56 protein-coding genes and 4 pseudogenes (1 of these 60 running past the window's edge) are annotated in these 57671 nt (G+C 40.5%); 32 read left to right on the forward strand and 28 right to left on the reverse strand.

Going from position 1 to position 57671, the window contains the following annotated elements:
* From H6G96_RS04795 to H6G96_RS04815, 5 genes and pseudogenes are all read right to left on the reverse strand, one after another.
* Positions 1-214 (reverse strand): annotated as a pseudogene (locus tag H6G96_RS04795) (photosystem II q(b) protein); the annotation flags it as partial.
* A gap of 278 nt (positions 215-492) precedes the next feature.
* Complete coding sequence (locus tag H6G96_RS04800; RefSeq protein ID WP_190910376.1) at positions 493-1164, reverse strand: hypothetical protein; 672 nt, start codon at positions 1162-1164, stop codon at positions 493-495.
* Between the two features lie 341 nt (positions 1165-1505).
* Positions 1506-2183: a DUF2834 domain-containing protein gene (locus H6G96_RS04805; protein ID WP_190910377.1), complete on the reverse strand. Its 678-nt coding sequence runs from the start codon at positions 2181-2183 to the stop codon at positions 1506-1508.
* 102 nt (positions 2184-2285) lie between these two features.
* A complete protein-coding gene (locus tag H6G96_RS04810; RefSeq protein ID WP_190910378.1) occupies positions 2286-3440 on the reverse strand; it encodes a heat-inducible transcriptional repressor HrcA in 1155 nt (384 codons plus the stop codon).
* Positions 3441-3873: 433 nt separating this feature from the next.
* On the reverse strand, positions 3874-4206 hold the full coding sequence (locus H6G96_RS04815) for a rhodanese-like domain-containing protein (protein WP_190910379.1): 333 nt from the start codon (positions 4204-4206) through the stop codon (positions 3874-3876).
* Positions 4207-4363: 157 nt separating this feature from the next.
* Between H6G96_RS04815 and H6G96_RS04820 the strand changes: the two genes are divergently transcribed.
* The 4 genes from H6G96_RS04820 to cysE all read left to right on the forward strand — a co-directional run bounded on the left by H6G96_RS04820 (position 4364) and on the right by cysE (position 8221).
* Positions 4364-6025 carry a DUF3352 domain-containing protein gene (locus tag H6G96_RS04820; protein ID WP_190910380.1) on the forward strand — a complete coding sequence of 554 codons (1662 nt, stop codon included), beginning with the start codon at positions 4364-4366 and terminating at the stop codon, positions 6023-6025.
* 152 nt (positions 6026-6177) lie between these two features.
* Positions 6178-6531 (forward strand): hypothetical protein, encoded by a 354-nt coding sequence (locus H6G96_RS04825; RefSeq protein ID WP_190910381.1) that lies wholly within the window; start codon positions 6178-6180, stop codon positions 6529-6531.
* A gap of 242 nt (positions 6532-6773) precedes the next feature.
* Positions 6774-7265 carry a hypothetical protein gene (locus H6G96_RS04830; RefSeq protein ID WP_190910382.1) on the forward strand — a complete coding sequence of 164 codons (492 nt, stop codon included), beginning with the start codon at positions 6774-6776 and terminating at the stop codon, positions 7263-7265.
* A gap of 191 nt (positions 7266-7456) precedes the next feature.
* Positions 7457-8221, forward strand: a complete 765-nt coding sequence (gene cysE, locus H6G96_RS04835; protein WP_190910383.1) for a serine O-acetyltransferase — start codon at positions 7457-7459, stop codon at positions 8219-8221.
* 82 nt (positions 8222-8303) lie between these two features.
* On the opposite strand, the gene H6G96_RS04840 is transcribed toward cysE, so the two are convergent.
* On the reverse strand, positions 8304-8888 hold the full coding sequence (locus tag H6G96_RS04840; protein ID WP_190910384.1) for an Npun_F5749 family FMN-dependent PPOX-type flavoprotein: 585 nt from the start codon (positions 8886-8888) through the stop codon (positions 8304-8306).
* A 76-nt stretch (positions 8889-8964) separates the two neighbouring features.
* Here H6G96_RS04840 and H6G96_RS04845 point away from each other — a divergent pair, with 76 nt between their 5' ends.
* From H6G96_RS04845 to H6G96_RS04880, 8 genes are all read left to right on the forward strand, one after another.
* Positions 8965-9855: an isopenicillin N synthase family oxygenase gene (locus H6G96_RS04845; RefSeq protein ID WP_190910385.1), complete on the forward strand. Its 891-nt coding sequence runs from the start codon at positions 8965-8967 to the stop codon at positions 9853-9855.
* Positions 9856-9865: 10 nt separating this feature from the next.
* Entirely contained in the window at positions 9866-11011 is a 1146-nt protein-coding gene (locus H6G96_RS04850) for an FAD-binding oxidoreductase (protein ID WP_190910386.1), read from the forward strand.
* A gap of 193 nt (positions 11012-11204) precedes the next feature.
* Positions 11205-12521 carry an urea ABC transporter substrate-binding protein gene (gene urtA / locus H6G96_RS04855; protein ID WP_190910387.1) on the forward strand — a complete coding sequence of 439 codons (1317 nt, stop codon included), beginning with the start codon at positions 11205-11207 and terminating at the stop codon, positions 12519-12521.
* Between the two features lie 94 nt (positions 12522-12615).
* Positions 12616-13776: a branched-chain amino acid ABC transporter permease gene (locus H6G96_RS04860; RefSeq protein ID WP_190910388.1), complete on the forward strand. Its 1161-nt coding sequence runs from the start codon at positions 12616-12618 to the stop codon at positions 13774-13776.
* Between the two features lie 30 nt (positions 13777-13806).
* Complete coding sequence (urtC, locus tag H6G96_RS04865) at positions 13807-14925, forward strand: urea ABC transporter permease subunit UrtC (protein WP_190910389.1); 1119 nt, start codon at positions 13807-13809, stop codon at positions 14923-14925.
* Complete coding sequence (urtD, locus tag H6G96_RS04870) at positions 14900-15646, forward strand: urea ABC transporter ATP-binding protein UrtD (RefSeq protein ID WP_190910390.1); 747 nt, start codon at positions 14900-14902, stop codon at positions 15644-15646. Before urtC ends, urtD begins: the two co-directional genes overlap by 26 nt.
* A gap of 59 nt (positions 15647-15705) precedes the next feature.
* Positions 15706-15912, forward strand: a complete 207-nt coding sequence (locus H6G96_RS04875) for a type II toxin-antitoxin system HicB family antitoxin (RefSeq protein WP_190910391.1) — start codon at positions 15706-15708, stop codon at positions 15910-15912.
* Positions 15913-15914: 2 nt separating this feature from the next.
* Positions 15915-16139 carry a type II toxin-antitoxin system HicA family toxin gene (locus H6G96_RS04880; RefSeq protein ID WP_190910392.1) on the forward strand — a complete coding sequence of 75 codons (225 nt, stop codon included), beginning with the start codon at positions 15915-15917 and terminating at the stop codon, positions 16137-16139.
* A 49-nt stretch (positions 16140-16188) separates the two neighbouring features.
* Here the strand turns inward: H6G96_RS04880 and H6G96_RS04885 are convergent, their stop codons facing one another.
* On the reverse strand, positions 16189-16797 hold the full coding sequence (locus tag H6G96_RS04885) for a Uma2 family endonuclease (protein WP_190910393.1): 609 nt from the start codon (positions 16795-16797) through the stop codon (positions 16189-16191).
* 107 nt (positions 16798-16904) lie between these two features.
* On the opposite strand from H6G96_RS04885, the gene urtE reads away from it, so the two are divergent.
* A complete protein-coding gene (urtE, locus tag H6G96_RS04890) occupies positions 16905-17603 on the forward strand; it encodes an urea ABC transporter ATP-binding subunit UrtE (protein ID WP_190910394.1) in 699 nt (232 codons plus the stop codon).
* Here the strand turns inward: urtE and H6G96_RS04895 are convergent.
* Both H6G96_RS04895 and H6G96_RS04900 read right to left on the reverse strand, forming a co-directional pair.
* Positions 17566-18306: a hypothetical protein gene (locus H6G96_RS04895; protein ID WP_190910395.1), complete on the reverse strand. Its 741-nt coding sequence runs from the start codon at positions 18304-18306 to the stop codon at positions 17566-17568. The two genes, urtE and H6G96_RS04895, sit on opposite strands and share 38 nt — an antisense overlap.
* 8 nt (positions 18307-18314) lie before the next feature.
* Positions 18315-19628, reverse strand: coding sequence for a cytochrome P450 (locus H6G96_RS04900; protein ID WP_190910396.1), 1314 nt, complete (start codon positions 19626-19628; stop codon positions 18315-18317).
* A 178-nt stretch (positions 19629-19806) separates the two neighbouring features.
* On the opposite strand from H6G96_RS04900, the gene H6G96_RS04905 reads away from it, so the two are divergent.
* Entirely contained in the window at positions 19807-20484 is a 678-nt protein-coding gene (locus H6G96_RS04905; protein ID WP_190910397.1) for a response regulator transcription factor, read from the forward strand.
* Between the two features lie 55 nt (positions 20485-20539).
* On the opposite strand, the gene H6G96_RS04910 is transcribed toward H6G96_RS04905, so the two are convergent.
* Entirely contained in the window at positions 20540-21145 is a 606-nt protein-coding gene (locus tag H6G96_RS04910) for a hypothetical protein (RefSeq protein WP_190910398.1), read from the reverse strand.
* 351 nt (positions 21146-21496) lie between these two features.
* Between H6G96_RS04910 and H6G96_RS04915 the strand changes: the two genes are divergently transcribed.
* The 8 genes and pseudogenes from H6G96_RS04915 (at position 21497) to H6G96_RS04945 (ending at position 27716) form a co-directional block, all read left to right on the forward strand.
* Positions 21497-22774, forward strand: coding sequence for an ATP-binding protein (locus H6G96_RS04915; RefSeq protein WP_190910399.1), 1278 nt, complete (start codon positions 21497-21499; stop codon positions 22772-22774).
* A gap of 139 nt (positions 22775-22913) precedes the next feature.
* Positions 22914-23267 carry a phage holin family protein gene (locus H6G96_RS04920; protein ID WP_190910400.1) on the forward strand — a complete coding sequence of 118 codons (354 nt, stop codon included), beginning with the start codon at positions 22914-22916 and terminating at the stop codon, positions 23265-23267.
* Positions 23268-23335: 68 nt separating this feature from the next.
* A pseudogene (locus H6G96_RS04925) lies at positions 23336-23485 on the forward strand (magnesium transporter); the annotation flags it as partial.
* Entirely contained in the window at positions 23480-23608 is a 129-nt protein-coding gene (locus H6G96_RS42805) for a magnesium transporter (protein WP_347242185.1), read from the forward strand. The pseudogene H6G96_RS04925 and the gene H6G96_RS42805, both read left to right, overlap by 6 nt.
* Positions 23609-23636: 28 nt before the next feature.
* The gene (locus H6G96_RS04930) at positions 23637-24590 is read left to right on the forward strand and encodes a YihY/virulence factor BrkB family protein (protein ID WP_190910401.1); all 954 of its coding nucleotides are present in this window, start codon (positions 23637-23639) and stop codon (positions 24588-24590) included.
* A 284-nt stretch (positions 24591-24874) separates the two neighbouring features.
* Entirely contained in the window at positions 24875-25534 is a 660-nt protein-coding gene (locus H6G96_RS04935; RefSeq protein WP_190910402.1) for a hypothetical protein, read from the forward strand.
* A gap of 211 nt (positions 25535-25745) precedes the next feature.
* Positions 25746-26399 (forward strand): annotated as a pseudogene (locus tag H6G96_RS04940) (rhomboid family intramembrane serine protease).
* A gap of 474 nt (positions 26400-26873) precedes the next feature.
* Positions 26874-27716 carry a DUF2382 domain-containing protein gene (locus tag H6G96_RS04945; RefSeq protein ID WP_190910403.1) on the forward strand — a complete coding sequence of 281 codons (843 nt, stop codon included), beginning with the start codon at positions 26874-26876 and terminating at the stop codon, positions 27714-27716.
* A gap of 653 nt (positions 27717-28369) precedes the next feature.
* Here H6G96_RS04945 and H6G96_RS04950 read toward each other — a convergent pair.
* From H6G96_RS04950 to alaS, 6 genes and pseudogenes are all read right to left on the reverse strand, one after another.
* Positions 28370-31105, reverse strand: coding sequence for a cation-transporting P-type ATPase (locus H6G96_RS04950; RefSeq protein WP_190910404.1), 2736 nt, complete (start codon positions 31103-31105; stop codon positions 28370-28372).
* Between the two features lie 371 nt (positions 31106-31476).
* Positions 31477-31803: pseudogene (locus tag H6G96_RS04955) on the reverse strand (DHHA1 domain-containing protein); the annotation flags it as partial.
* Positions 31804-31925: 122 nt separating this feature from the next.
* On the reverse strand, positions 31926-32162 hold the full coding sequence (locus H6G96_RS40705; protein ID WP_199339405.1) for a PIN domain-containing protein: 237 nt from the start codon (positions 32160-32162) through the stop codon (positions 31926-31928).
* A 31-nt stretch (positions 32163-32193) separates the two neighbouring features.
* Positions 32194-32352, reverse strand: a complete 159-nt coding sequence (locus H6G96_RS40710) for a PIN domain-containing protein (RefSeq protein ID WP_199339406.1) — start codon at positions 32350-32352, stop codon at positions 32194-32196.
* The gene (locus tag H6G96_RS04965) at positions 32349-32588 is read right to left on the reverse strand and encodes a hypothetical protein (protein WP_190910405.1); all 240 of its coding nucleotides are present in this window, start codon (positions 32586-32588) and stop codon (positions 32349-32351) included. Before H6G96_RS04965 ends, H6G96_RS40710 begins: the two co-directional genes overlap by 4 nt.
* Before the next feature lie 100 nt (positions 32589-32688).
* On the reverse strand, positions 32689-35331 hold the full coding sequence (gene alaS, locus H6G96_RS04970) for an alanine--tRNA ligase (RefSeq protein ID WP_190910406.1): 2643 nt from the start codon (positions 35329-35331) through the stop codon (positions 32689-32691).
* 1265 nt (positions 35332-36596) lie between these two features.
* Between alaS and H6G96_RS04975 the strand changes: the two genes are divergently transcribed.
* On the forward strand, positions 36597-37622 hold the full coding sequence (locus H6G96_RS04975; protein WP_190910407.1) for a diguanylate cyclase: 1026 nt from the start codon (positions 36597-36599) through the stop codon (positions 37620-37622).
* A gap of 48 nt (positions 37623-37670) precedes the next feature.
* Here H6G96_RS04975 and H6G96_RS04980 read toward each other — a convergent pair whose 3' ends face one another.
* Positions 37671-38366, reverse strand: a complete 696-nt coding sequence (locus tag H6G96_RS04980) for an ATP-dependent Zn protease (RefSeq protein ID WP_190910408.1) — start codon at positions 38364-38366, stop codon at positions 37671-37673.
* A gap of 245 nt (positions 38367-38611) precedes the next feature.
* Between H6G96_RS04980 and H6G96_RS04985 the strand changes: the two genes are divergently transcribed.
* On the forward strand, positions 38612-38827 hold the full coding sequence (locus tag H6G96_RS04985; protein WP_190910409.1) for an HVA1 family protein: 216 nt from the start codon (positions 38612-38614) through the stop codon (positions 38825-38827).
* Positions 38828-39046: 219 nt separating this feature from the next.
* On the opposite strand, the gene H6G96_RS04990 is transcribed toward H6G96_RS04985, so the two are convergent.
* From H6G96_RS04990 to H6G96_RS05015, 6 genes are all read right to left on the reverse strand, one after another.
* A complete protein-coding gene (locus H6G96_RS04990) occupies positions 39047-39610 on the reverse strand; it encodes a hypothetical protein (RefSeq protein WP_190910410.1) in 564 nt (187 codons plus the stop codon).
* Positions 39611-39911: 301 nt separating this feature from the next.
* A complete protein-coding gene (locus tag H6G96_RS04995) occupies positions 39912-40766 on the reverse strand; it encodes a protein-glutamate O-methyltransferase CheR (protein ID WP_190910411.1) in 855 nt (284 codons plus the stop codon).
* The gene (locus H6G96_RS05000; protein ID WP_190910412.1) at positions 40766-41827 is read right to left on the reverse strand and encodes a chemotaxis response regulator protein-glutamate methylesterase; all 1062 of its coding nucleotides are present in this window, start codon (positions 41825-41827) and stop codon (positions 40766-40768) included. The genes H6G96_RS04995 and H6G96_RS05000 overlap by 1 nt, the downstream gene beginning before the upstream one ends.
* An 11-nt stretch (positions 41828-41838) precedes the next feature.
* Complete coding sequence (locus H6G96_RS05005; RefSeq protein ID WP_190910413.1) at positions 41839-43143, reverse strand: HAMP domain-containing methyl-accepting chemotaxis protein; 1305 nt, start codon at positions 43141-43143, stop codon at positions 41839-41841.
* 17 nt (positions 43144-43160) lie between these two features.
* Positions 43161-43631, reverse strand: a complete 471-nt coding sequence (locus H6G96_RS05010; RefSeq protein ID WP_190910414.1) for a chemotaxis protein CheW — start codon at positions 43629-43631, stop codon at positions 43161-43163.
* Positions 43624-45876, reverse strand: a complete 2253-nt coding sequence (locus H6G96_RS05015) for a chemotaxis protein CheA (RefSeq protein ID WP_190910415.1) — start codon at positions 45874-45876, stop codon at positions 43624-43626. The genes H6G96_RS05010 and H6G96_RS05015 overlap by 8 nt, the downstream gene beginning before the upstream one ends.
* Positions 45877-46495: 619 nt before the next feature.
* On the opposite strand from H6G96_RS05015, the gene H6G96_RS05020 reads away from it, so the two are divergent.
* The 4 genes from H6G96_RS05020 (at position 46496) to H6G96_RS05035 (ending at position 51358) form a co-directional block, all read left to right on the forward strand.
* Positions 46496-46861, forward strand: a complete 366-nt coding sequence (locus H6G96_RS05020; protein ID WP_190910416.1) for a response regulator — start codon at positions 46496-46498, stop codon at positions 46859-46861.
* Positions 46862-46867: 6 nt separating this feature from the next.
* Positions 46868-47458 carry a chemotaxis protein CheC gene (locus H6G96_RS05025; RefSeq protein ID WP_190910417.1) on the forward strand — a complete coding sequence of 197 codons (591 nt, stop codon included), beginning with the start codon at positions 46868-46870 and terminating at the stop codon, positions 47456-47458.
* 72 nt (positions 47459-47530) lie between these two features.
* Positions 47531-49144, forward strand: coding sequence for an ATP-binding protein (locus H6G96_RS05030; protein ID WP_190910418.1), 1614 nt, complete (start codon positions 47531-47533; stop codon positions 49142-49144).
* Between the two features lie 570 nt (positions 49145-49714).
* The gene (locus H6G96_RS05035) at positions 49715-51358 is read left to right on the forward strand and encodes a lipoxygenase family protein (protein ID WP_190910419.1); all 1644 of its coding nucleotides are present in this window, start codon (positions 49715-49717) and stop codon (positions 51356-51358) included.
* 239 nt (positions 51359-51597) lie between these two features.
* Here H6G96_RS05035 and H6G96_RS05040 read toward each other — a convergent pair whose 3' ends face one another.
* Positions 51598-52485 (reverse strand): UTP--glucose-1-phosphate uridylyltransferase, encoded by an 888-nt coding sequence (locus H6G96_RS05040; protein WP_190910420.1) that lies wholly within the window; start codon positions 52483-52485, stop codon positions 51598-51600.
* 67 nt (positions 52486-52552) lie between these two features.
* Positions 52553-53734, reverse strand: a complete 1182-nt coding sequence (hemW, locus tag H6G96_RS05045) for a radical SAM family heme chaperone HemW (RefSeq protein WP_190910421.1) — start codon at positions 53732-53734, stop codon at positions 52553-52555.
* A gap of 251 nt (positions 53735-53985) precedes the next feature.
* Between hemW and H6G96_RS05050 the strand changes: the two genes are divergently transcribed.
* Positions 53986-55062: a PIN/TRAM domain-containing protein gene (locus H6G96_RS05050; RefSeq protein WP_190910422.1), complete on the forward strand. Its 1077-nt coding sequence runs from the start codon at positions 53986-53988 to the stop codon at positions 55060-55062.
* 64 nt (positions 55063-55126) lie between these two features.
* Here H6G96_RS05050 and H6G96_RS05055 read toward each other — a convergent pair whose 3' ends face one another.
* Positions 55127-55306 carry a hypothetical protein gene (locus H6G96_RS05055; protein ID WP_190910423.1) on the reverse strand — a complete coding sequence of 60 codons (180 nt, stop codon included), beginning with the start codon at positions 55304-55306 and terminating at the stop codon, positions 55127-55129.
* 47 nt (positions 55307-55353) lie between these two features.
* Between H6G96_RS05055 and H6G96_RS05060 the strand changes: the two genes are divergently transcribed.
* Positions 55354-55611, forward strand: a complete 258-nt coding sequence (locus H6G96_RS05060) for a hypothetical protein (RefSeq protein ID WP_190910424.1) — start codon at positions 55354-55356, stop codon at positions 55609-55611.
* 147 nt (positions 55612-55758) lie between these two features.
* Here the strand turns inward: H6G96_RS05060 and H6G96_RS05065 are convergent, their stop codons facing one another.
* On the reverse strand, positions 55759-56151 hold the full coding sequence (locus H6G96_RS05065; RefSeq protein WP_190910425.1) for a VOC family protein: 393 nt from the start codon (positions 56149-56151) through the stop codon (positions 55759-55761).
* A 243-nt stretch (positions 56152-56394) separates the two neighbouring features.
* Between H6G96_RS05065 and H6G96_RS05070 the strand changes: the two genes are divergently transcribed.
* The gene (locus H6G96_RS05070; RefSeq protein WP_190910426.1) at positions 56395-56637 is read left to right on the forward strand and encodes a DUF433 domain-containing protein; all 243 of its coding nucleotides are present in this window, start codon (positions 56395-56397) and stop codon (positions 56635-56637) included.
* Entirely contained in the window at positions 56621-56995 is a 375-nt protein-coding gene (locus tag H6G96_RS05075; RefSeq protein ID WP_190910427.1) for a DUF5615 family PIN-like protein, read from the forward strand. Before H6G96_RS05070 ends, H6G96_RS05075 begins: the two co-directional genes overlap by 17 nt.
* A 417-nt stretch (positions 56996-57412) precedes the next feature.
* Here the strand turns inward: H6G96_RS05075 and H6G96_RS05080 are convergent, their stop codons facing one another.
* Positions 57413-57671, reverse strand: partial view of a type II toxin-antitoxin system VapC family toxin gene (locus tag H6G96_RS05080; protein WP_242063174.1) — the 3' portion only. It continues 137 nt past the right edge of the window; the window shows 259 of its 396 coding nt (coding positions 138-396); its start codon lies beyond the right edge, outside the window — the gene reads right to left on this strand; it ends in the stop codon at positions 57413-57415.

Genomic DNA, 57671 nt, shown 5'->3' on the forward strand with positions numbered 1-57671 from the left:
TCAAGGAACCTGCTACTGGTTCACGGATACCATCGATGTCTACTGGAGGTGCGGCGATGAAGGCGATTACGAAGCAGGCGGTAGCGGCTAGCAGGGTGGGGATCATTAGTACGCCGAACCAACCGATATATAAACGGTTGTTGGTGCTGGTGATCCACTCGCAAAACCGATCCCATACGTTGGCGCTTGAGCGCTGTTGTAAGGTTGCTGTCATGGTTTTATAAATGCGATTATTTGTGAATGAATTAGGTAGGTTTGACTACCTGTTACACATCTTAAATAATTTATTGCGTTTTGTAAAGTACTCTGAGAAAAAACATTTCTCTTGGGATTTACGCACCCGGAGTGAAAAATCCCCAACTCACTGAAAAAAAAAGAGGCTCTGCGTAGTGAATAAGCAGGGGGGTAGGTGGTCACTGAGCGTAGCCGTAAAGCCTGCAGCATAGCTACGCTTCGGGCGCAGACTCTCAAAGAGAAGTGGAGCAGGATCTATTAACGATTAGCTATTAGCCATTCTTCACGAATAGTTGATGGCAGGGGCGGGCGCAAGCAAAGATAAATAAGTGGGCCGAGTAGCGGGACAAACACTACAGCCCAAAACACTTGGGGAGTATTCCAGTGGCGACGAGCGATATCATCGCCAAGGATTGTAGGGAATAAAAGACAAAAAAGGCAAAATGCCAAGCTCATGCCATTAATAAAGCGATCGCTTTGGAACTGCTGCACAAAATCTCCCCAATCACCTAAGACAGACGCATAGGCGATCAAAGCAACAGTGCTTAAACTCAAAACAATCCCAAAAAAACGAGAATCCAGCAGCCATAAAAAAGCGTCCTTGTGTCCAGAAAATTCTTGATTTGGTTCACGAAAAGCCAAATATGGTATAAGACCAAGCACTCCTGATGCTAATGATGCCAAGGCAAAAGGCCAAAAAGGAATGCGTTGCATTCTGCCATCAATGAACAACAAACCACTGTAAATTAGTAGCCAGATGCCCACTAGAGAAAACAAGGAAAGGATAATTGGATTTATGGCAAGCCACTGAAGAGTAAATATATTTTTCAGTAGCATTAAGGTTTCTTGTAAATGCAGGGGCGGTGCTAACAGTAAAATATAGCCTATAAATCCAAGCCATAGTAACCACAATGCAACTTTTCTATTCATCGTTTTTAGATGGTATGCATTTAAGATAATTACTAATTTATAATTCGTATTTTTTGCATCTAAATCCCCCTTTCTATAGATAGAACGCTGCCTTTAGCTTGCTTAAAAATAGGGGTATATCTATAGCAGTCTGATTTGATTTGTGAAAAATATAGATAAGGAAACGAACCGCAAAGGACGCATTCGCGCAGCATTTCGTTAGAGAAGGGCGCAAAGGAAAGAAAGAATAAAGAGATATATTTTCACAAATGATTTAGGACTGCTATATAAGTTATTCTTGTTTAAGTTGGGGATTTAGACCCTAACTGAAACTGTCTTTAAATTACGAATTACAAATTACTTTAATTTACAGCTGGTTGCTGACTGGGTATTTCCTCTACACCCACTTCTGTTAGAGGTGGACGCACACACAAATAAATCAAAGGCCCGAATAGCGGTATCAACGCTATTAACCAGAACATTTGTGGATTTTTCCAACCACGACGCGCCATATCATCCCTTAGCAAAGCTGGAAATAATAGGCAAAGTAGACAGAAATCTAAACTCATCACATTGATGAAGCGGTTAGTTTGCCACTGTTGCACAAAATTACCCCAATCTCCTCCTGTTAAACCATAGGCAACTAGAATAATCGTGCCTACCGTCAAGATAACCCCAGTCACACGAGAATCTAGCAGCTTGAGCAAGGCATTCTTTTTACCAACAAACTTATTATTTGGTTCTCTCAAGGCTAAATAGGGTAACAAGGCAAATGCCCCGACTCCGAAAGAGGCAGTAGCAAATAGCCAAGCAGGTATTTTTTGTCCTCTACCATCAATAAATACTACTGCACTGTAGATGAGAGGCCAGATGCCCATGAGGTTGAATAGTGCTACGACTAATGGGTTAACGCCTTGCCATTGGCCAGTAGAAAGGTTTTTAATTAACTCAAATGTACCAGGTTGCTCAGGAGGAGCGAGGAAAAAAGCATAGGTAGTAAATCCCAGCCACAGCACGCCAAAGGCAATTTTTCTAACCATGAAAGAGTTAAAAGGTATTAATTATTGATTTTGCCACTATAAATTAGGCTTATCTACCTGCTATGGTATTGTTCTTTTGTCTAAACCTGTAGCAGGTTGTTTCTATTGGGGATTGAAATAACTGAAAGCTTCTGAGAGGTAATCAGCAGCAGATGCTACTATTGCGATCGCATTTTCATAATCTAAACGTGTTGGCCCCAAAACTCCCACACTTCCTACTGGTATTGAACCTCGGCGATAGGTAGAAGAAATCAAGGAGCAGGTGCGTATCGGTTCTAGAAGATTTTCTGCGCCAATACGAACTGTTACCTTTGACTTGCCCACATCCTCAAGCTCTGGTTCCTCAAATATTAATCGCCATAGTTGGTCTTGTTCTTCTTCCAGCAGGTGGATAATCGTTTGTACCTGCTGTAACTGGGAAAATTCTGGCTGACGCAAAACTTCTGACACACCCCGAACCATAATTTGGGTTGCAGTCGGTGCATGATTGCGACGAGTCAATTCAGCAACTGAATGTTTCAAAAATTCCCCGTAGCGTTGGAACTCCTGATCTAGCTCGCTCCAGTTGAGGTTGGCTAATTCCAACAGACTTCGCCCCCGCAAGTGGGTATTCAAAAAGTTAGAAACAATCTGCAACTCGCGATCGATTACCTCTGAATCTCGTTGTGTCTCCTCTGCTATCGGCGACAAATCCATCAACTTGGAATGTGTCTCATAACTATCGGTGACTACAATTAACATGATCCGCCCCGCTTCAATTTGCACCAATTGCAGATGTCGCAATAGTGCTGTGGTAGTTTGCGGCATAGTAATCAAGCTAATGCAACCACTTAAGGTTGCTAAAATTTGTGCGGCTCCTTGCAATAGGGTTTCTAAACTCCAATCTTCCCACTGGAGGCGCTTTTGCAATGCCATTTCTACTTCTCGTCCTAAAGTTTCTGTACCACTTTGTGGAAGCAAGCTAGCAAGAGCGTCTGTTTGCGACACGCTGCGCGAACGCAGAGAAGGTGTAATTAGCTGGTCAACATAAATGCGATATCCTGAATCTGAAGGGACACGTCCAGCAGAGGCGTGTGGTTGGTAGAGTAACCCGGATTTTTCTAAAACGCCCATCACATTGCGAATCGTGGCTGAACTTACACCTAGGTCGTACTCCTCGACCAAAGCTTTTGAACCAACAGGCTCTGCCGTAGCAATATAGTGACGTACCGTTGCCCAAAGTATATGCTGTTGTCGATTTGTTAACTGGACTTCCATAGGGTATGTAATGCTTGGCGGCAAATTTTAATCAAAGTCTGGAAAAATTTTTGGATTTAATTGAAAACTAAGAATATTAATAATTTATTAAGATAACAAATTATACACTTATGTTGTGATAATTAATCTTAAGGTTCACGTACACCATTCTTTTAACGGATCTTTGCAGCAAAAGCTGAGAGCTTGAATTTACAACATCCTATTTATGGCTTATTTTTGCATAATTCTACATTTATAAAAGTATTATTGTATACGTATTTTTGCGGCGATCGCAGCTAAGATTGAGGTCGAAAAGTTTCGTAATTATGTAGCCAGTGGACAGAGTTGTAAGCTTTCTGGGCAAGCCGCTAAGTTTTTATGTTCTGCTATTTTTAGCATAGCAAAAGCCAGATGGAAGAGTAAGTTCCATCTGAGTGATGCACTTAAACACAAGCTAATACTGGGGAATTGAATGGTCTACTAAGACGGAATAAGCATCAATACCACCCGAAATATTTTGCACATTTGTAAAACCTTGAGCAATTAACCACTGACACATCTGAGCAGAGCGGATGCCGTGATGACATAGTACAAGGGTTTCAGCTTGGGGATTGAAGAGGTTAGGAACTTGATCTCCCCATTCGGCAAATTGGCTTAAGGGTAGATTGACAAAGCCCTCAATGCTAGCAATCTCCAATTCTTGTGGTTCGCGTACATCTACTAGCTGAATACTTGCATCATTAGAAGAAAGACGTTGTGCCAGTTCTTGTACACTTATGTGGTTCATGGGTTGACTAAAAGAATTCCCGATAAACAGTCCTAATACTATTTATGGTGACAGAAAATCTCTACCTTTGCATGAGTATCCATTCTCAAGAAGGTCGATAAATCCTGGTAGGCTTTCTGCTTAAATGGCTGTAAACCGTCTTTTTTAAAGGTTTAATGTGAATAGGCAACGCTCATTTATTGGTTTCATCGTAGCTGGTGCGATCGCACTGCTAGTAATTGCGATCGCTAGCTTTTACTGGTTTTTTGCTAAAAGTCCGGCTAACATCACTGCTTCTACCGGACAGCCAAATGCAGCCATATTCGTGTCGAAACTTTCCCCGGCAATGGTTTCATTGCTGGCGAATCCTGACCGTTTGCAGGCGTTGGAGCGTGAAGGAGAACTATCTCAACTCAAAACCAGTTTATTTGCCAAGAGTGGCATAGATTACAAAGAAGACGTTCAACCCTGGTTAGGGGACGAAATTACCTTAGCTATCACCACCCTAGATATTGATCGCGATCGAGAAAACGGACAGCAGCCAGGGTATTTGTTGGCACTAGCAACCAAGCAACCGGAGAAAAGCCGCGAGTTTGTCGAGTTGTTGTTTTCCAAACGGGCGTTAGGTGGGGCAAATTTAACTGTTGAACAATACAAAGGTGTAAAGCTAATTTATAACAATTCTCAACCAGAGCGGGACTTGCTTGCAGGTGCTGTTGTTGGTGAAGGCTTTGTGTTGTTTGCCAATGATCCGAAAGTGTTGCGAGATGCAATCAATAATGTTCAAGCTCCCGATCTGAATTTGACTAGCTCCCCCGAATACCAAAAAGCTATTAAAGAATCACCCAAAGGTGGTTTAGCTGTAGCTTTCTTGAATCTTCCCATTGTGGCGAAATGGCAAGGTTTAGAACTGCCAGAACAAACCTACGACAGCGAGATTATTTCTCTGGCGTTGAACCCCAAAGGATTGCTAGCAGAAACCAGCTTTCTAACTTCATCAGAAATTGTTTCCCCGTCTTCACCACTATCTAAACCTGTAGGAGCATTGCAGTATGTTCCAGCGTCCACAGGTTTGGCAATTTCTGGCTCAAATTTGAGTAATTTGGGTAACAGTGATTTAGCCAAACTCTGGAGACAAGCAACAGCAACTATATATGGTTCTGAGAAAGATGTGGTTTCTCGGTTAGCTAAACCCTTGGCGGATGTTCAAAAACGCTGGGGTATAAACTTACCAGAGGATATTTTTAGCTGGGTACAGGGAGAATATGCCGTAGCATTGTTACCTGATAAAGAGCAAACAACCCCTCATTGGATTTTTGTAGTAGAAAAATCCGAGAGTGTAGAACAAGGCGTTGCTCGATTAGATGCGATCGCCTCATCAAATGGACTCAGCATTAATCCCGTGACTATAGACAAGCAAAAAATCTTCGCTTGGACAGAGTTAACTACGGCTACTAAAAAAAGCGATGTTAAAGAGGGAGCATCTTTCAGCATTGAAACAAAAGTCAGAGGATTGCATACAACTTTAGGAAATTACGAAATTTTCAGCTCTGACTTAGAAACGATGGATGAAATTATCACAGCCAAGAATGATTCCTTAATTGACAATCCCAATTTCCAAGATAGTATTGCTGCGATTCCCTTACCAAATCAAGGCTATATATATCTTGACTGGACAAAGAGCCAAAATTTGTTAGAGCGTCAAGTACCGATTCTCAAACTAGTGGAAGTTTTAGGGAAACCGTTTTTTGATAATCTGCGATCACTCACAGTTAGTAGTTATGGAACTGACACGCGATCGCTCAAAGGTGGCGTTTTCTTCCAACTCAATAATTTTTGAGATTTTTATAAAAGCTTAAGTGCAGAAGGTTAAAAATTATTTTACCTTCTGCCTTTTTTGGCAAGGTTAACATATCTGTTGTATTCGACACACCCGATATTCTCTATCTGCCTAATGAGTAAAGAAGTGGAAATAAAACTAGGAGCTAAATCATGAAGTATACGTATATTTTGAGAATTGATTGTGGAAGATCAAAACTGAAAATAGTTAACGATATTTTGGGTGTTGATAGTAACTCTAATAATTATTGGGAGCAAATACTTATTGAAGAAGCTTTAGACCCTCCAGTAAATTTTTTAGATAGATTTTTAAACCTTTTAGAAGGGAAATATCACAAGCTTTCTATGGTTGGGGTGAACAAAGATGATATCTCCGTGTGGATGTATTACGAATATGATGAACAATGTAACATATCATTTTCACCTGAAGGTATGAAACGTCTAGGAGACAATCAAATTACTTTATGTATTTCATGCTGGGAATCACATAGCAAAAATACTTCATAGCAAACTTTATGGTTTAGTTTTTTAATTCCATTATCTAAAATTCAAAATTAGTATAAATCACCAGTTTTATAATTGTCGCTGCTGTTTATATCAAGAGACAGCCTAGCAACTAGCTGTTTGCTTGAAAAATACTCGATTGTGTCACATTTTAATGTGGCACAACCAACTGAAATTTTACTGGAGTTTTTTCATTAGAATATGTATATATCACTACTAATTAAAAAGCCTGTTGGAGGGCTACTATGAAATACTGTCGCCCCCGACTTCAGTTTCGCGGCGGCTGGCTGTTGGCTTTAATTAGCACCATCACAGCTACGCCTGTAATAGCAGAGACAGTGAATTTTGGCACTTTCAAATTATCAACCAACTTTAATCCAGCACAAGGAACAGTGCAGGGGTTTACAGGTGGTTCTTATTCATTGTCTGCCACAAGTAACCGCGATCGCGATCAAAAAGCCTGTATTGGCTTTGCCGATCCTAATCCAGATCATATTATGGTTTTGGAAAATGAATTTTCCCAGTTAACAATCCAAGTCGATAGCAACAACACCGACACTACTTTACTAATTCAAGGCCCAGATCAAACTACGATTCGTTGCGGCGATGACACTGGTAAAAGTAAAGATGCTAGCGTTAGCGATCGCAACTGGAAAAGTGGCACTTATCGGATTTGGGTAGGTACATTTAATCCTGGGGTTAAGCAAGATTATACTTTGAAAGTGGAGCAGCAGTGAAGTTGGGAGTTGGGAGTTGGGAGTTAGGAGTTGGGAGTTAGGAGTTAGCGATTAGGTATTGTGTATTGGTAAGAATTTATGCCCAATGCCCAATGCCCAATTCCCAATTCCCAATCCCCAATTTTTAGGTATCACGCCTGAAAGGATAATATGGGAGAGTAGCTTGTTGTGCTTTCCGAGGGTGCTATCTCGTGCTATCTATACTGCGTGCTGACTTTCGTATCATATTTGAACGTGACCCAGCTGCTCGTAACTGGTTGGAAGTTTTATTTTGTTACCCTGGTTTGCAAGCCCTGCTATTCCATAGGCTGGCTCACTGGTTGTACACTGTTGGTCTTCCCTTTATTCCCCGCCTGATTTCTCACGTGGCTCGGTTTTTGACTGGAATTGAAATCCACCCTGGTGCAGTAATTGGAAAAAGTGTGTTTATTGACCACGGGATGGGTGTAGTAATTGGTGAAACTGCGATCGTGGGAGACTATGCCCTAATTTATCAAGGTGTCACCCTTGGAGGTACTGGTAAAGAATGTGGTAAGCGCCATCCAACTGTGGGTGAAAATGTCGTAGTTGGGGCTGGAGCTAAGGTACTGGGCAATATCCAAATTGGTAATAATGTCCGTATTGGTGCTGGGTCTGTTGTTCTAAGGGATGTCCCTTCAGACTGTACTGTGGTAGGTGTGCCTGGGCGCATTATGTATCGTTCTGGAGTTCGGGTTGCACCTCTTGAACACAATAACTTACCAGATTCAGAAGCTCAAGTAATTCGTGCTTTAGTTGACAGAATTGAGGCGTTGGAAGAACAAATACAAACTCTTCAGCGCAGCAATTCTTCAGAAAAAACTCCTGTTTTAGTGGGTTGTTTAGCCACCGAAGAGGATGAGCCAACCCACGATACTCGCTGGTGCAACCTCAAAGATAAGACTATCCAGCAATTTCTAGATGGTGCGGGTATTTAAATCAAGTTAGGAGTTAGGAGTTAGGAGTGAGGAATAAAAATTATCCTTACATCTTCCAATTCATGACTCCTAACTGACAAAATTAAGGATTAATTTCTTCACAAAACCATTCCTGATTTTCATCGCGGCGATAAAACTTTCTATTTTGTGGTTCGCCGCGTAATTCTAAATGGTCTACTTGCATCGGATCGAGTAGCAGTAGACAAAAGTTAGGTACTGGCTCAACAGGATTGGGTGCTGGTGGCTCAAAAGCTCCTAATTCTTGGATTCTAGGTTTACCAGGATAGGGCCAAGCAAACTGTAAACGCGCCGCATCACTTAATTCTTGCCACATTGCTATCCGGGCTAGTTGTAAATCCTGGCCAGAATCATCACTGCTTACCAGAGTCAAACAGCCAGTGATTCGGAATTGTTCGCGTGTATTGGGGAAGTACCAGCAAACTTCTGCCCAAGGTTGTTGCTGTATCTGGTCGGCTTTAGCGCTACGAGTATCAGTAATAAATTTTAGCTGGTTTGTATCTTCTAGAAAACCGCGAAAGACTAGGGTACGATTAGCGGGACGACCGTTTGGCTGCACCGTTGCTAGTTGGAGGTAACGAGCATAAACAAGGCTGCGGTTGCGATGGAGTGCATGAGCGATCGCGCTTCGCCAAGGAGCAAGAGTCATTATAAAGTTTCGTACCTAAGTATTAAGTATACTACTGTTAACAAAACAAAAACACAAACTTTCTAATTATATATAAATGGTTACAATTCCAATAATAGATTTAACTGCGTTTACTAATGGCGACACAATAACTCGGCAAAATATTATCAAACAAATTTATCAAGCTTGCCATGAAATTGGCTTCATGTACTTGCATTCAGGAATATCAAAAGACTTAATCAGGCAAGTATTCAATTACAGTAAATCTTTCTTCAATTTACCATTGGAAGTTAAACAAAAGCAGGCTTGGAGTGATGAGTTTAATAATACAGGATACGTCAGTCTTGAGAGAGAACGTCTTGACCCCAATAAACCAGGCGACTTAAAAGAGGCGTTGAATGTAAGCAAACAAGCAGCTATGAGAATAGATGCTTCTATTGTCGCCTTTTATGATAGTTGCACAGAATTTGCTAACACAGTGTTACAAGCTTATGCTTTGGCGTTGGAATTGCCAGAAGATTTTTTTATCACAAGACACAATCAACAAAATCATACCTTGCGCTTACTCCACTATCCCCCATTGCAGACACCACCCAAACCCGGACAGGTGCGTGCTGGTGAGCATTCCGATTATGGCAGCATTACTTTACTTTTCCAAGATAACGTTGGCGGGTTGGAAGTACAGACAGCATCTGGAAATTGGATTGTCGCGCCTGCGATTCCTGATACTGTGGTAGTTAATACTGGCGATTTAATGCAACGGTGGACAAATGATATATTTTGCTCAACCAAGCATCGAGTAATGATTCCCAGCGATAACAGGGTGAAGCAGTCGCGTTATTCTATGGCTTTTTTCTGTCATCCTAATGATAATACAGAAATAGTTTGTCTGGAAAGTTGCCAGAAAGAACAATCGCCTATTTATTCGCCTATCCTGGCGGGAGAATATCTTTTAAGTCGTTTACAAGCAACTTATGGTAATTCGTAATTCGTAAAATATGAAAACCTACGACTGGATTGTGGTTGGTGGTGGAATTGCAGGTGCTGCACTGGCATACGAATTAGTAAAAACAGGTTTTGCTATTCTTTTGTTAGAGCAATATGAAACACCACAGAATGCAACTCGTTATAGTTATGGTGGACTTGCTTATTGGTCGGGTACTACACCACTAACTCGTCTATTGTGCAAAGAAGCAATCGCACTTTACCATATCCTATCTCAAGAGTTAAACGCTGATATCCAGTTTCGGGAATTAGATTTATTACTTACTATTTCAGCCGCTAATGACCCAGAAGCAACGGCTGCATCATATAATCATTTTGCCATTCCACCCCGTTTATTGAGTGTTCAGGAAGCTTGTGAGTTGGAACCACTGCTAAATCGAGAGGCGATATCTGGTGCTTTAACTGTTAAACACGGTCATATCAACCCAGAAAAAACAGCACAAGCCTACGTCCAAGCCTTTCTGCGTGCTGGGGGTGAAATGCAGATTACTCAAGTATTGCAAGTATTGCAAGATGGTGTAAAAACAACTACTGCAACTTACCACAGTGCCAACGTTGCTATTTGTGCAGGTGGACTCAGCCGCCAACTACTAAAATCTGCTGGTATTCCCGTCAAGCTGTATTTTACCCATGCAGAAATTATTGAAACCCCACCTGTAGATGTGCAGTTACGCACCTTAGTTATGCCAGCTAATCTGCAACGATTTCAACTAGAAGCTGAATCTACTCAAGTTGATGAATTGTGGAATCAACCAGGTAATGAGCCAGTACCACCAATTTTAGATGCGGGTGCGATTCAGTTTCAAGATGGTAGCTTTCGCATCGGTCAAATTAGCCGCGTTCTCACAGATCCTTATGCCAAGGTAAACTCAGAGGCGAGTGAAAAATGGTTGCGAAAAAGTGTCGGTGAGGTTTTACCAGCTTTGGAGAATTTACCAGGAACTTGGCATGATTGCTTAGTGGGATTTAGTAGCGATCGCCTACCTTTAATTGGTACTATCCCAGGATTTGAGAGCGTTCATCTATTCTCTGGGTTTAGCAATCCTTTGGTGATTATACCACCTTTGGCAAAGCGCTTTGCTAATTTTGCATCTGGCAAGGAAGATGAGATTATTATCCAGCTATCTCTTCATCGCTGACAATAATTTCACAATACTAGGCTTAACAAAGATTAATAATATAAAGTTATTTTTTTATTACAAAAACCATACATTTTGTATAAGAAGTAACTTTTTCCTAGTAAACTATCGCACTATCATCACACTTTAAAGTTTAATATTGTCAGCTTTCTATTAAGTTGGTTGATTGATCAAGAGGAAAATTCATAAAAATATGAGAAGACAATTTAACAGACGCAAGTTTTTTATCTACGGTTCTTTAACTTTTGGAAGCAGCTTTTTTCTGAAGGCTTGCGCGAATAATTCCCCAACTGCTACAGAGAGTCCAGCCGCGCCTCCTGCTGCTTCTCCTGCTGCGGCTACTGCTGGTGACACCATCAAAGTAGGAATTTTGCACTCTTTGAGTGGTACGATGTCTATTAGTGAAAAAAGCGTTGTTGATGCTGAAAAATTAGCAATTAAAGAAATTAACGCTGCTGGTGGTGTCTTAGGTAAACAAATTCAAGCAATTACCGAAGATGGTGCTTCTAATTGGGATACTTTTAGAGAAAAAGCAACCAAGCTAATTGATCAAGATAAAGTCAGTGTAGTTTTTGGTTGTTGGACTTCTGCTAGCCGTAAGAATGTTAAGCCAGTATTTGAGAGCAAAAATCATATGCTCTGGTACCCTGTGCAATATGAAGGTCAAGAATGTTCTAAAAATATTTTCTACACTGGCGCTGCGCCAAATCAGCAAATCGAACCATCTGTTGATTGGCTGTTAAAAAATAAAGGAAAAGAATTCTTCTTAGTTGGCTCTGACTACGTTTTTCCCCGTACTGCTAACACAATTATTAAAGCTCAATTAGAAGCTTTAGGCGGAAAAACAGTTGGTGAAGATTATTTACCTCTTGGGAATACAGAAGTTACACCAATTATCACGAAAATTAAGCAAAATTTGCCAAATGGTGGCGTGATTTATAACACCCTAAATGGTGATAGCAATGTTGCTTTCTTCAAACAACTGAAAGGGGCTGGATTAACACCAGACAAATATCCTTCGATGTCTGTCAGTATCGCTGAAGAAGAAGTCAAAGCAATTGGTGTAGAGTATCTCCAAGGCCACTATGCAGCTTGGAACTATTTTCAAACAGTAGACACACCTGCTAATAAGAAGTTTGTTGCAGCTTTCAAGAAAGAGTACGGTCAAAATAGGGTGACAAATGACCCAATGGAAGCAGCATACATCGCCGTATATTTGTGGAAGCAAGCAGTACAAAAAGCTGGAACTACTGATTTAGAAAAAGTGCGGGCTGCGGCTTATGGTCAAACTATAGATGCACCTGAAGGTAAAGTAACAATGGATGCCAATCATCACATATCTAAAATTGTGCGGATTGGTCAAGTTAGACAAGATGGATTGTTTGATATTGTTTATGCTACTCCGACAGCCGTTGAGCCAGTTCCTTGGAATCAATTTGTAAAAGAGACTAAGGGATTTGCTTGTGATTGGAATGACCCGGCTAAGGGTGGTAAATACAAGAAAGTTTAATTTCTTAGTCATTGGTCATTAGTCATTAGTCATTAGTGAATAACAGATGATAATAAGTGACTAATGACAAATAGATGCTATGTAGGAGAAATAAGTGTTAGCAGGATTTTTAGAAGCTGTATTTAATGGTATTAGTATTGGCGCTGTATTATTAATTGCCGCATTGGGACTAGCCATTATATTTGGATTGATGGGCGTTATTAATATGGCGCATGGTGAGTTAATGATGTTTGGTGCTTATGCCACATTTGTTGTGCAAAATGTATGTAAGCAATTGGGTGGAGTATGGTTTGAAGTCTATATATTTTTGGCTTTGATTATCGCTTTTATTTTCACAGCTACTATAGGACTGATTTTAGAAAAAAGTGTAATCCGTTATCTCTATGGGCGACCTCTAGAAACTCTCTTGGCAACTTGGGGAGTAAGTTTAATTTTTCAGCAGTTTGTTCGCAGTGTGAATTGGGTATTGATAATTAGTATTGCCATATTTTCTCTGTTATTTTTTGGAGGTTTATGGATTTTAAATTCCCGCACAGATTTGGGAAGAGTTCGTAACTGGATTGTGGCGATGATATTTTTATTATCACTGGGGGTGACAATTACAACGGGCAATTTATTGAGTCAAACTTATCAGCTAGCAGTTACTCAACCTTGGTTTGGCGCTCAAAATGTGGATGTAACAGCACCGACTTGGTTGCAAACAGGTATATCTTTGGGCGGTGTACAATTACCCTTTGCTAGGTTATTTATTATTAGTTTAACAATCATCTGTGTGACGGGAATTTATTTATTTTTACAACGTTCTAGCTGGGGTTTAAGAATTCGGGCTGTAACGCAAAATCGGAGTATGAGTGCTTGTTTGGGAATTCCAACTCAAAAGGTTGATGCGATTACTTTTGCACTAGGTTCTGGTTTAGCTGGTGTGGCTGGATGTGCGATTAGTTTACTGGGTTCTGTAGGGCCAAATACGGGACAAAACTATATTATTGATACTTTTATGGTTGTTGTGGTTGGGGGTGTGGGCAATTTAGCCGGGACGATTGTGGCGGCGTTGGGTATTGGTACGGCTAATTTTTTAATTGGTTCTGGGACTTTGGCTTTGCTGTTGAGTCGTGTTAAGCCTTTGGCTGATTTGTTTAGCTTTTTTGCAACGACGAGTATGGCTAAGGTGTTGGTATTTGCGCTGATTATTGTGTTTTTACAGTGGAAGCCTGGGGGGATTTTTCCGCAAAAGGGACGTACTGTTGATCTTTAACGAACCGCAGAGACGCAGAGGACGCAGAGAATGAAGAAGAAGGAAGGAGGGTTATTAATTGAGGTGGGGGTGGTGGTTGCGATCGCACTCTTCCTTATAATTGTTATGCCACTGTTGCTGTCGGAGTTTCGTCTAAATTTGTTGGGGCGATTTTTGTCGCTGGCAATTGTGGCTTTAGGTATTGATTTGATTTGGGGGTATACTGGTTTATTGAGTTTGGGACATGGTATTTTCTTTGGTTTGGGTGGATATGCGATCGCAATGTACCTGAAGCTGCAAGTTCCTACTGGTGAGTTACCTGATTTCATGGGACTTTATGGGGTTACGGAACTTCCCGCTTTTTGGCAACCTTTTTATTCATTTCCTTTGACAATAGCTTTTGTAGTACTAATTCCAGGGTTATTGGCGGGATTATTGGGATATTTAGTATTTAGGAATCGCCTTAAGGGAGTTTATTTTTCCATCTTGACTCAAGCCGGAACTATTGTATTTTTCAACTTCTTTAACGGTCAGCAACAATTTTTCAACGGTACGAACGGACTCATAGATTTTACAACCTTGTTTGGGGCAACGGTCAGCGATGCCAAAACGCAATTTGTTTTCTATATTTTTACGGTAGTGTTTCTCGCAGCCACCTACGGGCTTTGTCGCTGGTTGACAACTGGACGCTTTGGCAGATTGTTAATAGCTATTCGTGATGATGAAAGTCGGGTAAGATTTTCTGGCTACGACCCTACAGATTATAAGGTGCTGGTGTTTGCAGTTTCAGGTGCGATCGCAGGTATAGCAGGAGCATTTTACACCATCCAGAGTGGTTCTGTCTCACCCAGAGCAATGGATATTGCTTTTTCGATTGAAATGGTGATTTGGGTAGCTGTAGGGGGACGCGCTACTTTAATTGGCGCGATTGTGGGAACTTTGTTAGTAAATTATGCCCGCACTTTTTTAAGCGAACAATTTGCAGAAATCTGGCTATTTTTTCAAGGCGCACTATTTTTGATAGTCGTTACAGTGCTTCCTGACGGCATAGTTGGATGGTTGCGTAGTCAGAATATTTCTCTTTTCCACCGCCGTCAACAAATTGCTACATATCCCACCTTGGAAGAAGACGCTGAAGTGCAACATGAACGCGAAAATATTGGAAACTGAAAACGTAACTGTTAGTTTTGACGGATTTAAGGCTTTAAATCAGCTTAACTTTAGCATGGATATGGGTGAATTACGGGTAGTAATTGGCCCCAATGGCGCGGGAAAGACAACATTTCTGGATGTGATTACAGGGAAAGTGCAACCAACCGTTGGGCGAGTTTTATTCAAAGGAAAAAACCTGCGTTCTTTACCTGAATATAAAATTGCGCGGTTAGGAATTGGGCGCAAGTTTCAAACACCCCGAATTTACTTAAATTTAACGCCCAGTGAAAATCTAGAAATTACTAGCAACCGCAATAAAAATGTCTTTTCTACTTTGTTTGGACGTTCTAATACTGCTGAAAAAAATAATATCAAAGGATTATTAGAAACTATTGGTTTAACTGCTAAAGCTGGCATCAGAGCAGGTTTACTTTCCCACGGCGAAAAGCAGCGTTTAGAAATTGGGATGTTAGTAGCACAGTCCCCTGACTTATTATTAGTTGATGAACCCGTTGCTGGTTTAACAGATGAAGAAACCTATAACATCGGTGAATTACTCTTAGCACTAGCACAAAGTCATTCAATTTTAGTCATTGAACACGATATGGAATTTGTGCGTCAAATTGCCAAGAAAGTAACGGTGTTACATGAAGGTTCGGTGCTGTGCGAAGGGAATTTTGAGGAAGTACAAAATGACTCTCGTGTTATTGAAGTATATTTAGGAAAACAGGAAGACTAAATTTTTAGCTCTACAAAGCTTAGATATACTATAGTCACAAGCTTAGTGTATGAGGAAATATGAAGTTCAATGTAACGGTTGATCGTGATGAAGATGGTACATGGATTGTAGAGTGCCCCAGTATTCCGGGTTGTGTTAGTCAAGGTCAGACTAAGGAAGAAGCATTAGAGAATATCAAAGATGCAATAGCTGCCTGTCTACAAGTTCGTGCCGAGCGCGGGTTGCCGCTTACCATAGAGACTCACCAAGTAGAGGTTGTAGCTTAGTGATGGCGTCTACTCTTCCTGTTCTTAACGGACGTGAAGTTGTTCGTGTATTTGAGTCATTTGGTTGGGAAGTTGCACGTCAAAGTGGAAGCCATATCATCCTGGTGAAGGAAGGAGAGTTAGCCACACTGTCTGTTCCTGAGCATCATGAAGTAGCAAAAGGAACGCTGCAAAGTTTGATTCGCACTGCGGGACTTACAGTTAACGAGTTTGTTTCCGCAATTTGATAAATTTGATATGTGGATTGCATCCCAGTTTTTATTTTTCAATAAAATTCTATTCGCCTGGTAATTCTGGTCGGTTTGCGCTGTTAAATACCTGCTCTACTGTTAGCGTCCAATCAACAATTACTACTGATTCTATGCAAGCCCCACCTGTAAATACCTTATCCTCATACTGTCCTTCTACCCACTGGCAAATTGTAATTTGTTGTATCTGTGGGTCAATAACCCAATACTCTAATATTTCCCTAGCGGCATACTCCGTCCGCTTGTAGCGATAATCACGAACACGGTTTGCCGTACCCGGAGAAACAATTTCAATCACTAGTGCAGGCGGCGGCATATCACGGGTGAGGGTGGCACGAGTAGCACCGATAAGGGCAGCATAAGATTCTTCTGTGTGAACCATTAAGTCAGGTAAACGACATCTTGCCCGTCGCCCCGCCACCTCAATTTCTGTATCCTTGTGAGCAACTAAATAAAATGCGAAAGATTTTAGTAGTTCAACGAATAGAAATCTTGCCAGATTGCTATTTTCCTGACTTTCTGGTGGCATCTCGACTAATTCTCCATCCACCAACTCATAGCGCGTGTCTGTACCATCATCATAGGTAAGATACTCTTCAAAGGTTAGCAGTTTTTGGGTTTTCGTCGTTTGGGTCATTTGCTTTGCCCTCTTACCCTATATAGGCTACCACATACTATAATCAGCCGAACGGTTAACACTGCTCTGCGCCTCTGCCTGAAATTTTAATATTTACATAATTTCTAATGCTAAAAATCTCTAACCTTAACGTTTACTACGGCGAAAGCCACATTCTCCGCAATGTAGATTTAAGCGTACCATCTGGGCAAATGATATGCCTGATTGGACGCAATGGCGTAGGGAAATCTACATTACTTAAAACAATTATGGGTTTACTCAAACCCCGTAGCGGCACAATTAACTTAGGTGGAGAATTAATCAACTCGAAATCTCCCGACCAAAGGGCAAAGTTGGGAATTGGTTATGTTCCCCAAGGACGAGAAATTATCCCCCGTTTGACAGTCAAAGAAAATCTGCTGCTGGGGTTGGAAGCTAGACGCAAGCCAGTAAAAAAAGCAGAAATTCCAGAGGAAGTTTTTAGCTTATTTCCGGTGTTAAAAACCATGCTTTCGCGGATGGGTGGCGATTTGAGTGGGGGACAGCAGCAACAATTAGCGATCGCACGTGCTTTAATGGGAGAGCCTCAATTACTCGTATTGGATGAACCCACTGAAGGTATTCAACCCTCCATCATCCTCGAAATTGAAGCCGCAGTCCGTCGCATCGTCGAAACCACAGGCATTTCTGTTTTATTGGTAGAGCAACATTTACACTTTGTCCGTCAGGCTGATTACTATTACGCTATGCAAAAAGGCGGTATTGTCGCCTCCGGTTCCACAGCCGAACTCAGCCAAGATGTGATTCAACGCTTTTTAGCTGTTTAATTTTTGATATTTCTATATCAATAGTGTCATCAGCAATCAAGTCTGCTGCTTCTTGTAAAAGCTCATGCTGTTCCTTTTGAATGGCTTCTAAGCGACTAGAAATTTCTGCTAATCTTTGTTGCTTACTTGGTTGAAAATTTTCAGGTAACAAAGCTGGCAGGTTATCAGTTGTTTTAGTATCTGTAATTTGTTGAACTGCAAAACTGCCAACTTTAGCTAAGGATAGAAAACTAACTTTAATCAAAGCCAGAAGTAATTTTATCGGGACTTGGAGTATTGACCAACTAGCTGTTTCAATCAAGCGGACAATTGCTTTGATGATGCTCCAAAGCAAGGCAAGTGCAAACAAAAAAATCACTATACTAATAATTGGGTGGTTAGCCGCCCAACCTAGTATTTGAACTAATCTAAAAAATATCGGGTGTTGTGTCAGCCATTCACTTACAGAAGATGTCATTGCATCTTTAACTGCGCCCGATGTTGTACTCTTAAATTTATCAGCAGTTTGCCAAGTTTGGTCTAAGCTTGTCGTAACTGTATCAATTGCTTTATCAGTCGTTGTAGTTGCTGTTGCCTTCAAAGACTCCCCAACTTGTTGTGCTGAGTTATTTAGAGAGTTAACATTCTCACCGACAAAATCTTTCACATTTTGTAAGCGTTGCAAAACTCCGTTAGGCAAATGTATGTCTATTTGGGATGCCATAAAATATTTCACCGAGGTTGAAATCTAACCCGCAACCCATCTTTAGGGCGATTAGTGGGAACCGTAACTACCTCTAAACTTTGATTGGGTAATATCTCCCAATGATAATTGCGTAAAAGATGAGCAGCAACAATCTTCATTTCCATTTTCGCAAAAGCTATACCAATACAGATGCGTGGCCCACCACCGAAACCAACTAAACTAAAAGGATACTTTTTGTGTTCTTGGCGCTCTTGACTGAAACGCTCTGGATCAAAACGCTCTGGTTCAAGGTAGATTTCCTTTAGGCTATGAGTTATCACAATTGAATAAAGCAAGCGCCAACCAGCAGGAACGTGATAACCTTTAAACTCAAAGTCTTTAATTACACCACGAAAACCACCTCCGACAGGTTGATGCAATCTTTCAACTTCCCACAAAACCTGCTCTAAATAGGGCATTTTACCCAATTGCTCTAAATCCAAATCACCTTTACTAGCAAGTTGCAATTGTTCAACTCTTGCTTTTTCGAGTACTTCTGGATGACGGGCTAACTCTGTACACAACCAAGTCAGCATCGAAGTAGTCGTTTCATGTCCAGCAAAGAGTAACAGCACCGCTTGGGCAATGATTTCTTTTTCACTTAAACTATTACCATCTTCATCTTTAGCTTGGATTAACAAGCTGATGGTATCTTTGGTTGGGTTTTGCTGACGTTCTCTAACAACTTGAGTTAGATGGTCTAAAATCTGATCACGAGCTGCTATAGCTTTACCAAATGTAGTAAATGGTAATGGCAACGGATTAATAGCAAACAGCCCATTACTCAAGGTTGTAAACAACTGGCTGAGGCGCATACCTTCAGCCCCAGGACGCGTACCCAACAACAATTGACTAGCAATATCAAATGTCAGCTGTTTAAACTCTTGAAACCAGGTAAACTCCTGTTTTTTCTCCCACTTTTGGAGATGGCCGCGCGTAATATCTTCCATTGTGGAGACATAATTCGTCAATGCTGGGCCATGCAATGCTGGCATCATCAAGCGGCGGTTTCTGCGGTGTTCCTCTCCATCTTGCACAAAAAGCGATTCACCCAGTAATGTCTTGAAATTATCAGGCCATCCCTCGCGCCAAGAAAAATTCTCCATGTGGGTTGACAAAACAAACTCTAATGCCTCCGGCCCTGCCATTACCACAGTTGGTCTGCCAAGAAGATGGGTTTTGTAGATAGAACCATACTGGCGATAGCGCTTTTTGGCAAAATCGCGGTCGAAAACAAAGGAGAGTGTTTCACCTAATACAGGTATACCAAAGCTTCCTGGAGGGATTTGATTACTTTTCATCTCTAGTTTAAAAACTACCTATTGGCAGAAATACAATAATATTTATTGTGTCTGAGCAATCCGGGTATCCACAATCTACATCAAAATATTCCTGATGGAAGAAGAAAGATAAGTTTAATTCTTCTACTCTAAACTAGGAAACTGACAATTCTAGTCGCGTCGGTTGCTAAAAAACTGTATGCGAATCTTACTGGTAGAAGATGACTCAGAACAATTAGAGCCATTACAGAGTCTCCTCTTGGAAGCTGGATACATTGTAGATGGCGTTGAAGATGGAGAAACTGCACAGTGGCTATTGTCCAAAAAAGATTATGATTTGTTGATTTTGGACTGGATGTTGCCCACAATTAGCGGGTTAAGTCTTTGTCATCAGTATCGACTTCTTGGCAAAACTATACCTGTGTTAATGCTCACTGCTAAGGATACCACGCCAGATAAAGTCATGGCCTTAGATGCAGGAGCGGATGATTATCTAGTAAAACCTGCTGATTTAGTGGAATTCTTGGCGCGGGTACGTGCTTTAGGGAGGCGATCGCCTCAATGGGTAGGAGATATTCTCCAGGTTGCAGATTTACAACTGCATCTAAGTAATTTGACTATTGAACGCAATCAGGTAAGTGTGGAATTATCCCCGCGCGAAGCTCAATTGTTAGAGTATTTAATGCGTCACCGTAATCAAATATTAACCCGCGAACAGATTGAAGATGCATTGTGGCAATGGGGTTCGGAACCAGAAAGTAACGCATTAACTGTACTAGTACGCAAGTTACGTCATCGCTTGCAGTTAGTTGGTGCGGCAGATTGGGTTAAAACAGTTTATGGTATGGGTTACAGTCTCAAAGCACCAGATAATTAAAATAATTCGTAATCAATTTGGAATCAGCTTTTTGGACAAACAGTTGAATAAGGTGCTAATTTTTTATCCGATAGCTGACTAACATTCTGGCATTTTCACGAGAAAGCCCCAATTCTTGAATCATTATGGCTTTTATTTCGCTTAATTCTGTAACTGGAAACTCAAATTCTAAACTTTTCAGTATGGAGTTAGCAGTATTAACTTCAACTTTTGTAAATCCCGGTTTTTTTTGAATTTCAGCCAGAATTCCTAGTACTTGAACTGTAGACCGCACTTGCATTTTTGTATTAGTTTGCAGAGTTTTTATCTCATTAGACAGCCCCAATTCTTGAGTAATCATAGCTTTGACTTTGCTTAATTCTGTAGCTGGAACCTTAAATATTAACTTTTTAAGTACAGAGTTTTCTATACTAAGTTCAACTTCGGTAAAGTCCTGCTCTTTTTCAATTTCGGCTGCGGTTATTACCACATTAGCTGCTAGTCGTATTTTGACTGTCTCTATATTAGATTGCAGCTTTTCTACTGTAGAGTAAGAACGGCTCAACAAGAGGTTAGTCAATGATTCACCACCAACTCCAAAAGCAATTAAAAGCAATGGAAAAGGTAATAAATATTCTAACTTTAAATAATGCAGTTTTTCTAACAAGTAGGACAAAGACATATAGTAATAAACTTAGTTTCACAGCTAGCAGCTAGTACCGCTACGCAAAAGTAAAAATTCAAAAAGCCTATTATATAAGCTTTTGATTCATTCTAAATGATTGTGCTATTTCAGGCGTACTGTACTAAATAAAAATTTCAATAAACATCGTACTAAAACTATCTTTTAAAGACTTTTTCACACTTACACTTAATTTACAATCTCACCTACGAAAGATATGGTGATAGACCTAGCTTTTCTCTATAGGTAGTAAAATAAACAATAATTGTCATAAATACTTTCACAAATGCGCTATACCAAGACGTTAGCTATATCTATATCTGTGTAGTATAAGTCTGTTGTCTAAGTTTCATGTTTTACCGTAGTCGCAGCAATTTAGCCCTGTGGTTTACTCTAACGATGGGGAGCATTTTGGTCGTTTTTGCAGGGGTACTTTACTACCAAGCGGTATTAAACGAACTGGGGAATCTTGATCGCTTACTCTATAAAAAATCTAGAGTCATGGCGGTGAATGCGAAGTACGATCTGCGTAATAAGCAGCTTGACTTAGAGAATGTGCCGCTTTTAGGGAGTAACGTAGCACCATTGGGTACTGAACTAGTATATGCGCGTTGGTATGATACCAAAGGGCAATTGGTGCAATTTTTCGGTATTATTCCAAGGGCACAAGTTACAGCAATTCCGGGATATCAGACTCTCAAGACTACGCTTTACTCCTCAAAAGAAATACCCCCTGCAATCTGGCTCCGTCAGTTAACGTTGCCCGTCTACCAAAATAGTTCGTTAATCGGTTATCTGCAAATTGCAACACCTCTAGTATCGGTACAAAATGATCTGGCTCGGTTACGGCTGGTTTTGCTTTTGACAGTACCAGCAACTTTAGGGGTAATCGGTCTAGCTGGTTGGTGTTTGGGGGGTATAGCAATGCAGCCAATTCATGACAGCTACGAGCAGCTACAACGCTTCACAGCTGATGCTTCCCATGAATTGCGATCGCCTTTGTCGGCGATTACTAGCAATGCCCAATACGGATTAATTTCTCAATCTACTGATATTGAGGCACAGCGTCAGCGCTTTGGCAAAATTTTCGATGTTGCTAAGTCAATGAATAATCTGGTGAATAATCTGCTATTTTTGGCACGTCACGCAGGTCGATTATCTCCTGAATCTTTGCAAGAAGTGAACTTGAAAAGCGAGCTTGTGCAAATAGCAGATGAATATGCAACACAAGAAGCTGTACAACATCTGAATCTCACTTATACTTTTCCAACTACCAGTGTGATTGTACTGGGTGATGCCAACTTGCTAGAACAAGCAGTAGTTAATTTGCTCAGTAATGCCTTTAAATATACTCCTGCTGGCGGTCAAGTTCAGTTGCGGCTGTTTACCCAGTCATATTGGGCTGTAATTGAAGTTATAGACAATGGCATCGGTATCCCCGAAGCTGATTTGCCGCATATTTTTGAGCGGTTTTATCGGGTGGATAAGAAGCGATCGCGTAAAACTGGTGGATATGGTTTAGGGTTATCTATTGTCCAACAAATCGTTTCTGCACATAGTGGTCATCTTAGTGTCAAAAGTGTAGTCGATAAGGGGTCAACTTTTCAAATTTTTTTGCCGATCAAATAGCCGCAATAGTTGGTGCTGTCACTTTCTGTTCACATTTGTTGGCAATACTGATTGGCAATACTGAACACACCTAAAGAATGACTTTACAATCTTTAATGACAACTGGTATAAAACTTTGACCAGGGACAATATTTGAAGAATGTTAATAGTAAACTTCTTACTAACTTGGCTAGTTGGCGCTCTATCGCTATTAGTTACAGCCTATTTTGTACCAGGCTTTGAGTTTAACGCTTTTAGCACAGCCGCAATTGCCGCATTGATTTTAGGGTTAGTCAATGCAATTGTTAGACCTTTTTTGGTGATTTTAACCTTTCCCCTTACCATTATCACGCTAGGCTTGTTTCTTTTTGTTGTTAATGCATTAATGCTTTGGCTGGTAGGATTCCTCGTTCCTGGTTTTATTGTTGCTGGTTTCTTACCTGCATTGTTAGCTTCAGTTGTTCTGACGATTGTTTCTACAGTGCTGGGATTTTTAGTTAGAAATGTAACTTAAGATTACTGGGGTAAATTATTAAGGAGGTATCTTTGGCTGAGAATCGACCTTCTTCACGGCGACAGAGTCTGTCCCGACAAGAACTTGTAGAATTAGTGCGATCGCAACTTGAAGCATTACTACAACAAGATAACTTGCAGGGAGTGAAAGCTCTGTTAGTACCTGTACAACCTGTAAATATTGCCCAAGCTATTGAAGATTTGCCAAAAGCTATGCAGTTTTTATTTGGTTCACTCGGCTTATATCCAGCCTTAATGTCAGCCCCATTTATTACTACTGCGGTAGATGTTTTAGGAGTGTTTGTTTATCTAATGATAGCAAGGGTGATTTTACAAATATGAGTAGGCTGCCAACCAAACAATTTTTATTATGCGGTTAAGACAAGTTTGGAGACTCTTAAAAGAAACGTTTTCAGAGTCGCAAGTTAACGAAGTATCTCTTTTAGCATCATCCTTAGCTTATTACACAGTATTTTCTATCGCACCTTTAATGGTGATTATTATCACAATCCTTGGCGCAATTTATGGAGAAGCCACAGCCCAACAACAGATTGTTGACCAAATGACAGAAATAGTTGGTGAACAAGGCGCAGAATTACTTGCCACTGCGATCGCAAATTTAAGACAAGATGCTAGGGGGGGATTGTTACAACTAATTTTTACTATTGGCTTTCTCATTTTTGGTGCTTCTGGAGTTTTTGCCCAAATTCAGTATGCGATCAATAAAATTTGGGAAGTAAAACCAGAACCCAAACGGCAAATCTTTCATTTTTTGCGGAAACGGGTTTTATCTTTTGCAATGGTTTTAGTCATTGCTTTTTTACTATTTGTTTCTTATGTAGTCAGAAACGTTTTATTCGTTACAGTTAATTATTTAAGCGATTTATTACCTGGATTAAGTTCTCTGTGGCAAATTCTCAGCTTTTTACTTTCATTTAGTATTTTAACATTTCTATTTGCTGCAATATATACCATTTTACCTGATGCTCAAGTTGCATGGCGCTCTGCTGGAGTGGGTGCAGCAATTACCACCATCTTATTTATGATTGGTCAGTTTTTCTTTGGGTTATTTCTTAGCCAAACCGACATTGGTTCTGCCTATGGTGTCGCTGGCTCATTCGTAATTATTACTACATGGATTTATTACGCCGCTCATATCTTATTTCTAGGAGCAGAGTTTACTAAAAACTACGCCAAAATGCACGGCTCTCCTATTATCCCAGAAGAATATGCTATACATACTTCCGGCAAAAATAAAAACGAATCTCAAGAACCTAATTCAGATAGACATAATAATCAAAGCAGACCCAAGCGTTATCGATAAAAGTTTTATGTTGCACAAATTAAATTATAAATTAACTATCAAAAGGTTTAATTTAACTCGTAAGTAAATTTATATCTAAAGGATTAATATATTTGCCGTGTCCAAATACTGGACTTCTATAAAGAGTAGTAGTCTAACTTTTAACTATGTTTTTTAATTGAGTAAATTCATCAAAAAATAAAATAATTTCAACCAAATTACTAGCAAAGATTTAATATCTGTCACTTTCTCTTCACATTTGTTGCTAATACTAGAAACAAGAAGATAAAAAGGAAGGAATATTTATGATTACAACTCTTTTCCAGCGCACTTCTATTCTACTAGCGTGTGCTACTGTAGCTATTATTGGTAGTACTTTACCAGCTAGTGCTGAAAATACACACTTTCCTTCGGCTAATACTCTTACAAATCAGGCAGAACAAGTAAGTGAAACTCCTGCTACTAATCTTAATTCTGCATCTGACTTGATTATAGAATCAACACAACCTTCCTCAGCCATTCAATCTGAGCAGGTTGCTCAAACTTTTGAGCCTGGTAGAGCCACCCGTTCTGGTTCTAGCTATTTTGGTGTTGCTGGTAATATTGGTATAAGTGGCAATACACGAGTAGGTGAAAGTTCATTTGCTGTAATTAGCAAAATCGGGCTTACACGAAATCTATCTTTTCGTCCTGCGGCTTTAGTTGGAGATAATACAGTTTTTCTCGTGCCGCTCACTGTAGATTTCCCCCAAGAAAATTTGGAAATCACTCAACTGAATGTAGCGCCTTATATTGGTGGTGGTATTGCAGTTTCTACAGGTAGAGATAGCACTGTGGGCGCATTGATTTCTGGCGGTGTAGATGTTCCCCTATCCCCACAGGTTACAGCAACGGGTGGCGTGAATATTAGTTTTATTGATGAAACTGATGTAGGAATTTTACTAGGTGTTGGCTACAACTTCTAAATATTTTCAAGTCGCAATTATCAGAAAAAAACTGTGGTTCCTCTGCGCGATAACAACCCGACAACAATTACCCCGTATGTTACCTACGGATTAATTCAGGACTTACGCACTCAGATCCCCCAACCCCCTTAAAAAGGGGGCTTTAGAAGTTCCCCCCTTTTTAAGGGGGGCTAGGGGGGATCTAGGTTTCAGGCTTCAGTGCGTAAGTCCTATAATTGTTACTAATATTCTGATTTTTCTTTATCAACTGAACCTAACACCGCAACAATTACAAGGATTTTTCTACACGGCGGCGCTAATACCATGCCAACTTTCAGCCACTTGTCCTAGTGGGTTGGAGAGTCACGTGATACCAGAATGGATGACCTTGATTACATCTCAATTCTTGCATGGTGGTTTTTTACACCTAGCAGGAAATATGTGGTTTATGTGGATTTTTGATAACAACATTGAAGACCGCTTGGGTCATGTGAAATATTTAATTTTTTATCTGACGTGCGGCGTTTTAGCAGCGCTGTCTCAATGGTTCTTTTCACAGAATTCTACGATTCCTTCGTAAGTGGTGCGATGTCTACGACGGGCTTACGCCTACGCTGGAATTTTAGGTGCATACATTCTCCGTTTTCCAAAAGCTGAAGTTCTTACCTTAGTTCCCTTGGGATTTTTCTTAACCACTGTAAGACTTCCGGCATTTTTCTTTCTTGGGTTTTGGTTTGTCCAGCAAGCTTTTTATGGTGTCGCCAGCTTACAGGCTCGCTCCAATATCGGTATGGAAAGTGGGGGGATTGCTTATTGGGCACACGCAGGAGGCTTTGTTTTTGGAGCAATTCTCGCTCCTCTATTTGGCTTGTATAAGCGCCGTTAGAAAATTTGGCGTTGCACAACAGTGAGATAGATTGGGGGAGGCAGGGGGGGTATTTTGAAAGTTGGTAAATCTTCTGCTTTCTCTAGAACGCTGAAAATTTAAATATCGGCGTTCAATTGAATTGCTATTAAAAATTAATTTACATTTTTATCGTCACTTTCTACTCACATTTGCTTTCAATCATTAAGAAAGCAGACTCAAAAGTAATTAGTTTTGTCTCCCTCAATAGCCACAAAATTTGGCTGGTAGTTCTAGGTGCGATCGCTAAACAGCCATAATCATTTGAGTACGTCTTAACAGAATATTGCTATTGGCTTTTTCTAGGTAAAAAGATAAATATATTTTTAACTTTTAAATTAAAAATATATCCTCCAAATTCAAAAGTTAATCTTCCAATAGTTAGATACATATTTAATGAATTCTTTTTAAAATAGTAAATAATAAATCAAAAACACAATACTGGAGAAACATCAAATGGCACTTGTAAAACTAGAACAATCCTACCCCGACTATCGTAACGATTCTTCTGGAATAGATGACCTAAACATCAATAACTTTGATGTTTATACAGGGACAAATGAAAAAGTTGGTTCAGTTAAGGACATTTTAGTTGATGAACAAACAGGGAAATTCCGCTATTTTATAGTGGATACAGGTATTTGGATTTTTGGTAAAAAAGTCTTGCTACCTGTTGGTCTTGCCGACGTTCATTATACTGAGAAGCGAATATATGCCAAAGGTCTGACTAGAGAGCAAGTGGAAAACCTGCCTAACTTTGATGACCTAGAAACGCTTGATTACGACTATGAAGAGCAAGTACGCGGTGTTTATCGGCCTGCGGTTGCTACTCCTGCTAAGACTCAGCCTGCTGCTTATGACCGCAACACTTACAAACATGAGCAAGAACCCTCGTTATACAATATCAACGAACAGGATGGTCAAACCCTAAAACTGTACGAAGAACGATTAATTGCTAGCAAACAACGCCGCAAGACAGGAGAAGTTGCTATTGGTAAACACGTAGAAACTGAAACTGCCAGTGTTGCAGTACCAGTAGAAAAAGAGCGAGTAGTAATTGAGCGTACAAGCCCCACAAATGCTACGCCGACTCGTCCAGGTGAGGCAACTTTCCGTGAAGGTGAAGTTGCTCGTATGGATATTTACGAAGAAACGCCCGATATCCGCAAAGAAGCTGTTGTACGGGAAGAAGTCCGAGTCAAGAAAGTTGTAGAACAAGAAACAGTTCAAGCTCAAGAAAGTGTTCGGCGCGAAGAACTTGACATAGATACTCAAGGGCATCCTATTGCAGAGAAGTAAGCTTTTTTTCGCATAAATTAAAAGCTCTCATTTAAAGTCCCTCTCTCAAGGTTGGGAGAGGGACTTTAAAATTATCTCTTCAGAGCAAGCAAAGTAAATGGCACAAGTAGAGCATCCCTCTCCTGGTAAATTGCTGGGGGCTGGTAGGTCAGGATAGGTATTTTTAGTAGCTAGCCAGGAAGGTTTAATAGCAAGAAAAATATTTTATACAGACAAAATTGCAGGCATAATTCATTACTTTTTCTTTGGTTCTCCAAATCCGTATATTTGGAATGAAGATGCCATAAAATGTGCTTTTTATCGCCGCAAGATTCTTAATGAGTTAGTTCAGTTTTGGTTTAATGATAAATTAAAAGTTGCAGAAGCGATCGCCACCTCGTGAAATCAAGAATTTAAAGCTAACCAAAGATATTTTAATTATTAATTGGCAATTTGACTTAGTTGAATCTGCTAAGATTTCCGAGGCGCAATGGAAGCGAAAAACTGTGCCTAAATCAATGAATTATTTTTTACTTTAACCACTTAATAAATTGAGTTTTTCTTAAATAGTCATAGATTTTTTTTTAAATTATAATAATTGAAAAACAAGATATCTGATCTTACAAAAAAGCCGGATATCTTATTTTTAAGAAATGGTTAAGTATGGCTATAGTTCAGTCAAGAGGGTCAAAAAGGTTGACTAAAGCGGATACTACAACCATTGGCGATCCTATAAGGAAGCAAATTAACCATTGGTTCAAGTTTAATGGTGCTGTGTTAAATAAGGTGTTCATTAAACTCCATTGACTGAAAACGATTTGTAAAAATATCGTAGAAACAATTCCAATAAGAATTGCAGTACTATCGCTGATTTCACCCCCTTTACCACGTAATTTACCCAGAAAAGCTCTTCCTAAGTGGCTAATACTTAAAAGGTAAAAAACTCTGCCTGCTACTAAAGCCTGAATTGCCATTGTCCGGGCTAAATCGATATTTCCTGTGGTTTGTCTTATCCATTCAAATACACCAAAAATCAAAATCCAGTTAAAGATGGAAATTGCCACGATGCGCTTGACTAAACTTTGGGAAAGTAATGATTCGCGGGGGTTACGCGGTGGTTGTTGCATCACCCGTTCAGACCTCGGCTCAAAGGCTAAGGGTACAGTCATGGCGATGGAATTAACCATATTCAACCACAGAACTTGTAAAGACAAAATCGGTAATTCTCTAGCAAGCAGTACGCTAATTAAAATCGTCATCGATTCGCCACCATTAACTGGGAGAATGAAGGCGATCGCTTTAAGCAGATTTCGATAAACAGTCCGCCCTTCCTCAACTGCTGCTTCTATAGAGGCGAAGTTATCATCAGTCAAAATCATGTCTGCGGCTTCTTTTGCTACCTCTGTACCAGCGCCGCCCATCGCAATACCAATATCTGCTTGTTTCAGGGCAGGTGCGTCGTTGACACCATCCCCTGTCATCGCAACAACCTCGCCTTTAGACTGTAGTGCTTCAACAATACGCAGTTTCTGTTCTGGTGCAACGCGAGCAAACACTGCCCCATCTTCTATTGCTGTGGCGAGTTCTGATTCACCCATGCGGCTAAGTTCACTTCCTGTAAAAGCCAGAACTTCCCCATTTTTGTTGAAGCCCATACTCTGAGCGATCGCAGCAGCAGTTACAGCATGATCGCCTGTAATCATTTTGACTTGGATACCAGCTTCTTGACAGGCTTGCACCGCTTTGATTGCTTCTGCTCTAGGCGGATCGATCATCCCCTGCAATCCCAAGAAAATCAAATTATTTTCGATATCTGTATGATCAAGGGAATCTTGAGTAACTGGCACAGATTTTTTGGCAAAGGCTAGCACCCGTAATCCTTGACGAGCCATTGCATCAACTTGCTGATGCACCGTTTCTGCATTTACAGAGGCAAGGTTTCCCTTTACATCCAACATCTGTTGAGAACGTTGGAGAATTGCTTCAACCGAACCTTTAACAAAGATAGTTCTGTGTTTTTGTTCACCTCTCAATGACGAATCATGCAAAGTCGCCATGTATTGGAACTCAGACTCAAACGGGATGGCATCTAACCTGGGCATTTCCTCTTCTAAAAGGCTGTGGGTAAGCTCAACTTTATTGGCAACAGCGATTAATGCTCCCTCTGTGGGATCGCCTACAACCTGCCACTGCCCTTCATTTGTTTCTAGGTGCGAATCATTACATAACAATCCAGCTTTTAGACATTCTTCAAGAGCGGGGAAATTGTTCCAATTTACTGGCTTTTCATCGAGTAAAATTTCTCCTTCTGGAGCATAGCCTACACCACTGACAGTATAATACTCGCCTCCTACATATATTGCTTGTACAGTCATCTGATTTTCAGTTAGCGTACCAGTTTTGTCAGAGCAGATAACTGTAGCACCACCAAGGGTTTCCACTGCTGGCAATTTGCGAACAATCGCATGACGCCGGGCCATGCGGGAAACACCTATTGCTAGTGTAACTGTAACTACTGCTGGCAATCCTTCAGGAATAGCACTGACAGCAAAGGCGATCGCAGCTTCAAACATTTCTGTCCAGGAGTAGCCGTATCCCAGCCCAACTGCAAACATGAATGCTGCTATGCCCAAAATTATGTACAGCAAAGTACGGCTGAATTTATCAAATTTGCGGGTTAAAGGAGTTTTCAGGGTGGTTCCTTGCTCCATTAACTGGGAAATGCACCCGGTTTCTGTGGCATCTCCAATGGCAACAACAATACCCCTGCCAGTGCCAAAAGTAACAAAGCTACCAGCATAAGCCATATTGATGCGTTCTGCTAAAGCTGCATCTAGACTTAGCGGTTCCGTGTTTTTTTCAATTGCAATTGATTCGCCCGTCAGTGCTGATTCATTCACTTGCAGATTTCGTAGTTGCACCAAACGCAAATCTGCTGGTACTTTGTCTCCAGAAGTAAGTAGTACTACATCCCCTGGTACTAACTCTGTAGAAGAAACTTGTACTTTTTCACCATTGCGAATGATGGTTGCATTGGTTTGCACTGAAGAAGCTAAGGCTGCGATCGCACTTTCAGCTTTAGATTCTTGCACAAAACCAATAATGGCGTTAATCAGAGTTACACCCCAAATCACCCCAGCATTCACCCACTGTCCCAAAAACGCCTTGATTGCACCCGCAATCAACAAAATATAAAGTAGCGGTTGGTTAAATTGCAACAAAAATCGTAGCAATGGACTTTTTCCAGGTTTGCTTTTGAGTTCGTTAGCACCAAAACGCTCTCGTCTTTTTGCCGTAATATCAGAGTTTAAACCCGTTTCTAAATTACTATCTAAATGCCGAGTTACTTCTTGTACAGACAGATGATGCCATTGGCTTGACTGAATTATCTCTTTTGGTGTTGCTGTCATCTTATTCGCCCTAAAATTTAACACTGACAGGGTAAATTAAGACTATTAACTGTTATTTTAGTTTTTAGCTAATTACTAAAGTTGACCTGTAGATTTAGTATTAGAAACAAATGTGATTTAAAAGTGAGCGTAATAAGAAGGAGTCAGAATTCAGAATAACTCTATGAATTCAGGGATTTCTAGAAAGCTGCTAATATTTCTTCTTTACTTTTTTTAACGTAGACGCATTCGCGTAGCGTCTCCTAGAGAAGCGGCTTGCCGCAGGCTACCGCAGAGGCGCAGAGGACACAGAGAGACGGAAAAAATGCTTAACTAAACCGTATTGAGCTATAACGCACCAATTCGAGCGGTGCGTTACACTTCTCTCTGTGTTAACCTAACGCGGACTTTAACTCAGTTTCCGCTTGTTCCAACGCCTCTGGTAATTTACTCGCATCGCGTCCACTGGCTTGAGCTAAGTTCGGTCTTCCACCGCCGCCGCCGCCGCATATTTTAGCGATCGCACCTACAAATTTACCAGCTTGCAAACCTTTTTTATTTACTTCAGAACTAAAAGCCGCAACTATACTTACCTTCCCAGCTTCCGGAACAGAACCTAGTACCACTGCAACGTTACCAATTTTTTGCAGTAACCTTTCCGCCGCAGTTTTCAAGGATTCCGGGTCAACGTCTTCCATTTGCGCTACCAAGATTTGATAATGTTTAATTGCGCCAAGAATAGCGAAATCAATTTGAGAAGCAATATAACTTAGCTAATCCGAGATTTAGATGAGCGATCGCTGTCTTTGCAAGAGAGATATTAACCTAAACAGTAGAGAGATCATCCTAACTCACCACTTTCATCCAAATATTTCAGGAAAGAATTAACGCCCAGTAACTGAATACTATAGCTTGCCATTAGCGCTCTCAAGTCATCATCAGCCCGCAAGTCATCATCTCCAGATACGATAATTCCCGCCTCACCATCAATCGCTGTTGCCAACACAGGTAAATCTTTAGGATCTCGACAATTAGGCGGAATAGTTTTCAATTCAACCCATAATGAGCGGTACTGCAACTGTTGTTCCAGGCGAATCGCCTGACTCGGATCAATCCGCTTTCTTAAACGGGAGTTCTTCCATGAGAGGTTGACTCATTACCAACTGGAATTTATGTTGATTAAATGCTTCCAAAATCGGCAACGTAACTCGTCCTTTTAGCAAAATGCGAATCCAAATATTGGTGTCAATGACTACTCGCAACGTCATATCGGCTGGGATTGCTGACGCACAGCTTTAATTTCAGCCATGATGTCATCGTCTGTAATATCATCAACTGGGGGTTCGGCATAAAGTTCTTGAATTAAAGCCGTCAAATCTGAATGTAAATCTAGTTGAATCAAGGCTCTGGCGACTTTTGCCCGTTCATCTGGCTGCAACTGTTGTACCGCCGTAATGAGTTGTTCCAAGGTGATTGGAATTGATACCATGTCGGTAGCTATCATGATCGTTTCTTAAATTGTAGTGCGATTTAAAAAATGTCAAAGGCAGGCAAGACTTGGCGTGAGCTTCGTCGAATCCTGCCCGCCCCACAAGAGAAGATAATTAACTCAAGGCTGAGTGTAAATCACTCTGCGCCTTTGCCAACGCCTCTGGTAATTTACTTGCATCCCTTCCACCTGCTTGGGCTAAGTTCGGTCTGCCACCGCCGCCGCCACCGCAGATTTTAGCGATCGCACCTACAAATTTACCAGCTTGCAAACCTTTTTTGTTCACTTCTGAACTAAAAGCTGCAACTATACTAACTTTCCCCTCTTCAGGGACAGAACCCAGCACCACTGCACCGTTACCGATTTTTTGCAGTAAGCGTTCGGCTGCGGTTTTCAATGATTCTGGATCAACGTCTTCTAATTGAGCGACAATAATTTTAGAATCGCCTACAGTTTCGGCTGTTTGCAGCAAGCTGTCAGATTTTGCGATCGCTAACTGTACCTTCAAGGTTTCTAGTTCCTTTTGAGTATTTCTCAGTTCGCTTTGCAGACTTGTGATTCTGTCTGGTACTTCTTCAGGTTTAACTTTAAAGCGATCGCTCAAATCTTTAACTACTTTATCCCGAAGATTGAGATAATCTAATATTGCTGGCCCCGAAACAGCTTCAATCCGCCGCACCCCAGAAGCTACGCCAGCCTCTGAGATTATCTTGAACACGCCAATCTCAGCAGTATTACTGACATGAGTTCCACCGCATAGTTCCATTGATACGTTCGGGAAGTCAATCACCCGCACTTCCTCGCCGTATTTTTCGCCGAACATCGCAACAGCACCCCTAGCTTTCGCCTCTGCTAAAGGTAATACTTCTACGTTTGCAGCATGTGCTTCAGCAATCCAAGCGTTCACCTGTTCTTCAATTTGTTGGACTTCCTCTGCTGTCAACGCCCGAGGACAGTTGAAGTCAAAGCGCAACCTGTCAAAGGAAACCAGAGAACCAGCTTGAGATATGCTATCGTCAACGATTTTCTTCAACGCCGCTTGCAATAGGTGCGTTGCGGTATGGTTAGCTTGGGCGCGACGCCGACAAGCCGGATCAATTTGGGCTGTAACATTATCGCCTACACGCAGTGTACCGCGTTCGATGCGTCCGAAGTGAACAAAGAAATCAGATTCTTTCTTCACATCTTCCACTCGAACTACGATACCATCACCAGAGATATAACCGCGATCGCCAATTTGTCCACCAGATTCAGCATAAAATGGCGTTTTGTCAAGGATAATTTGTCCCTGTGTTCCTGCTTCTGCTTCCTCTTGAGAAACACCTTCTACTAATATCGCTTCGACTTTCGCCGTCGCCGTCGGTTGGTTGTAGCCTAAAAATTCGGTAACTTGGATATGTTCTGCTAATTTGTCTAGGGAACCTTGCACAGTTAAATCGATGGTTTCATGTGCTGCTTTGGCACGTTCCACTTGTTTTTGCATTTCAGCATCAAATCCCACTTCATCGACTGTGAGATCATTTTCCTCGGCAACTTCTTGAGTAAGTTCGAGGGGAAATCCGTAGGTGTCATAGAGGGTAAATGCACTTTCACCGCTAATTTGAGTTTCCCCTCGCTGTTTCACCTCTTGGATAATTTCTTCTAGCAGTTTTTCGCCTCTATCCAGAGTTCTAAGGAAATTAGATTCCTCCCGTTGCAATTCAGCTTTAATTGCTGCTTCCCGTTGGCGCACATTGGGGTAAGCTGATTCCGAAAGAGCGATCGCAGTCTCGGCAACTTGGGTAGTAAATTCTCCAGAAATCCCAATTAATCGCCCATGACGTACCACGCGCCGAATTAACCGCCGCAACACATAACCCCGTCCGACGTTGGAAGCGCGAATTTCATCAGCGATCATGTGGACAACAGAACGAACGTGATCGCCAATAACTTTTAAAGAAACTTTGGTTTTCTCATCACTTTTGTGGTAGTCAATGCCAGCAATTTCGGCTGCTGTTTGGATAATTGGGAAAATTAGGTCAGTTTCGTAGTTATTGGGTGCTTTTTGGAGGATTTGCGCCATCCTCTCCAAACCCATGCCGGTGTCAATGTTCTTGTTGTGCAGTGGCGTTAAATTCCCGGAAGCATCCCGGTTATATTGCATGAAGACGAGGTTATAAAACTCGATGAACCGGGAATCGTCTTCTAAATCTATATTTTCGTCACCGCGTTCTGGGTGAAAGTCGTAATAAATTTCTGAACAAGGACCACAAGGGCCAGTCGGGCCAGATGCCCAAAAGTTATCGTCTTCGCCCAAGCGTTTAATTCTCGCTATCGGCACACCGATTTGATCGCGCCAAATTCCAAAGGCTTCATCATCATCTTTAAAAACGCTGACGACGAGATTTTGCGGGGAAATGCCAAAGACTTGTGTGGAGATTTCCCAACCCCAAGCGATCGCTTGTTCTTTAAAATAATCACCAAAGCTGAAATTACCCAGCATCTCAAAAAACGTGTGATGCCGTTTGGTGCGTCCGACATTTTCGATGTCGTTGGTGCGGATACACTTTTGCGAAGTCGTAGCCCGCTTAAATTCTGGTGTGCGCTGCCCCAAGAATATCGGCTTAAATGGTAGCATCCCCGCGATCGTCAGCAGCACGGTTGGGTCTTCTGGCACGAGGGAGGCACTTGGGAGAATTTGGTGTTCCCGTTGGGCAAAGAAGTCGAGAAATATGTTGCGAATTTCGTTACCGCTTAGGTACTGGGGATTTGAAGACATAGGTGTTTTTAACTTTAGACTTTAAGGCTTGGGCGTAGCGGCACTAGGTAAGTGTATTTATCGTAAATAGCTTTATATATTCTTGCATTTTGTTTCATATTACTGCCAGCGAATTGCGACAGTTGCTGGCATATATATAGTTATTAGGATGTTTTTGCACTACTACCTTACTTTGTTAGGATGTGCGTAACCGTAGTTTGTCGTAAACATCGCATTTTCATCCTTAAGATTAATTCTTAAGAAATGATTTAAAATTTCCATATTTAAGTAACAAATGGCACTAAAACTGAGAGTATCAAATATTGCTTATGAGGAATGTGTAGAGACTAGTACTGAATCCATCCTATGGAACCTGAAACCAAGATAGATGTTGATGTTAATAGTAAAACTGTCGCGGTGGAATCCACAGCTTCTGAGGAGTCGCTCAAATAGGTAATTTTTGCTACTGGTTACGCTGTGGAAGGTTATTGATCCGATTCTGGCTTCTTACAGAAGTTTAGATTTGCATATCTTAAGCTACACTAAGAAAATTTTTTATATTTTTTTGTCCTTTCTACGGGCGGAATCGAACTAATTTCCTTAGATTAGAGGCAGGTTTTGACATTGAGTTTTTTATTCTGCTAACACATTGTTATCCATGTGATACTTTGGTTACATTGTGAATGTTTTACCCTATAAGTTCAATCTTTAATTATAGGGTATTGTTAACTTCAGAAAGCTACTTATCATAGTAGGAGCAAATTTCACTGTTTATTTCATTTAGATTATTTTGTAATTCACCTTCTAGCTTGATAGTTAATAAAAGCTGATTTCTTAAAGAAAAAACCTGAAGCGTTATATGTCAAATAGTTTTATCATTCTAATGATAAACTTTTTTATTTTTCTACTTAAAAAGAAATTTCGCTACCGAATGTAACGTTTATTACAAAGTATTTATATTGGTAATTTCATCAGGTAAATAATGCTTAATAGGGCTTAAACAATAGTTTCCCATACGTACAAACAATATTCAGTATTATTACTGTTTTAAAAACATACTGTAAAGAAGACATTAGTTATCAGAAAGAAAAATCCCAAAAAGTCTAGTAGCAAATATAAAGTCTTAATAGGATATTAAAGTTGGAAACTTATTATAGATTCAGCGTTTAAAAATCCTATAAACATAAATATAACTTTGCCTAAAACGACATATTTAGTATTAGGCAAGAAAAGCAGTAAGAGTAAGTTAACTTTCTTAAAACTTCAATAGGGCAAAATATAAAGCAATGAATATTTCTATTCTAGTCTTTGGAAAACATAACTTTATCGCCACACTTCCAGATCAGATCCGTTGTGCGACTGCTTTTAATGTAGAAGTTATAGATAATCTGAATCAAGCAGTGTCGCGGATTCAAATGACACCCCCCGATATAATACTTGTGCAGGCTAGCCTGGATGGCAGTATGGAACTTTGTAGTTGGTTGAAAGACCAGACAAAACTATCCTGGATATACTGTATTCTTTTCGAGGATCGTTCCCAGCAGCTTGCTGATAGAACTAAGTATGGTTGGCAAAGGGAATTGGAGATGAGTGCTGCGGCATTAAAGCAAGGAGCCGATGCTTATATTTGGCATCTTATTGAAGAAAAAACAGAGCAGACTTTGGCAGAGTTAAGTGCCAATCATGGACTAATACTTGCTCAATTAACTGTTGGCTTACGGAAAGCCCAAAAATACCGAGATTTGATTCAAACAAATGATATGTTATCAGCGATCGCTTTATCTGATTCGTTAACAGAATTAAATAATCGTCGTGCTTTAGAATGGGACTTACCCAGGCAAATTAAAAAAGCTAAGACTCAAAAAACTTCCCTGAGTTTGATTATTTTAGATGTAGATCATTTCAAGAAAGTTAACGATACTCACGGGCATTTAGTTGGCGATCGCATTTTGCAGCTGTTATGTCAGCGTCTGCGACACAATCTGCGCTGTCAAGACACAGCATTTCGCTATGGTGGCGAAGAATTTGTGATTCTTCTGGCTAACACTACCGATGAGGAAGCACTATTAGTAGCCCGTCGTCTCAATCGGGTAGTCAGCGACAAACCATTCTTACTCAGCAATAAACTGACAATTAATATCACCATCAGTCTGGGTACAGCCTCTCTGAAAGCTGAGGATGATGATCAAGGAGTAAGTCTGTTGCATCGTGCCGATCAATGCTTGCTACAGGCAAAAACTACTGGGCGTAATCGGGTTATTGCTTCAAACTATTTATCTCATGTTCCACACTTAAAAGTTGTTTCTTCTTAAAATTGGGAATTGGCAAAGAGGAGACAGAAGTTTTTTAATTTTTAATTTTTAATTTTTAATTGATTTCTCCCCACTTACTCCTAACTCAGCATGACAATCTTCTACCGAAGTGCGCTGTCGCATGGCATTAACTAAAGTCTCGTAGTTAGACCAATTTTCTTCCAGTAGGGTTTTTGCCTGAAGGATATGAAACCGCAATTTCTGCTGATAAACTGATTCAGAAAAGCCCAAAATTGTCAAGACTCCTATCAGCTTATTTTTATCATCACCTCCACCCTCAGCATTATTAAAAACTAGGGTTTCAGCAGCAATACCCGCCATCCAAACAGTGCAGTAGCGGTCTAGCATTTGGGCACTGATTTTACCCACTTCTAGTTGAGATGCTAATTCGCCATCATCAAAGCTAACGCCGCCTTGTCCAGGTTGACCCTGTTTCCAGGCTTCCCAAGCACTGAGGGTGTAGCCGGTAACGGGAATACCTAACAGGTAAGCAACCAAGAAATGCCCTGCTTCGTGGTGGACGATGCGATCGCGGTGTTCACTTGAAAAACCAGCAATCCAATCTAAAAAAATAGTACCACCCTTGCCTTGCAAGCTAAAGCTGTCAAAAGTGGCTATTCCCAAAATAGCGAAGATAGCAAGCGCCGGTACTGCGGGCGATAAGTGAATAAATGGCCCCAGTAGGCTGGACATGGTGATGAGAAAAATAGATATTGCAACTAAATTTAGGCTAATCTGGCTCATTGAGAGTTTTTTGAAAATCTGCTTAATCTTTCTTCATTATGAGGCAATCTCTACGATGGGCTACGCCTACCCACAGCTTTTGTATCAACATGGTGGGAGCGATCGCCTAATTTTTTCATCTCACAACTAAATAAATTACTGCCTTAATAACGAACGTTTTCTCTATCACTAGAATGATGGCTGCTTTTCCAGCTGTAGACATAATGTGACGTTAGTAGGTATAAAACATCCAACAGGAGATGAATGTGGCTGAACAATTCAAAAAGGGCGATCGGGTTGAATGGAATACTTCACAAGGCAAGACAACTGGCAAGGTAGTAAAGAAACTCACTTCGCCTATAGATATTAAAGAACACCATATTGCTGCAAGTGAAGATAACCCTGAGTACTTAGTTGAAAGTGATAAAACAGGAAAACAAGCTGCTCACAAGCCTGATGCTCTGAAAAAAATAGAAGAGTAAGTTTTTTGATGTCTGCTAATAGTGCCGTACTCCATCTCGCTACGGCATCCTACAATCTACAATCCAAAGTCTTCTAGTACAACACGGCATAAATAAACATACGATTTGAAATGGCGCAAAAGCTTGGAATACAATTCTTTTGACTTCCGCCTTGCGGTACTAGGCGATTACTTGGAGATTTTGAGGATCGTTGAGACCGTTTATTTTAGCAATTTAAGATTATTGAGAATCAATCTGAGAAAAAAGCCATGTTGTTTGGTTGTTTGATAACTTACCGTTAAAAGTCAGATCAGATCCTGCTCCACCAGTTAAGATATCATTACCATTAAGGTTGTCATCACCCCAACCACCGTTCACGGTATTGACTCCAGCATTCCCAGTTAAGCAGTCATTTCCATTACCTGCGATAACTTTGTCAAAGTTCACAACTTGGAAATTTAAAGAATCGAAAACGGAAATATTGCTGATCTTGACTTGTTCTACAGATAAATCACCAATTAGCTGTACATTGCTTCCAGAAGCGTCTATTGTATCTATCGCAGTTGCTGAACCAATAATTTTTTCAGTACTAATAAGTTGATCTGTACCATTAGTTTTTTGAACTATATCTGTTGGTAATACTGTGACACCACCACTAAGACTGTAATTTACGGTGTCTTGTCCATCCCCGGCATTAATAGTGTCATTATCAGCACTAGCGTCAATTATGCCATCATTGATTACGTCGTTGTCGAGAGTATCGTTAAGAACATCGTTTAGAGAGGTTCCAGTGATAATAGACATGCTTCTTTACGAGGTAATTGGTGTTTTAGGTTACATAGTCTGAAAATTAGAGATATACTTACGTATCGCAAGTATTCAGTATTTTCTTCTGTCCATGTGTGTATGGTAAAACACTATTTTTCCGAAAAAGATAAATATATAATGTTTATATGATGTTTTTTATACTAAGGAATAATCATAAAATAATAAAGACTAATTATTTTTTTTGTAATGATACTAATTTGCTGGTCTTGGTTTGGAAATTATAATTGTTTAAGCGTATAGGTGACTGCAAACAAACAGCAGCCTGCTAATTTTTACCTCAATCGGCAATTTGAACTTCAGGATTGTGCAATCGATAGCAGATAGCCTTGTCAAATAAAACCCGCTTGAATGATTCATCTAGGCTGATAGTCGTTTCACCACTACCTAGAAACAAGTAGCCATCTGGTCTTAATTGCTGCTTAATTTTTTTTAGCAAGGCTTTCTTGGTAACAACATCAAAGTAGATTAGAACATTCCGTAAAAAGATAACGTCGAATTGCGGCAGAGATGACCAAGATTGCAAAAGATTCAACTGACGAAAATCAACCATCTGGCGGATTTGTTCCTTTATTTGCCAGTCAGTATCTAGCTTTTGAAAGTAGCGATCGCGAATATTTTTAGGTAATCCACGATTCATTTCAAGCTGGTTATAATGCCCTTCGCGGGCACGCGCTAAAACCTTAGTAGAAAAATCAGTCGCAATTAATTTTACAGGCCAATTGGGGAGCATGGGGAAATGTTCATTAATTAGTATGGCGATGCTATAAGGTTCTTGTCCATTAGAGCAGGCAGCACACCAAATGTTGAGCGATCGCTCACTTTCTCGTTGTTTAATTAACTCTGGTAGCACGTATTTTTTCAGTGCTTCAAAAGGGTGGCTATCACGGAAGAATGAGGTTTCGTTAGTGACTAGCGCCTCAATTGTCTGGACGTGAAGACTATTAAACGGGTGAGTTCGCAAGTAAGTAACCAAATCAGGAATGGAAGCAAATCCTGCCGATTCGATAATTGGCTGCAAATGTAACTCTGCTAAATAAGTTTTATCACCAAACAACACAACGGCTGAATGATGATGAACTAACTCCCGAAGATACTCAAAATCAGTACTGCTTACACCCATAATCTGTGTCATTACAGGTCTGAAGGAGGAACTTGATTCAAACGAATTCTGTGCATAATTTCATCTGCGATTTGGTTAAGTGGAAGAATTTTATTAGCAAGTCCGGCATTCACAACAAAACTAGGCATTCCCCACACGACGCTAGTAGCTTTATCTTGTGCAAGTACCTGTCCACCGGCTTCCCGTATGCACTGACAGCCATGCAACCCATCTTGCCCCATACCTGTGAGGATAACTGCGATCGCCCCACCTCCATAAACCCGTGCAACCGATCGCAACAGCACATCGACTGAAGGACGACAAGAATTTTCGGGGGATGCTTGATGGGTAACAAGTCGAACTCCAGTTTTGTCGCGTTGCACAATTAAATGAAAATCTCCTGGGGCAATCCAAGCATGCCCTGGTTTTAGTAGCTGTCCAGAAACCGCTTCATCTACTGGGATTTGACACTTGGAAGCTAATTGTTTAGCTAGTAGTTTCGTAAACATTGGCGGCATGTGTTGCACAATCACAATCGGCACTGATAAATCTGCTGGAAACTCCCTAAGCACTACAGCTAGAGCATTTGGGCCTCCCGTAGAAACCCCAATTGCCAGAACCTTCACCTGCTGTATATCGCTACGAACAGGAAAAATAACTGGATGGGTAATTGCGCTGGGTGTGAAAAATGTACCAAATACCTTAATTTTAGGAATTAAATCATCCCGAATATGTTGGGTTGCTGCCTCTACATTTCCTAAATTACTAGGTTTTGTGGCATAGTCTGAAGCACCTAAAGAAAGAGCTTCTAGAGTTGCGATCGCTCCACTCTGTGTGAAGGTACTATACATAATCACTGGTAAGCGTGGATATATTTTTCGGATAGCGGACAAGGTTTGCAAACCATCCATCTCCGGCATTTCAATATCCAGGATGATCACATCGGGATTAACATGGGAAATCTTGGCAAGGGCAATGCGACCGTTAGCCGCAACTCCTACCACCTCCAGCTCTGGATCGCTAGACAAAATTTTACTTACTCGACTCCGCACTACTACGGCGTCATCGACAATTAGTACCCGGATTTTGGGCATTAGGCATTCTGTTAATACTTGAACTGATTGACTACTTTCTGCAAATCTACTGCCATTCGAGATAGTTCTGTAGCTGCCTCTAATGTATTACTAGTTCCAGTAGTCGTACTTTGAGTATTGAGTGCCACAATTCCAATACTTTTAGCAATATCTGATGTTCCTTTGGCTGCCTCAGCCATATTTCGACCAATTTCATTGGTAGTTGCTGTTTGTTCCTCAATAGCACTGGCAATCGTGCTTTGGAAGTCGTTGATTTGATTGATAATACTAGTAATCTGAGTGATGGCTTGAACGGCGCTTTTTGTATCTGTCTGAATGGCTTCAATTCGCAAGCTTATATCTTCAGTCGCACTTGCCGTTTGTTTGGCTAATTCTTTCACCTCATTTGCGACTACGGCAAATCCTCTACCTGCATCCCCGGCTCTAGCCGCCTCAATCGTAGCATTGAGCGCTAGCAGGTTGGTTTGCCCTGCGATCGAGGTAATGACTTTAATAACTTTGCCAATTTCGATGCTGCTTTGACCGAGTTTATTAATTGTCTCATTGGTGCGGTCAGCCGTTTTAACTGCCTCTGTTGTCACCTTTGCTCCTTCAGTAACGGTCTTAGCAATTTCTCGAATGCTAGCATTCATCTCTTCCACGGCAGTCACTACTGTATTAGTATTCTGACTTACCTGCTCAGCTGAGGCAGACGCAGAAGTGGCTTGTTCAGCTGTTTGTTCGGCGTTCTCACTCATTTCTTTACTGACTGCGGTCAGTTCTTCTGCCGAAGACGCAACTGCTGTTGCCACCTCTGTCATCTGTCTGATTGAAGACTGTAGGCTGCTAATCATCTGATTTGCATTATCCGTCAGCTGCTTAAACTCTCCTGCATTGCTTGCCTCGATTTGCTTGGACAAATTTCCTTGAGCAACGGCAAGGCTGACCTCATTAATACCTTTTATCTGCTCTTTTAAATTTGTAGACATCTGATTCAAGTTGTCGAGCGATTCTTTCCAACTCCCACCTGCTGCTTTGACAACAGCTTGAGAACCAAGCTTTCCTTCAATACCAATCTCGGATGCCAAGCGATTAACTTCGTTAGCAAAGTTTTGATTTAAACTCACCAATTCATTAAAAACTGAGGTGATTTCACCCAGTTCATTATTCTCATCAGCTAAACGGACGGTAAAATCACCGTTTTTTGCCGCCTTAAGTGCTATTAGTAACGCTTGCAATTGCACTTTTATTACACTGTCATCGGTCGGTTGCGAATCTGCACTATCCACCGAGGAAGATTTAGAGTTGGCTGTTTTCCCAGCCCGATTTGTAGTCATTGCAAAGCGCTCCTGAATTATTCGATAATCGGATTTGTTAAATTAACATCTAGAATTTTCTCGGCATCTAGAACTAACAGAAATCCCTCTGGGAGCGGGTAAGCTCCTGCTAGCATCTGACGCATTCTACCTTTTAACGTTACGGGTGGGGGTTGAAAGGTGTTTTGTTCAAACTCTAAAACATCTCCCACATAATCGACCTTTAGACTGACTACTTCATGCTCAGAACACACAATGATATTAAATCCCTGCGGTTCATCTACAAGTTTTGTAGTTGATTGTGTCTGCGGTTCGCTCATCTCTAATCGACGCTGCAAATCGATGACAGTAATAATTTGTCCACGTAAATTAATCAATCCACAGATATCTGGTGATGCCAAAGGTACACGAGTCATTGCTTGTGGACGAATCACTTCTTGAACGTGTTGCACGTCAATACCAAAGTAAACTCCTTTGAGAAAAAATGTGCAAATTTGTTGTTCAGCCATGAGTCGCCAGTTGCAGCAAATGAGGGTTAGCAATCTGAATTACAGTCTCAATGTCAAGAATTTCTGTGATTTGTCCTTGAATTACAGCACAGAAAAGCACACCAGGTCTACTAGGAATACCTTTAATGGTTAGTGGTTCTTCCACAATATCAAGAATGCGATCAACCACTAGCCCAACGCTGAGTTCTGAGTATGGAGAGACAATAATTATCTGGAGCGTTTCTGCATCTGTTGCCAAAGCCTCATCTTTCAAGTGATTACGTTGGCGTAGCCCGCCGTTGGCGAAGCCTCTCGTAGAGAAGGCATCACAATTGCCAAATATCTTATAAAGATCAATTAGTGGCAGAATTTGACCGTAAGACTGAAAGACATTCTGATTACCGACTTTTTCGACAGCAGAAGCAAGAATCTCTTCGAGCCGATATGCGATCGCTAGTGGAATACCCATGCGTGCGCCTTGGGGGCCCTTAAACAGTAAAATTGTTTGGCGATCGCCTGCTTGCTCTTGGCTATTTGCAGCATTTTCGCTCAACAACTGCTTTTGTTTGGCGCTTATACCAGTTCGGTTTGCCAGACCGACAACATCAATAATTAATGCCACTGTGCCATCCCCTAAAACGGTAGCTCCTGCAAATAGGGATAGCGTCTTTAACTGTCTCCCTAAAGGTTTAACTACAATATCTTGAATGTCTTCAATTGTGTCTACGACCAGTCCAAAGCGATAATTATCAACTTGTACAATTACTAGACTGAGTGTTTCTAAGTTCCTGACAATATCCTGTTGCAATACTTCGTTGAGATAAATCAAGGGTACAAGATTACCGCGCAAGCGATACACAGGCACATCGTATAATACCTCAATGCTATTGAGTGCTTCTAGGCGTACTAGCTCTTGTAGACTCGCTTGGGGAATGGCATAGCAATAGCCTCCACTGGTAACAATCAATGCTGGAATAATTGCCAATGTTAACGGAATCTTGATTTTGAAAGTCGTTCCTTGTCCCTGTTGGCTATAAATTTCAACCGTTCCGTTAATCTTCTCAATATTGCTCTTGACAATATCCATCCCAACCCCGCGCCCGGAAAGGTAAGTCACCTGTTCGGCAGTCGAGAAGCCAGATAAAAAAATTAAGTTCATCGCTTCTGATTCGCTCATGGTTGCAGCCTGCATAGCGTTCACTAAACCAAGTTGCTGCGCTCGCCCTTTGAGCCGTTCTAAATTCAGACCGCGACCATCATCACCAATTTCAATATTGACTTTGCCGCTTTCGTGAAAGGCTCTGAGAAATAGCCTTCCTAAGCTTGGCTTTCCACAAGCAACCCGCTCGGCTGGTAATTCAATCCCATGATCGATGCAGTTGCGTACTAAGTGTGTCAAGGGGTCTTTAATTGTTTCAATAATACTTTTGTCTAGTTCAGTATCTGCCCCCTCCATCTCCACCTCAACTTCTTTACCGGAAGCGATCGCTAAATCGCGGGTGACGCGAGGTAACTTTTGCCAAATGGAACTAATTGGTTGCAGTCGAGTTTTCATCACCCCTTCCTGCAACTGGGCTGTAAGTAGGCTCAGGTGCTGGCAAGTAGTAGCAAAACTATTATCCTTAAATTTTGTACTAAATCCGATTATCTGATTACGAGCTAAAACGAGTTCACCCACTAGATTCATCATCTGATCTAGCAGATTGACATTGACTCGGATATAAGCAGATTCTGATGTTGTCGTTGATATTTCTGTGAGTTCGTTATTGACAGACTCACCACCTGCTGTATCTTTTTGTGGCGTTTGTGTATTAACAACAGGCTCATGCGAATGAGAGGGTTTTGGAGTCTGTTTCGTTTCTGACAATCGGGTTAATGCCCCGATCAGTGCTGAATAATCGCGTAGGCGCAGCCCGTCGTAGACATCGCCATCATGCTTTGTAGCTTGAATTTGAGACAGGATTTGCCGAATGCTGTCAACTGTTTGTAGTAAAGTACTAATAATGTCAGGGGTGATTGCGATCGTGCGATCGCGCAGACACGAGAGCAAATTCTCTCCAGCATGAGCAAGTGATTCCAAATTAGGAAACGGTAAAAAGCCGCAATTCCCTTTAAGCGTATGGAGTGAGCGATAAATCCGAACTAATGCTTCTCCATCACTAGATGCTTTCTCTAGCTCAATAATATCGCCTTCAATTTGATTCAAGTTCTCATAGCTTTCAACAAGAAATGCTTCTATATCATCGTCAATTTCATTTAACTCCATCGGTTAATAAAGTAAAAATTTATATATCTTATATTTTAATACTAATTTAATATTAAACCTCAGCAATCTCTATCTAAAGAGAGATGTTTGTATTTTTTCAGGCTGAAGACATAATATTTACCTTAATGATATAGTTGAGAGATAGGCAATGTTATCGTTGCTATTCAACTTAAAGTTTCAAAAATGGTCGTCGTCAAGACAGACAATCTTAACAAGTGCAAACAATGCAATCATCAGTTTCTCAAATCCTAACAACCTTGGTAATACTCAAACCATGTCAAGCAGCTATGCCTCAAAATGCATCTTAATGGCATGAGCCTGCGAGAAATCGACCGTCTAACCGATATCCACCACACAATAATTTTGCATTGGCAAAGGATAAGAAAGCTGGCATTAGATCGGATTTCAAACACTTAACAAATTTTAAAAGCTTCTATTATTAATAATTTTAGCTCCACAGCATTATAGTTTCAGCGAGTTTGATAATTTTTCCGAAACTATTATTGATAATTGTAAAATTATATTTATTTATTCTTTAATTTATTCATTTCAATTAATAATATAGGCTAATTAGTCTAAATCGAAAATTATTAAGCTAAAGCATAAAAGGACAAAACTGATGGCAATGGTTTTGATTATCGATGATGCAGCTTTTTCTCGCAGAATGATTCGTAAGTTTCTGCAAATCGATGGTTATGAAATTATCGAAGCAGCTAATGGGCGTGAGGGATTAGAAATGGTTGATAACCATAAGCCAAATTGTGTATTAGTGGATCTTTTAATGCCAGATATGAATGGGTTTGAATTTTTGAAAGCTATGCAAGATAAAGAATTAAAAATTCCGACCATTATCATTTCTGCCGATATCCAAGAAGGGGCACGCAATCAAAGCTATAACCTGGGCGCAGTCAACTTTATTAATAAACCGCCGAAAGAAAGTGAATTGCGAAAGGCAGTCCAGGAAGTTATTGATACCAAGGAATAAGTTTTCATGAATGTGACAGCAGAAGAACTAGATGCCCTACAAGAGTTAATTAATATTGGAGTTGGTCGAGCAGCAAGTCTACTTAATGAAATGGTTGACTCTCACATTCGTCTGAAAATTCCGGTTGTTAAAGTCTTAACTGCTAACGAAGCATATCAAGAATTAACAAAACGATTTCAGGATGATACTTTGGCAGCTGTAAAACTACGCTTTGCAGGCTCTTTTTATGGCACTGCTAGCTTAATTTTTCCAACTGAAAGCGCATCAACATTGGTTGCAGTGCTTACAGGTGAAAAGCCAGGATCGGCTGACCTAGATGCAGTTAAAATTGGCACACTGAGCGAGATTGGGAACATTGTTATAAATGGGGTAATGGGTTCACTCAGTAATGTGCTAAAAAGGCATCTAAACTATACATTGCCCGTTTATTTAGAAGATACTCTTGAAAATTTATTATTATCTGCATACGAAAGCGATTCAAAAATATTACTGGCACAAGCTAGTTTCACAATTGAACGCTTAGAAATTATCGGAGATATTATTTTAATATTTCTGGTCGGCACTTTTGATGCGCTCATCAATGCAATGAATGAGTAAAATCGGAATAATCCAATAATATAATTATAGTAAAAATAATTTAAATAAATCTTAAAAAAAATTGATAACGCAATGAATATAATTGAACAAGCTCAGGAAAAATTTAGCCTTTTAGATAAAATTCCCTTAGGAGCTTTTGTTCTACAATCAGATTATATTGTTATCTTCTGGAACTCCTGTTTAGAGGAATGGACAAAAATTCCGAAAAGTAAAATTTTGGGAATTTCTATTCAGGAATATTTTCCTCATCTGAATCAACCTCGTTACGCTAGCCGTTTGTACCAAATTTTTCAAGGCGGGCCTCCGACAATTTTTTCTTCTCAACTGCATAAATATATCATTCCAGTACCTCTATCCAAAGATAAATACCGCATTCAACACACAACTGTTACTGCTGTATCTGCGTTGCATGGAGATGGATTTTATGCTCTTTTTTCAATTGAAGATTTGACAGATTTAACATTCCGAGTTCAGGAATATAAAAACCTCCGCGATCAGGCTCTAGCAATAGCAGAAGAACGCCAACTAGCTAAAGAAGTTGCTGAGAAAGCAAACCGTATAAAAGATGAATTTTTAGCAATTGTTTCTCATGAACTTCGTTCTCCTCTTAATCCAATTTTGGGGTGGGCAAAGCTACTAAAAAATCGCTCATTAAACGAAGCTACTACTGTGCGTGCCCTGGAAACCATCGAACGAAATGCTGAATTACAGGCTCAGTTGATTGAAGATTTGTTAGATATCTCTCGCATTCTCCAGGGCAAGTTAGCACTTAATTTAGAAAGGGTTAATCTTGTTTTTACTGTTCAAGCTGCTTTAGAAACAGTGCAATTAGCAGCAGAAGCAAAGTCCGTTCAAATTAATGTTCATTTGGATACAGGAATCGGACAGGTAAAGGGTGATAGTAGCCGTATTCAACAAATTATTTGGAATTTGCTCTCTAACGCCGTTAAATTCACACCATCCGGCGGACAGGTAGAAGTCTACTTAAAACAGATTAATTCTGAGGTACAGCTGAGAGTTAGTGACACAGGTAAAGGTATTAGTCCTGACTTTCTGCCATACGTATTTGAGTATTTCCGTCAGGCAGATAGTAGTACAACCCGAAGTTTTGGTGGACTAGGACTTGGTCTAGCGATTGTGCGCCAACTTGTCGAGTTACATGGCGGTACAGTTTCAGCAGAGAGCTTAGGAGAAGGACAAGGCGCGACGTTTACAGTTTGCCTACCCGTATTTCAACATTTGGAATTAGGAAAGGAAAATAACAATTTATCAGATGATTTGTATCCATCCTGTATGCTTTATGCTCCACTAGAAGGAATACGTTTGTTAATTGTAGATGATAACGCTGATACGCGTGAGTTTCTGGCTTTTTTATTAGAACAGCAGGGAGCAATCGTGACGATCGCAGCATCTGCCAATGAAGCACTGACTGCAATTATGCAGTCAAAGCCAGATTTGCTGTTAAGCGATTTAGGTATGCCAGATGTTGACGGTTATACTTTGATCAGAAAGTTACGAGCAATGCCCGCCAATTTAGGTGGACAAATTCCCGCGATCGCTCTCAGTGCTTACGCCGCAGAAACCACACAAAAACAAGTTTTTACAGCCGGATTTCAACTCCATATTGCGAAACCAGCCGATCCTGCTAAACTGGTAGCTGCGATCGCAGCACTTGTTAGGAACTAATGTATCCAAGTAGCAGGAATCGCCTGTAGCGATCGCTGGTACTACCGTCGATAAATTTAAGAATGACCCCCAGCAGTTTTGATTATAAGTGAAGAATTTTTACAAAATATAGATACTCTGCATAAAAACAATAAGTAACCTTGATTCATACTTAACGTTAACATTTCAAAAGTATAGATTTTGCAGTTTACGGACAGGTACTAATAAACACTGTTAAATAATTTATGTAGAATTTTAAATTCCAGATTTTAGAAGTCAAAATAACAAGGCTTTGAAATCTAAATTTAATAATTTTATTGCAATCATTCAACTATTACCACATAGTTTTGTAGGTATTATTGATTGCGACGACTAACTATTAAACGCTTACAAGTTTATTAATTTTTATACTTGTGTCAAAGTTGTATAAGATGATTTAGCGAATGTTGTTTTGTACAACAATCATATGAATACTTTTAAAGTGCTATTGCAGTTTTCAAAATTAAATGCCAAGCTTGCTGAGTAAGTTATCTAGGGAAATATAGCTAACTTACTTGTTATTGTTCTTACTTTAAACTTGGATAAACATTTATGAAACCATGCCTTCCCCAAAATGATACTGACCCTACGAAACGCAAAAGTTTGCTAGAGCGCAACCAAGGAGAGTATGAATTTGATCACGACTTTTTAGCGCCTATGGCGATGCTTAAAGATGTACCCTTTAGCGAAAATTTTTCTACTAAGTATATTGCTGAACGCACAGTAGAGTCGGCAGAGCTTCCAATAAATATGTTGGCGGTTAAAACCCGTTCTTTATGGGATCCTTTAGATGAATTGCAAGACTATGAAGACTATTTTCCAGTTTTGCCTAGACCTAATGTCATCAAAACATACCAAACTGATGACTCTTTTTGTGAACAACGGCTTTGTGGGGTAAATCCTCTTGTTTTACGCCGAATTCAGCAGATGCCACCTGGCTTTGCATTTACCATTTTAGAACTGCAAGAAAAGTTTGGTGACTCTATCAACTTAGTAGAAAAGCTTGCAAATGGAAATTTATATGTAGCTGATTATAGAGCGCTTGCATTTGTTAAAGGAGGTAATTACGAGAGAGGTAAAAAGTATTTACCAACCCCTATAGCTTTCTTTTGTTGGCGCAGTTCTGGTTTTAGCGATCGCGGTCAACTTGTACCTATTGCTATCCAAATAAACCCTACAGATGGTAAACAGAGTCAGCTAATTACACCTTTTGATAGCCCTTTAACCTGGTTTCATGCCAAGCTTTGTGTTCAAATTGCTGATGCTAACCATCATGAAATGAGTAGCCATCTTTGCCGAACTCACTTTGTTATGGAACCCTTTGCTATTGTCACAGCCCGTCAACTAGCCGAAAACCATCCCCTCAACTTACTACTAAAACCCCACTTCCGTTTCATGTTGGCTAATAATGACTTAGCACGTAAGCGCCTAGTTAATAGAGGCGGCCCTGTTGACGAATTGCTAGCTGGAACTTTGCAAGAGTCATTACAAATTGTCGTCAACGCCTATGAAGAATGGAGCTTAGATCAGTTTTCTTTACCTACTGAACTAAAAAATCGGGGTGTGGATGATCCAGATAAGTTACCTCACTATCCTTATCGAGACGATGGTTTGCTATTATGGAATGCAATTAAAAAGTTTGTGTCTGAATACTTGAAGCTATACTACAAAACTCCTCAAGACTTAACAGCAGACTTTGAATTACAAGCTTGGGCGCAGGAATTAGTTTCCCAATCAGGCGGACGAGTCAAGGGTGTTCCTAACCGCATCGAAACATTAAACCAATTAGTTGACATTGCTACTGCGGTTATCTTCACCTGTGGACCGCAGCACGCTGCTGTTAACTATCCGCAATATGAATATATGACTTTTATGCCCAATATGCCCCTTGCTGCTTATAGACAAATGACAGCAGAAGGCACTATTCCTGACCGCAAAAGCCTATTATCATGTCTACCACCGTCGAAGCAAACTGCTGACCAATTGTCGATTTTATTCATTCTGTCAGCCTACCGTTATGACAGACTAGGCTACTATGACAATAAGTTTGTAGACCCAGAGGCTCAAGATATTTTAGTTACATTTCAGCAGGAGTTGAACGAAGTAGAGCGTAAAATTGAGTTGAACAACAAGAGTCGTTTAATAAATTACAACTATCTGAAACCAAGGCTTGTTACCAATAGCATCAGCGTATAACTGAATAGTATTTCATTTAACGGAATTCCGGAAGTCCCTACTCTCGACTCTTAGCTCGACTTCATCCAAAATTAAGAGCTTGGTTCTTTTAATACGGTAAAACCCTAGCTTTTTGGCAAAAACTTTTTCCATGTGAAAACTAAAAAGTAAAACTACTGTTTTACAAAGCTTTCTGCGTCAGCTTGAGCGTTGCCAGAAAATCGATAAGGTCGAGCTTAGTAGTCTTTTTATTTAACTAATTATAAATTTCTAAAATCAATCATTGTCTGACGATAAGCATCTGACAATCCTGTATCAAAACACTTACCTTTAACAACATATCCTGTCATTCCCTCTTCCTGACACAATCTCTCAAGACAAGAAGTTAACTGAAATTCACCTCGTTCTCGAAAATTTTGGTTGATATGTTCTGCTAGAAAGTCAAAAATTTTCGGTGTAAGTAAATATAAACCGAATATACATAAAAACTCATTTTCTGCCATTCCCTCTACACGTAAATGCTGTTGTGCATACTCAATAGTAGGTTTTTCATAAAGTTGTGTAACTTCTATAATCGAGTTTAACTCTTGCCAAACTCCTGTTACACACCCGGCTGTATGAAGAATTTCTGCTGGCTTTGTAGTTAAGCTAACAACACTTTGATTAACTTGTGTATAAACATTTAAAACTTGACTAGCACAAGATTTTTCAATGTCAGATGCATAAATGTGGTCGCCTAACATGAGCAAAAACGGCTCATTTTGCACCCAATCCTTGGCACAAAATACCGCATGACCATAGCCTAATTGCTCCTCTTGCAATAATATGGTAATTCTACTACCTAAATCTTCAAGATATCGGCTATATTCTTGATTTTGCGGTGAAAGTTTATCGAAAAATTCTTTTTTAGGTGGATTTTTTAATAAATTTTCAAATATTTCTCTATCATCCGGCTGCGCCACAATCCCAACTTCTGTAATTCCAGCACTTATTGCTTCTTCAATAATTGCGAGAATGACCGGTTTTGCCCTACCATCTCGATCAATGATCGGGAAAAGTTCTTTTTTCACAACTTTGGTAGCTGGAAACAAACGAGTGCCAAAACCAGCTACTGGAATCACAGCTTTTCTAACTTTATTTTTTTGCATAAATCGTTACTCCTCATCAGCTTTAAACCTCCCCTCCTCTCTGCGTCCTCCGCGCCTCTGCGGTTTGTTACCCCAACTTTTCAAACAAATCCGCCAAAATTACATTAGAAAACAAAAACCCTTGGGGATCAATCAAACGCAACCTTCCTTCTACAACTTCCACCCAACCTTTCTCAAAATATCCTTGCAAACACTGGCAAATTTCTTCAACCTTCTCTTCCCCAAACCCCTGCACTAACGCCGCTAAACTTAAACCCTCCGCCAAACGCAACCCCAGCATTAACGTTTCTAACAATACTTCGTTTAGGGGAGTCACATCACAATCAATCACACCGCCAGCTTGCACCCACTGGTAATACTCCCTAGTCTTGCGCGGACGGGTGAAGCGCTTCCCGTCAACATAACTCGCCGCACCCATACCAAAGCCATAATAAGGACAGTTTTCCCAATAGACTCGATTATGCCTACACTGATGGCCAGGTTGAGCATAATTGGAAATTTCATAATGCTCATAACCTGCACCAGTCAAAACTTGCTGCCCCATCTGGTACATTTGGACTGTAGCTTCATCCGTAGGCAAAGGAGTATCACCCGGTTTGTAGTAACGACCAAAAGCTGTACCTGGTTCGATGGTAAGATCATAGATAGAAATGTGAGTGGGTACAAGCTCCACTGCTTTTTCTAGGGAATCCTGCCATTGATCCAAAGACTGATGCGGCAACCCGGAAATTAAGTCTAAGCTAAATTCGGGAATCTCGACTTGGTGAATTAGTTCCACAGCTGCAAAAATATCCTCAACTGAGTGCGATCGCCCCGCCCTTTGCAATAATTCTGATTGAAAGGCTTGTACACCTAAACTTACTCGGTTCACACCCGCATTGCGATAGCCTGCTATATGTGGTAAATCAAAGGTGGCTGGGTCAATTTCCATAGAAATTTCTGCCCCAGAGGCAATACCAAAATGCTTCTCTAACTCTGTTACTATCCGTTGTAGTTGCTCTATTGATAGCAGCGAAGGAGTACCGCCACCAAAGAAAATTGTCTTTAGAGGTTGGCCAAATGCTGGTGTAATGGCAATTTCTTGACATAGTACCTCAACATATTGGGAGATAGTACCAGATGTTTCGCCCCGCAAGCGATCGCCCACAACAGACACCGGGAAATCACAATAAAAACACCGCCGTCTGCAAAAGGGAATATGCACATAAGCAGAACTCGCAATTCCAGAAATACTAAATTTTTGACTCATTTTGAGAAAAGTTTTAAGTTAAGCCAACTGCGAATTAAAAACAGTGAAAATGAATAGTTTATTTACAATTTTTTGCGGTTTTACAACAAAATAATGAAAAATATTAAGATAAAAGCCTTTAGTTATAATAAATGCAGATATTGCCCTACTAAACCCTTAGTGTAAGTCAATATTGATTAGTTTATCTTACCGATGAAATAAAAAATACTTAACTTTATCGGTGAACACAGTTGCAGGAAAACAAGACAACCATGCTTGACGCCATTATTATTTTCTCATTTATCTTAGCAGCGTCGGGAATAGGGTTCTACAGCATCGAACTACTACCCAATGGCACGCTAGATCAAGTAACAAATCTTGAAGCTTTACGCTTAATTGTTGCCGTCTTTGCCGCTATTATTGGTGGTGCGATCGGGCTGAGTTTCCAGACGACATATCGTCGCCTAGAGTCACAAATCAAAGAAATGCCTCTGGAAGTGATCTTAACTCGTGCGATCGGCTTAGTGATTGGGCTATTGCTAGCTAACCTGATGCTAGCCCCACTATTTTTGCTACCCATCCCGGCAGATTTTGGATTTATTAAGCCACTAGTGGCAGTCGTCGGCAGTATTATCCTCTCCGTCACTGGCATGAATTTGGCAGACACCCACGGGCGAGGCTTATTACGGTTTATTAATCCCAACACCGTCGAATCGATGGTAGTGGAAGGAACGCTAAAACCAGCCAATACCAAAGTTTTAGACACCAGTTGCATTATCGATGGTCGCATTGAAGCGTTATTAGAAACAGGGTTTTTGGAAGGGCAAATTCTTGTACCGCAGTTTGTCTTGCAAGAACTCCAACAAGTAGCGGATGCTAGTAAAGATCAAAAGCGAGTGCGGGGAAGGCGAGGACTAGAAATTCTCAACCGCATTAAAGAACAATATCCCGATCGCATCGTGATTAATACAATTGACTACGAAGATATTCCCACAGTGGACGCTAAGTTAGTACGTTTCGCCCAAGAAATTAGCGGTACATTGCTAACTAACGACTACAACTTGTCTAAAGTCGCCAGTGTTCAGAAAGTACCTGTTTTGAATGTGAATGATTTAGTAAATGCCGTCCGTCCTAGTTATTTACCTGGCGACAACCTGGATTTAAAAATTCTCAAGGAAGGCAAAGAACCCAGTCAAGGCATTGGCTACTTAGATGACGGCACAATGGTAGTCGTTGAAGAAGGCAGCAGTTATGTGGGTGGTGAATTGCGAGTAGTAGTTACCAGTGCTTTGCAAACCACCGCAGGAAGAATGATTTTTGCCAAACCCCAAGCTTCAGCATTGGCGTGAGGGAAATGTCCGGTGCAATTAAATATAAATTGTGCAATCGGTGCAGTCAACCTGCACCGATTATTTATTTGGAATCACCAGACTCAGTTACCTGCAAATACTGTAACTGCTCAATAGATAACCCTGTCAACCTTGCTATTTGTTCTAATGGCATACCAGTATTAAAAAGATTGCTTGCCACTTCAAGTAAAGCTTCAGCTTTGCCTTCTTCTAAAATATCTTGATAAATCACTGACTCGCGCATAATATCTGACCTCAAAACTCGTCTGATAACCTCTTTGGTCTAGCAAGATGCAAATAACAGAAGCAAAACTTACAACATACAAGGAATTTGCAGCCACAACAGGAGAGTACAAATCATCAATTTCTAACAACCGGATGGTGTGGATAGTGAGTGGTTTTGTCCAAGGTGAGTTAAGAATGTCTAGAGGTAGAAGTGTCTGTACTGATAACGCTAAACTTGTGGAACTAATGGATGCAGAAACTGGCGATTCTTTTGGTAGAAGTATTTACTGTCCCCCAAACAACGTGATAAATTTTATGCCGTGAATTTGACGCATAAATGGAGGGATACTATAAAAAACATATCTTAAAGCGATCGCTTCTACAAGAGTTGTGAATATACCAATTTGGATAGAAATAAGCCGTAATTCTGCGCTTCATTATCTATAGTAATGGCAAGTTCGTCCGTCAGCACTAAGTTGAATGCTCATAAATCTCTAACGGCAAATTATCTGGGTCTTTAAAAAAAGTAAATTTTTTATTTGTAATCTCATCAACTCTGATATTTTCTACCTCCACTCCTTTCGATTTTAAATAAAAAACAGTTTCCTCAACATCATCAACTTTAAAAGCAAGATGTCTTAAACCACAAGCCTCCGGTTTACTAGGCCGTTGTGAAGGATTTGGGAAAGAAAATAGCTCTATTTCAGCATTTTCTCCAACTCGCAAATCTAATTTATAAGAATTTCTCTCGGCGCGAAAAGTCTCTTGAATAATCGGAAATCCTAAAACTTCCACATAAAATTTTTTGGAGCGATCATAGTCAGAACAAATAATAGCTACATGATGAATGCCTGTAGTTTTCATGTGTACTTCTCAAGCTAACAACCATTTACCTGTAGCACTTTTAGCAGATTTTTGCTAGTTTTTGCTAGATAAGGGCTTTAGCAAAGTGCTAATCTGGAAAATGCAGACCTTGATGCCATCAGCCTTAAAGACGCTGATTTATTTGGAGTAATATTGATCACTGTAGATTCAGATTATAACTACTACATTTTGGTATGAAGCAATATACAACGATGATTTTCATAAGGAGATAGGGTTACTTCCATGAAATTAGATCGCATCACCAGCAATCCCAATCGCATGAATGGACAGCCCTCTATTCGTAATCTTCGCCTTACCGTTCGTCGGGTGATTGAGTTATTAGCTACCTACCCTAATCGAGAAGAACTGCGCCAGGAGTTTCCCGAATTAGAAGATGAAGATATTCAGCAAGCCTTAATTTTTGCATCGTCCTACTTGGACGATCGCATCATTGAACTACCCAACCGCTATGAAACTGTTGCTTGATCAGGGATTACCACTCTCTGCGGCAGCATTGCTACGTGATGCAGGTATCGACACTATCCATGTGGGTGAAATTGGGATGTCTGAAGCTGAAGATGCAGAAATCATCCAGAGAGCTAGAGAAGAGAAACGTGTTGTTGCTACACTCGATGCAGATTTTCATACATTGCTGGCGCTAACGCAAGCAACTACTCCTTCAGTCATTCGTATTCGTATTGAAAGGTTACGTTCTCAAGCATTAGCGCATCTGTTGCTGGCGGTAATCGCTGAGTGTGAAGAGGATTTGGAACAAGGAGCAGCCGTTACAGTTGAGCCAAGCCGTATTCGTATCCGTCGTTTACCGTTGTTGCCTGATGTCTAAGCGATCGCATATTTAACTTAAATTTATATTAAATCAGCAAAAAGGCTTATTGCTTTCTCAAAACTTCATATTTAATAAGCAAAAAGCCATATTGCTTACTCAAAATGGTGTTTTACTTTCTCAAACCTCAGTTTGCTTGTTTATTTAAGTAATTTCCGCATTCATTTTAGTATATCGTTAAGCCGTTAGCTTGCGATGCCTGCGGCGGGCGTAGCCATCGCTTCATTCAGCAAGAATCTCTCAACAGCTTACTATTACTGGTGACTATGCTAGCTCGTTAGTTAAATATAAGTGATTGACAAAGGTTTTAAGCGATGAACCAGATATTAAAAATCAAGGCTGAACACATTTATCGAAATATGACTATCGCCTTGTTGCAATTTCGCCTCGGCTAACTGGGTTTGGCGATACTTCGTTTTATTTGAGGTCGGGAATTACCTGAATAAATCCAGTCTGAAAAGCTTTATCGTAGGTTATTACAGGTAAACTTTCGATTTCAGCCTGAGCCATGATCATGCGATCAAAGGGATCTCGGTGGGCGATCGGTAGGCTTCCTGCTCTGAGTGCATGGGCTGTAGTGATAGCAAGTTCGAGAAATTTAGCCTGATGCAATATCTGTGAATATTGCTCAACAAGTTGTTTAGCTTCGGGTAGTTTACCCATGCGGTATTTGGTG

Source organism: Nostoc sp. FACHB-892, assembly GCF_014698795.1.
Lineage (GTDB): Bacteria > Cyanobacteriota > Cyanobacteriia > Cyanobacteriales > Nostocaceae > Nostoc.

Excerpts from the sequence above, each read along its gene's own strand:
- H6G96_RS04800 (WP_190910376.1), bottom strand. The coding sequence starts at position 1,164 with ATGAATAGAAAAGTTGCATTGTGGTTACTATGGCTTGGATTTATAGGC.
- H6G96_RS04805 (WP_190910377.1), bottom strand. The coding sequence starts at position 2,183 with ATGGTTAGAAAAATTGCCTTTGGCGTGCTGTGGCTGGGATTTACTACC.
- H6G96_RS04810 (WP_190910378.1), bottom strand. The coding sequence starts at position 3,440 with ATGGAAGTCCAGTTAACAAATCGACAACAGCATATACTTTGGGCAACG.
- H6G96_RS04815 (WP_190910379.1), bottom strand. The coding sequence starts at position 4,206 with ATGAACCACATAAGTGTACAAGAACTGGCACAACGTCTTTCTTCTAAT.
- H6G96_RS04825 (WP_190910381.1), top strand. The coding sequence starts at position 6,178 with ATGAAGTATACGTATATTTTGAGAATTGATTGTGGAAGATCAAAACTG.
- H6G96_RS04830 (WP_190910382.1), top strand. The coding sequence starts at position 6,774 with ATGAAATACTGTCGCCCCCGACTTCAGTTTCGCGGCGGCTGGCTGTTG.
- H6G96_RS04840 (WP_190910384.1), bottom strand. The coding sequence starts at position 8,888 with ATGACTCTTGCTCCTTGGCGAAGCGCGATCGCTCATGCACTCCATCGC.
- H6G96_RS04845 (WP_190910385.1), top strand. The coding sequence starts at position 8,965 with ATGGTTACAATTCCAATAATAGATTTAACTGCGTTTACTAATGGCGAC.
- H6G96_RS04850 (WP_190910386.1), top strand. The coding sequence starts at position 9,866 with ATGAAAACCTACGACTGGATTGTGGTTGGTGGTGGAATTGCAGGTGCT.
- urtA (WP_190910387.1), top strand. The coding sequence starts at position 11,205 with ATGAGAAGACAATTTAACAGACGCAAGTTTTTTATCTACGGTTCTTTA.
- urtC (WP_190910389.1), top strand. The coding sequence starts at position 13,807 with ATGAAGAAGAAGGAAGGAGGGTTATTAATTGAGGTGGGGGTGGTGGTT.
- urtD (WP_190910390.1), top strand. The coding sequence starts at position 14,900 with ATGAACGCGAAAATATTGGAAACTGAAAACGTAACTGTTAGTTTTGAC.
- H6G96_RS04875 (WP_190910391.1), top strand. The coding sequence starts at position 15,706 with ATGAAGTTCAATGTAACGGTTGATCGTGATGAAGATGGTACATGGATT.
- H6G96_RS04880 (WP_190910392.1), top strand. The coding sequence starts at position 15,915 with ATGGCGTCTACTCTTCCTGTTCTTAACGGACGTGAAGTTGTTCGTGTA.
- H6G96_RS04885 (WP_190910393.1), bottom strand. The coding sequence starts at position 16,797 with ATGACCCAAACGACGAAAACCCAAAAACTGCTAACCTTTGAAGAGTAT.
- urtE (WP_190910394.1), top strand. The coding sequence starts at position 16,905 with ATGCTAAAAATCTCTAACCTTAACGTTTACTACGGCGAAAGCCACATT.
- H6G96_RS04895 (WP_190910395.1), bottom strand. The coding sequence starts at position 18,306 with ATGGCATCCCAAATAGACATACATTTGCCTAACGGAGTTTTGCAACGC.
- H6G96_RS04900 (WP_190910396.1), bottom strand. The coding sequence starts at position 19,628 with ATGAAAAGTAATCAAATCCCTCCAGGAAGCTTTGGTATACCTGTATTA.
- H6G96_RS04905 (WP_190910397.1), top strand. The coding sequence starts at position 19,807 with ATGCGAATCTTACTGGTAGAAGATGACTCAGAACAATTAGAGCCATTA.
- H6G96_RS04910 (WP_190910398.1), bottom strand. The coding sequence starts at position 21,145 with ATGTCTTTGTCCTACTTGTTAGAAAAACTGCATTATTTAAAGTTAGAA.
- H6G96_RS04915 (WP_190910399.1), top strand. The coding sequence starts at position 21,497 with ATGTTTTACCGTAGTCGCAGCAATTTAGCCCTGTGGTTTACTCTAACG.
- H6G96_RS04920 (WP_190910400.1), top strand. The coding sequence starts at position 22,914 with ATGTTAATAGTAAACTTCTTACTAACTTGGCTAGTTGGCGCTCTATCG.
- H6G96_RS42805 (WP_347242185.1), top strand. The coding sequence starts at position 23,480 with ATGCAGTTTTTATTTGGTTCACTCGGCTTATATCCAGCCTTAATGTCA.
- H6G96_RS04930 (WP_190910401.1), top strand. The coding sequence starts at position 23,637 with ATGCGGTTAAGACAAGTTTGGAGACTCTTAAAAGAAACGTTTTCAGAG.
- H6G96_RS04935 (WP_190910402.1), top strand. The coding sequence starts at position 24,875 with ATGATTACAACTCTTTTCCAGCGCACTTCTATTCTACTAGCGTGTGCT.
- H6G96_RS04945 (WP_190910403.1), top strand. The coding sequence starts at position 26,874 with ATGGCACTTGTAAAACTAGAACAATCCTACCCCGACTATCGTAACGAT.
- H6G96_RS04950 (WP_190910404.1), bottom strand. The coding sequence starts at position 31,105 with ATGACAGCAACACCAAAAGAGATAATTCAGTCAAGCCAATGGCATCAT.
- H6G96_RS40710 (WP_199339406.1), bottom strand. The coding sequence starts at position 32,352 with ATGACGTTGCGAGTAGTCATTGACACCAATATTTGGATTCGCATTTTG.
- H6G96_RS04965 (WP_190910405.1), bottom strand. The coding sequence starts at position 32,588 with ATGATAGCTACCGACATGGTATCAATTCCAATCACCTTGGAACAACTC.
- alaS (WP_190910406.1), bottom strand. The coding sequence starts at position 35,331 with ATGTCTTCAAATCCCCAGTACCTAAGCGGTAACGAAATTCGCAACATA.
- H6G96_RS04975 (WP_190910407.1), top strand. The coding sequence starts at position 36,597 with ATGAATATTTCTATTCTAGTCTTTGGAAAACATAACTTTATCGCCACA.
- H6G96_RS04980 (WP_190910408.1), bottom strand. The coding sequence starts at position 38,366 with ATGAGCCAGATTAGCCTAAATTTAGTTGCAATATCTATTTTTCTCATC.
- H6G96_RS04990 (WP_190910410.1), bottom strand. The coding sequence starts at position 39,610 with ATGTCTATTATCACTGGAACCTCTCTAAACGATGTTCTTAACGATACT.
- H6G96_RS04995 (WP_190910411.1), bottom strand. The coding sequence starts at position 40,766 with ATGACACAGATTATGGGTGTAAGCAGTACTGATTTTGAGTATCTTCGG.
- H6G96_RS05000 (WP_190910412.1), bottom strand. The coding sequence starts at position 41,827 with ATGCCCAAAATCCGGGTACTAATTGTCGATGACGCCGTAGTAGTGCGG.
- H6G96_RS05005 (WP_190910413.1), bottom strand. The coding sequence starts at position 43,143 with ATGACTACAAATCGGGCTGGGAAAACAGCCAACTCTAAATCTTCCTCG.
- H6G96_RS05010 (WP_190910414.1), bottom strand. The coding sequence starts at position 43,631 with ATGGCTGAACAACAAATTTGCACATTTTTTCTCAAAGGAGTTTACTTT.
- H6G96_RS05015 (WP_190910415.1), bottom strand. The coding sequence starts at position 45,876 with ATGGAGTTAAATGAAATTGACGATGATATAGAAGCATTTCTTGTTGAA.
- H6G96_RS05020 (WP_190910416.1), top strand. The coding sequence starts at position 46,496 with ATGGCAATGGTTTTGATTATCGATGATGCAGCTTTTTCTCGCAGAATG.
- H6G96_RS05025 (WP_190910417.1), top strand. The coding sequence starts at position 46,868 with ATGAATGTGACAGCAGAAGAACTAGATGCCCTACAAGAGTTAATTAAT.
- H6G96_RS05030 (WP_190910418.1), top strand. The coding sequence starts at position 47,531 with ATGAATATAATTGAACAAGCTCAGGAAAAATTTAGCCTTTTAGATAAA.
- H6G96_RS05035 (WP_190910419.1), top strand. The coding sequence starts at position 49,715 with ATGAAACCATGCCTTCCCCAAAATGATACTGACCCTACGAAACGCAAA.
- H6G96_RS05040 (WP_190910420.1), bottom strand. The coding sequence starts at position 52,485 with ATGCAAAAAAATAAAGTTAGAAAAGCTGTGATTCCAGTAGCTGGTTTT.
- hemW (WP_190910421.1), bottom strand. The coding sequence starts at position 53,734 with ATGAGTCAAAAATTTAGTATTTCTGGAATTGCGAGTTCTGCTTATGTG.
- H6G96_RS05050 (WP_190910422.1), top strand. The coding sequence starts at position 53,986 with ATGCTTGACGCCATTATTATTTTCTCATTTATCTTAGCAGCGTCGGGA.
- H6G96_RS05055 (WP_190910423.1), bottom strand. The coding sequence starts at position 55,306 with ATGCGCGAGTCAGTGATTTATCAAGATATTTTAGAAGAAGGCAAAGCT.
- H6G96_RS05060 (WP_190910424.1), top strand. The coding sequence starts at position 55,354 with ATGCAAATAACAGAAGCAAAACTTACAACATACAAGGAATTTGCAGCC.
- H6G96_RS05065 (WP_190910425.1), bottom strand. The coding sequence starts at position 56,151 with ATGAAAACTACAGGCATTCATCATGTAGCTATTATTTGTTCTGACTAT.
- H6G96_RS05070 (WP_190910426.1), top strand. The coding sequence starts at position 56,395 with ATGAAATTAGATCGCATCACCAGCAATCCCAATCGCATGAATGGACAG.
- H6G96_RS05075 (WP_190910427.1), top strand. The coding sequence starts at position 56,621 with ATGAAACTGTTGCTTGATCAGGGATTACCACTCTCTGCGGCAGCATTG.